At 63.8% G+C, this 57,671-nt stretch carries 38 protein-coding genes and 1 pseudogene (2 of these 39 cut by a window edge); 11 read left to right on the forward strand and 28 right to left on the reverse strand.

The genetic code is table 11. From position 1 onward, the window contains the following. A protein-coding gene (locus ACCQ12_RS11705; protein ID WP_372381775.1) for a carbohydrate porin crosses the window boundary here: on the forward strand, positions 1-1,220 show its 3' portion. 58 nt of this gene lie to the left of the window's left edge; the window shows 1,220 of its 1,278 coding nt (coding positions 59-1,278); the start codon falls outside the window, past its left edge; it ends in the stop codon at positions 1,218-1,220. A gap of 186 nt (positions 1,221-1,406) precedes the next feature. Here the strand turns inward: ACCQ12_RS11705 and ACCQ12_RS11710 are convergent, their stop codons facing one another. The 8 genes from ACCQ12_RS11710 to ACCQ12_RS11745 form a co-directional block, all read right to left on the reverse strand. Next, positions 1,407-1,784, reverse strand: a complete 378-nt coding sequence (locus tag ACCQ12_RS11710) for a hypothetical protein (protein WP_372381776.1) — start codon at positions 1,782-1,784, stop codon at positions 1,407-1,409. Positions 1,785-2,288: 504 nt separating this feature from the next. Then, positions 2,289-2,573: a hypothetical protein gene (locus tag ACCQ12_RS11715; RefSeq protein WP_184375069.1), complete on the reverse strand. Its 285-nt coding sequence runs from the start codon at positions 2,571-2,573 to the stop codon at positions 2,289-2,291. A gap of 848 nt (positions 2,574-3,421) precedes the next feature. Beyond that, positions 3,422-4,390, reverse strand: coding sequence for a protein translocase subunit SecF (secF, locus tag ACCQ12_RS11720; protein WP_355581503.1), 969 nt, complete (start codon positions 4,388-4,390; stop codon positions 3,422-3,424). 113 nt (positions 4,391-4,503) lie between these two features. Next, a complete protein-coding gene (secD, locus tag ACCQ12_RS11725) occupies positions 4,504-6,348 on the reverse strand; it encodes a protein translocase subunit SecD (protein WP_179453949.1) in 1,845 nt (614 codons plus the stop codon). A 333-nt stretch (positions 6,349-6,681) separates the two neighbouring features. Beyond that, complete coding sequence (gene yajC / locus ACCQ12_RS11730; RefSeq protein WP_047695024.1) at positions 6,682-7,035, reverse strand: preprotein translocase subunit YajC; 354 nt, start codon at positions 7,033-7,035, stop codon at positions 6,682-6,684. A 131-nt stretch (positions 7,036-7,166) separates the two neighbouring features. After that, a complete protein-coding gene (gene tgt / locus ACCQ12_RS11735; RefSeq protein ID WP_372381777.1) occupies positions 7,167-8,312 on the reverse strand; it encodes a tRNA guanosine(34) transglycosylase Tgt in 1,146 nt (381 codons plus the stop codon). Positions 8,313-8,393: 81 nt separating this feature from the next. Next, the gene (gene queA / locus ACCQ12_RS11740) at positions 8,394-9,464 is read right to left on the reverse strand and encodes a tRNA preQ1(34) S-adenosylmethionine ribosyltransferase-isomerase QueA (RefSeq protein WP_372381778.1); all 1,071 of its coding nucleotides are present in this window, start codon (positions 9,462-9,464) and stop codon (positions 8,394-8,396) included. Between the two features lie 275 nt (positions 9,465-9,739). After that, complete coding sequence (locus ACCQ12_RS11745) at positions 9,740-10,171, reverse strand: Lrp/AsnC family transcriptional regulator (protein ID WP_011259127.1); 432 nt, start codon at positions 10,169-10,171, stop codon at positions 9,740-9,742. A gap of 120 nt (positions 10,172-10,291) precedes the next feature. On the opposite strand from ACCQ12_RS11745, the gene ACCQ12_RS11750 reads away from it, so the two are divergent. Further along, entirely contained in the window at positions 10,292-11,788 is a 1,497-nt protein-coding gene (locus ACCQ12_RS11750) for an aminotransferase class III-fold pyridoxal phosphate-dependent enzyme (protein WP_372381779.1), read from the forward strand. 278 nt (positions 11,789-12,066) lie between these two features. Here the strand turns inward: ACCQ12_RS11750 and ACCQ12_RS11755 are convergent, their stop codons facing one another. From ACCQ12_RS11755 to ACCQ12_RS11770, 4 genes are all read right to left on the reverse strand, one after another. Beyond that, positions 12,067-12,774, reverse strand: coding sequence for a glycosyltransferase family 32 protein (locus tag ACCQ12_RS11755; protein ID WP_166745340.1), 708 nt, complete (start codon positions 12,772-12,774; stop codon positions 12,067-12,069). A gap of 242 nt (positions 12,775-13,016) precedes the next feature. Then, positions 13,017-14,396, reverse strand: coding sequence for a purple acid phosphatase family protein (locus ACCQ12_RS11760; RefSeq protein WP_372381780.1), 1,380 nt, complete (start codon positions 14,394-14,396; stop codon positions 13,017-13,019). After that, positions 14,393-15,511, reverse strand: a complete 1,119-nt coding sequence (locus ACCQ12_RS11765) for a phytase (protein WP_372381781.1) — start codon at positions 15,509-15,511, stop codon at positions 14,393-14,395. Before ACCQ12_RS11765 ends, ACCQ12_RS11760 begins: the two co-directional genes overlap by 4 nt. After that, the gene (locus tag ACCQ12_RS11770) at positions 15,511-18,072 is read right to left on the reverse strand and encodes a TonB-dependent receptor (RefSeq protein WP_372381782.1); all 2,562 of its coding nucleotides are present in this window, start codon (positions 18,070-18,072) and stop codon (positions 15,511-15,513) included. The genes ACCQ12_RS11765 and ACCQ12_RS11770 overlap by 1 nt, the downstream gene beginning before the upstream one ends. A 151-nt stretch (positions 18,073-18,223) precedes the next feature. Between ACCQ12_RS11770 and upp the strand changes: the two genes are divergently transcribed. Further along, positions 18,224-18,856 carry a uracil phosphoribosyltransferase gene (upp, locus tag ACCQ12_RS11775; RefSeq protein WP_047695014.1) on the forward strand — a complete coding sequence of 211 codons (633 nt, stop codon included), beginning with the start codon at positions 18,224-18,226 and terminating at the stop codon, positions 18,854-18,856. A 475-nt stretch (positions 18,857-19,331) separates the two neighbouring features. Here the strand turns inward: upp and ACCQ12_RS11780 are convergent, their stop codons facing one another. Beyond that, positions 19,332-21,077: a glycoside hydrolase family 9 protein gene (locus tag ACCQ12_RS11780; protein WP_372381783.1), complete on the reverse strand. Its 1,746-nt coding sequence runs from the start codon at positions 21,075-21,077 to the stop codon at positions 19,332-19,334. Positions 21,078-21,414: 337 nt separating this feature from the next. Between ACCQ12_RS11780 and ACCQ12_RS11785 the strand changes: the two genes are divergently transcribed. Next, complete coding sequence (locus ACCQ12_RS11785) at positions 21,415-21,672, forward strand: hypothetical protein (protein ID WP_166745319.1); 258 nt, start codon at positions 21,415-21,417, stop codon at positions 21,670-21,672. Positions 21,673-21,755: 83 nt separating this feature from the next. Here the strand turns inward: ACCQ12_RS11785 and ggt are convergent, their stop codons facing one another. The 6 genes from ggt to rsmD form a co-directional block, all read right to left on the reverse strand. Next, entirely contained in the window at positions 21,756-23,549 is a 1,794-nt protein-coding gene (gene ggt / locus ACCQ12_RS11790; protein WP_372381784.1) for a gamma-glutamyltransferase, read from the reverse strand. Next, positions 23,546-23,830, reverse strand: a complete 285-nt coding sequence (locus ACCQ12_RS11795; protein ID WP_029220241.1) for a YfhL family 4Fe-4S dicluster ferredoxin — start codon at positions 23,828-23,830, stop codon at positions 23,546-23,548. The genes ggt and ACCQ12_RS11795 overlap by 4 nt, the downstream gene beginning before the upstream one ends. Then, positions 23,821-24,003, reverse strand: a complete 183-nt coding sequence (locus ACCQ12_RS11800) for a hypothetical protein (protein ID WP_372381785.1) — start codon at positions 24,001-24,003, stop codon at positions 23,821-23,823. Before ACCQ12_RS11800 ends, ACCQ12_RS11795 begins: the two co-directional genes overlap by 10 nt. A 61-nt stretch (positions 24,004-24,064) precedes the next feature. Further along, positions 24,065-24,562 carry a hypothetical protein gene (locus tag ACCQ12_RS11805; protein WP_047697971.1) on the reverse strand — a complete coding sequence of 166 codons (498 nt, stop codon included), beginning with the start codon at positions 24,560-24,562 and terminating at the stop codon, positions 24,065-24,067. Between the two features lie 46 nt (positions 24,563-24,608). After that, complete coding sequence (gene coaD, locus ACCQ12_RS11810; RefSeq protein WP_039410764.1) at positions 24,609-25,115, reverse strand: pantetheine-phosphate adenylyltransferase; 507 nt, start codon at positions 25,113-25,115, stop codon at positions 24,609-24,611. Further along, positions 25,112-25,735, reverse strand: a complete 624-nt coding sequence (gene rsmD, locus ACCQ12_RS11815) for a 16S rRNA (guanine(966)-N(2))-methyltransferase RsmD (protein WP_372381786.1) — start codon at positions 25,733-25,735, stop codon at positions 25,112-25,114. Before rsmD ends, coaD begins: the two co-directional genes overlap by 4 nt. Positions 25,736-25,972: 237 nt before the next feature. Between rsmD and htpG the strand changes: the two genes are divergently transcribed. The 5 genes and pseudogenes from htpG (at position 25,973) to ACCQ12_RS11840 (ending at position 34,824) form a co-directional block, all read left to right on the forward strand. Next, on the forward strand, positions 25,973-27,877 hold the full coding sequence (gene htpG / locus ACCQ12_RS11820) for a molecular chaperone HtpG (RefSeq protein WP_372381787.1): 1,905 nt from the start codon (positions 25,973-25,975) through the stop codon (positions 27,875-27,877). Between the two features lie 303 nt (positions 27,878-28,180). Further along, complete coding sequence (locus ACCQ12_RS11825; protein WP_372381788.1) at positions 28,181-32,962, forward strand: RHS repeat-associated core domain-containing protein; 4,782 nt, start codon at positions 28,181-28,183, stop codon at positions 32,960-32,962. Position 32,963: 1 nt separating this feature from the next. Further along, positions 32,964-33,410 (forward strand): YbbD-related protein, encoded by a 447-nt coding sequence (locus ACCQ12_RS11830; RefSeq protein ID WP_372381789.1) that lies wholly within the window; start codon positions 32,964-32,966, stop codon positions 33,408-33,410. Between the two features lie 174 nt (positions 33,411-33,584). After that, positions 33,585-34,504: pseudogene (locus ACCQ12_RS11835) on the forward strand (DUF4329 domain-containing protein); the annotation flags it as partial. Then, positions 34,501-34,824: a hypothetical protein gene (locus tag ACCQ12_RS11840; protein WP_372381790.1), complete on the forward strand. Its 324-nt coding sequence runs from the start codon at positions 34,501-34,503 to the stop codon at positions 34,822-34,824. The pseudogene ACCQ12_RS11835 and the gene ACCQ12_RS11840, both read left to right, overlap by 4 nt. 74 nt (positions 34,825-34,898) lie before the next feature. On the opposite strand, the gene ACCQ12_RS11845 is transcribed toward ACCQ12_RS11840, so the two are convergent. The 5 genes from ACCQ12_RS11845 to ACCQ12_RS11865 form a co-directional block, all read right to left on the reverse strand. Continuing rightward, positions 34,899-37,274, reverse strand: a complete 2,376-nt coding sequence (locus ACCQ12_RS11845; protein ID WP_372381791.1) for a beta-L-arabinofuranosidase domain-containing protein — start codon at positions 37,272-37,274, stop codon at positions 34,899-34,901. A 151-nt stretch (positions 37,275-37,425) separates the two neighbouring features. Then, entirely contained in the window at positions 37,426-40,320 is a 2,895-nt protein-coding gene (locus ACCQ12_RS11850) for a TonB-dependent receptor (protein ID WP_372381792.1), read from the reverse strand. A 415-nt stretch (positions 40,321-40,735) separates the two neighbouring features. Next, entirely contained in the window at positions 40,736-42,502 is a 1,767-nt protein-coding gene (locus ACCQ12_RS11855) for a DUF6055 domain-containing protein (RefSeq protein ID WP_372381793.1), read from the reverse strand. 187 nt (positions 42,503-42,689) lie between these two features. Next, positions 42,690-44,951: a S9 family peptidase gene (locus ACCQ12_RS11860; protein WP_372381794.1), complete on the reverse strand. Its 2,262-nt coding sequence runs from the start codon at positions 44,949-44,951 to the stop codon at positions 42,690-42,692. Positions 44,952-45,273: 322 nt separating this feature from the next. Next, on the reverse strand, positions 45,274-47,631 hold the full coding sequence (locus ACCQ12_RS11865; protein ID WP_372381795.1) for a Tat pathway signal protein: 2,358 nt from the start codon (positions 47,629-47,631) through the stop codon (positions 45,274-45,276). A 441-nt stretch (positions 47,632-48,072) separates the two neighbouring features. Between ACCQ12_RS11865 and ACCQ12_RS11870 the strand changes: the two genes are divergently transcribed. Beyond that, positions 48,073-49,665: a S53 family peptidase gene (locus tag ACCQ12_RS11870; protein WP_372381796.1), complete on the forward strand. Its 1,593-nt coding sequence runs from the start codon at positions 48,073-48,075 to the stop codon at positions 49,663-49,665. Between the two features lie 442 nt (positions 49,666-50,107). Next, positions 50,108-51,157, forward strand: a complete 1,050-nt coding sequence (locus tag ACCQ12_RS11875) for a DUF5694 domain-containing protein (RefSeq protein WP_372381797.1) — start codon at positions 50,108-50,110, stop codon at positions 51,155-51,157. Positions 51,158-52,444: 1,287 nt separating this feature from the next. On the opposite strand, the gene ACCQ12_RS11880 is transcribed toward ACCQ12_RS11875, so the two are convergent. From ACCQ12_RS11880 to ACCQ12_RS11895, 4 genes are all read right to left on the reverse strand, one after another. After that, positions 52,445-52,741, reverse strand: a complete 297-nt coding sequence (locus ACCQ12_RS11880) for a flagellar basal body rod protein FlgC (protein WP_047697964.1) — start codon at positions 52,739-52,741, stop codon at positions 52,445-52,447. Positions 52,742-52,988: 247 nt separating this feature from the next. Next, positions 52,989-54,629, reverse strand: a complete 1,641-nt coding sequence (locus ACCQ12_RS11885) for a DUF5597 domain-containing protein (protein ID WP_372381798.1) — start codon at positions 54,627-54,629, stop codon at positions 52,989-52,991. Continuing rightward, complete coding sequence (locus ACCQ12_RS11890) at positions 54,626-56,974, reverse strand: S9 family peptidase (RefSeq protein ID WP_372381799.1); 2,349 nt, start codon at positions 56,972-56,974, stop codon at positions 54,626-54,628. Before ACCQ12_RS11890 ends, ACCQ12_RS11885 begins: the two co-directional genes overlap by 4 nt. After that, positions 56,964-57,671: the 3' end of an APC family permease gene (locus ACCQ12_RS11895; RefSeq protein ID WP_372381800.1), read on the reverse strand. Its footprint extends 864 nt past the window's final position; the window shows 708 of its 1,572 coding nt (coding positions 865-1,572); its start codon lies beyond the right edge, outside the window — the gene reads right to left on this strand; its stop codon occupies positions 56,964-56,966. Before ACCQ12_RS11895 ends, ACCQ12_RS11890 begins: the two co-directional genes overlap by 11 nt.

Raw genomic sequence — 57,671 nt, forward strand, 5'->3', positions numbered from 1 at the left:
TGACGCTGGCCCCCTTGGCCCACTCACAGGAGGCCGCCGATGCCTTCAAGCTCAAGCTGGGCTACACCGGCGAAGCCGCCTCGATGATCGACGGCGGCCGCAAGAACGGCGACGCCTACGCCGGCCAGCTGATGGTCGGCACCGATGTCGACATGGGCCGCCTGTTCGGCTGGAATGGCGCCACGGTCAAGCTGTACGTGACCAACCGCCACGGCACCAACCTGTCCAACAGCAGCATCGGCAACAGCACCTCGGTGCAGGAAATCTACGGCGGCCAGGGCACGCGCCTGGCCAACTTCACCCTGCTGCAAAAACTCTTCAACGACCGCCTGGAACTGGAAGCCGGCCGCAGCGTCGCCAACATCCACTTCCTCGGCTCGGACCTGTGCCAGTACTTCCAGGGCAACTCGGCCTGCGGCAACCCCACCTTCGTGTTCCGCACCAGCAACTTCACCTACTGGCCGGTCTCCAGCTGGGCCGCGCACGCCACCGCCTGGGTCACGCCCAAGGTCTATGTGCATGTGGGCGCCTACGAGGTGAACCCGGTGCAGGCGCAGGACGGCCAGCACGGCCTGAAGTGGAGCACTGACGACACCACCGGCGTGGTGGTGCCCTACGCCATCGGCTACAAGAACAAGGGCGGCGACGGCACGCTGGCGGCGATGTACGAACTGGGCGGCTGGCAGGACAACTCCGACTACACCGACCCGCTGCGCGACCGCAACGGCAACCCCGCCGTGCTCAGCGGCCTGGACTATGAAAACAAGCAAGGCCGCTCGGGCCTGTTCGGCCGTTTCGAACAACAGGTCACCAACCCGGACCCGTCCGGCACCCAGGGCCTGACCGTCTTTGCCGCCGTCCTCAAGAGCACCGGCGGCCAGGCCATCGAAGACCACTTCGTGCAACTGGGCCTGGTGCAGAAAGGCACATTCGCCAGCCGCCCGCAGGACAACATCGCGTTCGTGATCACCCAGCAGAAGTACAGCGATGAGGCCCTGGAAAACCTGCGCCTGGCGCGCGCCTCCGCCGGCGGCACCGGCACACCGGCCGACAACCAGATCATGATGGAGCTCAGCTACGGCATCCAGGTCACCAAGCGCCTGCGCATCGCCCCCAACCTGCACTACGTGATCAACCCCGACCAGTTCAACGAACCCACCCGCACCAACGATCTGGAGAACGCGCTGATTGCGGGCATGCGGATCGATTGGAATTTGTGAGCTGTAGACCCGTAGAGAAGCCGCGCACATTGCTCGCATGCTTGGCGGGCACCACTGCCTGAAGTGGGTGGTGGGTGGGTTGCATTTGTGTAATGACCCGCCACTGTCTAACGCTTGAATTGAGCGGACCAGCCAGCGAAGGTGGCGCAGGTCCGTTGCAATGAAGGGTTGAGCAGCACTGCTTGCCTACCAAGCCTTTGACAGACTGCCATTCCAAGGGACAAAAAGGTAACCGCCAGAGCAGTCTTGTAAGGCCCCTTGAACTTCTATCAGGGTGTTGATCTCATCCAGTGCCTCCGCCAGATCTTCGATCTCGATTTCGAAGCGCTCGCCGCAGACAGCCATTTCAGCCTCGTGCTCAGTTCCTGCGCCGATCTCTGCTGCCTTTTGTATGACATGGGGCTCGTTCACGAGACGAATGACGTATGAAGGACTGCCGGGACGAGAAACGACGAGGCGCTCCTTCACCCTCTCTATGGTCAGCCCATAGCCTTCCAACGACTTTGCTGCGACTTCCAGCGTCGCCCTGCCCGTCTGAATAAACACTGCACAAGATTCGGTCATTTGTGCTGCTCAACACCTGAATTAAGCCAAGCCGCGGAGCGACTTCGGCTTGAATGAACTGCTAGACACTCTGGATGAGTAGATCACCGTAACCCCAGACGAGGGCGCCCCAAATTGCCATGATGGCAACTGCCCACGACAGAACATGATGGTGAGTCTTGAACATATAGAAGAGCGACAACGACTCCGCAAAAGTACCTCCGCGAATTGACTCCAAAAATCCAGTGATGCGAAATTGTGCAAGTGCAGAGAAGATAGAAGTAATTGCACCGCTACGCTGGAACCACGACGCAAGTGACTCGGAGTCTGGGCGTAACACTGTCCAGAAAGACATGGGACCGACAACGAATGCTAAGACAAGTAGGAAAATTATCAGGCAGAGCTCGGCTTCTAGTTTTCTGATGGTAATCTTCATGGCCGGCAAGGTCTAACGCCTGAATCAAGCAGGCACACGAAGCGTGTTCGGCTTGAATGAATTGTTAGACCGCACGCAATGATTCATAGCTACTGACTCACTGCGATCGTGTGACGGGTGTTGGCCTCGCTATAGCAGACGACGCAAACGACGGCCATGCCATTGAACTCCAGGAACGCATCTGTCATGTCTCCCTCCCGCTGAAACGTCTCCTCGCAGAGATAGCACCAAGCTTGTAGATCATTCGGATCATCACTGTTCTCGATGAAGCCAGCTGGAGCGGGCGTAGCTTGCAACAAGTGCTGACAGACGACGGCGGAAATGCGCTCGCCGTGCGGCCCGCAATTGACCAACATTGGCTCAGTCTCAGTCATGTGTTGTGCGGTCTAACACCTGAGTTAAGCCGCACCGCAAAGCGGTGTCGGATTGGACGAATAGTTAGCGCTCATCTCAACTTTACGAATGTGCCGCCAACGTTGACATGCACCGCTCTGACGCTTGGACTTTCAACAGAAAAATGATTAGCGCTTCTGCTGCGAGCTCCATTGCCTTTGGAGCGAAAGCGAGACGCCTTGCCCTCATTGAGGACCCCCTGAATCATTTCGAGTTCTGAAACGTCCAACTCCCCAGCTCCACGAACATTGTGTTCGCTGCCGCCGGAACTTAGTCGAAACGTTCCGTCGACTGTGCACGGCCAGACCTCGTCGCCGTCTGCCAAGGTGAAGTAGAACGCTTTGGACAATAGAACCGTGACCATGAGTGCTAACAACTATTGGACCGCCGAAATGCGGTGTTGCACGGAGTATCTTCGATCGCTGGCGCTTTGTGAACGGGGGAAATCCTAGCCGGGGTCGCGGGATAGTACGATAGCAAGCGGTCGCGACCATGCGGATGCTTTCAGTGTTATCCAGCAAGGACGCAGGCGTATGAGATACACCCCAAAAACAGTGGCGGAACAGAACATCTACCGCTCCGGCTACTCGATCAGGCGCGCGACCGCCTGCGGATACGGCGCTACAGCCTGCGTACCGAGCAGGCATCTCTGAGTTGGATACGGCGCTCCATCCTGGCCGGCGGCAAGTGCCATCCGGCGCAGATGGGCCAGGTTCAAAATCCCGAGTAGTGGCGTCACAGTGCACAACCGTGCATGCAAGACGTCCAACACCAGAAACGAAAAAACCGCGCAATGCGCGGTTTTTTCGTCAGACTTTTTGCCAACCGATCAAGGACGACGCGCCAGCGCCTCCACGTCCTTGGCCTTGGGCAGCAGGTCCTGCTTGGTCACCGCGAACGGGCCAATGCTCAGCATCGGTACGGCCACGATCACCGAGGAGATCACCACGATCACTGCGCCGATCATGTGCGTCTCGGCCAGGCCTTCCATCGACTCGCCGCCGTAAATGTACAACGCCATCGCCGACAGGAAGAACATCACCGCGGTGATCACCGTGCGCGACAGCGTCTGGTTGATCGAGCGATTGAGCACTTCCAGCGGCTCCACGCGCAGGGCGCGGAAGTTCTCGCGCACGCGGTCGAACACCACGATGATGTCGTTGATGGCAAAGCCCATCACCGACAGCAGGCCGGCCAGCACGGTCAGGTCGAACTCGCGGCCGGTCAGCGACACGTAGGCCACCGTCAGCAGCAGGTCGAACAATGCGGTCAGGCTGGCCACCACGGCAAACTTCCACTCGAAGCGGAACGCGATGTAGATTAAGAAGCCCACCAGCATGAACACCGTGGCGTACACGCCGTTCAAGGCCAGGTCCTTGCCGACCTGCGGGCCGACGAACTCGCCCGGCTGCACGGTGGCCGGGTTCTGCTCGGTGCTCACTGCCTTGCGCACTTCTTCGGCGACCGTGCGGGCCGCATCGTCGCGGTTATTGTGCTGCTCGCGGGCCTGCAGGCGGATCATCACCTCGTTGCCGCCGCGCGCGTTCTGTACCTGCGCATTCTCGAAGCCGGCACTGGACAGCTGCTCGCGCACCTGGTCCACGTCCACCGTCTTCTGGAAGCTGGTCTGCACGAGCGTACCGCCGGTAAATTCCAGGGCGTAGTTGAAACCCTTGCCGATGACGATGCCGACCGAGGCGATCGCCAGCACCAGCATCAGGATCAGCACCGGCTTGCGCAGGCGCATGAAGTCGATCTTGGTGTCGTTGGGAATGAGATGGAGCGGGAACAATTTCATGGAAAAGAGCTTCCGTTTAAGACGTCTGCATCGTCAGGACGCAGACGCTTGCGAAGGGATTCATCCCCCGACTATGCGCAGCGGACTGCACGGGCCGGGGCCAGGCTCGCATCTCAGATGGCGACGGATTTCAGCTTCTTGCGGCTGCCGTAGATCAGCACCGCCAGCGCACGCGACACGGTGATCGCGGTGAACATCGAAGCGAAGATACCGATCATCATGGTCAGCGCAAAACCCTTCAACGGGCCGGTGCCGAATGCGTACAGGGCCACCGCCACGATCAACCCGGTGAGGTTGGCGTCGAGGATGGTGCCGCCGGCCTTTTCGTAACCTGCCGCAATCGCCGACTTGGGCGGCACGCCCAGGCGCAATTCCTCGCGGATACGCTCGTTGATCAGCACGTTGGCGTCCACCGACAGGCCGACCGACAAGGCCAGACCGGCAAAGCCCGGCAGCGTCATGGTGGCGCCGAACAGCGACATCACCGCCACCACGATCAGCAGGTTGAACAGCAGCGCCACCGATGTGATCGCGCCAAACACGCGGTAGTAGACAGTGAAGAACACCAGCGTGAACAGGAACGAGTAGATCACCGCGGTGACGCCGCGTTCCACGTTCTCCGCACCCAGGCTGGGGCCGATCACGTATTCCTCGACGAAGTCCATCGGCGCGGCCAGCGAGCCGGATTTCAGCAGCTTGGCCAGGTTTTCCGCTTCGGTCTTTTCCAGCCCGGTGGTCTGGAAGTTCTTGCCGAACACACCCGCAATGCGGGTTGGCGACAGGGCTTCTTCCTTGACCCGCACGCTGCGCACTTCCTTGCCGTCGACCATGGTCACGGTGGGAATGCGCTCGATGTAGACCACCGACATCAGCTTGCCGACGTTGGCGCTGGTGTAGTCGAACATGCGCTGGCCGGCCACGTTGTTGAGCGTCACCGCCACTGCGGGCATGCCGTTCTGGTCGGTGCTGACCGACGCGCTGACCATCTGGTCGCCGGTCACCAGCGCGCGCTTGTTCAACAACACCGGCGCACCGGTATCGCGTACGCGGTACACCTTGGCTTCGGGCGGAATGGTGCCGCTGCGCACGGCGTCTTCGGCATTGCCTTCGACCACCGCGCGGAATTCCAGCGATGCGGTGGCACCGATCAGGCGCTTGGCCTCGGCGGTGTCCTGCAGGCCGGGCAGTTCGACCACGATGCGGTCATCGCCCTGGCGCTGGATGGTGGGCTCGGACACGCCCAGCGCATTGACGCGATTGCGCAAGGTGGTGAGGTTCTGCTCGATCGCGCCACTGGCGATCTGCTTGAGCTCGGCTTCCGGCACCTTCACCGAAATGGTCTGCCCGCTGATGTCGTAGGTCAGCAGCGGCTGCGCCTTGGCCAATGCGACGCGTGCGGCATCGGCACTGGCGCCCTCGCCCAGGCTGACCTGGATGCTGTTGTCGCCGCGGCGCTCGACCGAGCGATAGGCGATGCGGCCGTCGCGCAAGGTGGTGCGGATGTCTTCGGCAAAGCCGTCGATGCGCTTTTCCACCGCCGCCTTCTGGTCCACCTGCATGGCGAAGTGCACGCCGCCAACCAGGTCCAGGCCCAGCACCATCGGGCGGCCGCCCAGCTTGGCCAGCCACTCCGGCACGGTGGACGCCAGGTTCAGCGCCACCGTGTAGTTCTCGCCCAGTTGCTGGCGCAGCACGTCGTTGGCACGGGTCTGCGCCTGCAGGTTGGGCAGGCGCACCATCAGGCTCTCGCCTTCCTTGGTCACCGCCTTGGGGGTGATGCCGGCGGTCTTGAGTTCGGCATCGATGCGGCTGCGCAACGCGTCGTCGAGCTGCGCGCCACGACTGGCGGTGATCTGCACCGACGGGTCTTTCTGGTAGATGTTGGGCAGCGCATACAGCGCGCTGACCGCCAGCACCAGCAGGATCAGGAAATACTTCCAGCGAGGAAATTCGAGCATTGCGACAGTCCCGCGCTGCACCATCCCGGCGCCGCGCCTAGCAGTGAGAACGACTTCAAGCGGCCAATACAGCGTCGCGAGCGGTCATCCGGTGGATGCGAGCAGTGCGCGAAGCCGGCATGCCCGTGGGGCGCAGAACAGCTTTGTGCACCGACTGCGCCCGCCTGACGGTGCGCGCAGCTGTGGTGTTGCAGGTAGTGCGGTGCAGCGAGGTGGTGCGCGGCGGTTGCAGGCATCGGCAGCGCGGCGAGCCGCAAGTGTACGAGCGGTCCCTGCCGTTTTCGAGCAGCGGCCAGCAGCGCCGGCCGGTGCCCGTAGTGCCGACGGCGCGACTCAGCTGGCCGACTTCAACGTGCCCTTGGGCAGCACGTGGCCCACGGCGCTCTTCTGCACGCGGATGCGCACGTTGTCGGCCACCTCGATGCTGATGAAGTTGTCGCCGATGTCGGTGATCACGCCGGCAACGCCGCCGGAGGTGATGACTTCGTCGCCACGTGCCAGCTTCTCCAGCAGCGACTTGTGCTCCTTCTGACGCTTCATCTGCGGGCGGATCATCAGGAAGTACATGACCGCGATCAGGATGATCGGCAGCGCGAAGGTGGACAGGCCACCCATCGGGCCGGCTGCCGGCGCGCCACCGGTGGCTTGCGCCTGGGCGACGGGGATCAGGAAATCGAGCAAATTCATTCAGTGCATCCTAGTTTGGTGCCAGCGCGCCCACGGGCCCACTCGCTATTCAGGTACCGCCAGGGCGGAACAGCCGGGAATTATGCCATGCAGGTTCCAACGCGTCCGCGCCAGGGCGCGGGCGGCAGGGTTCAGCTGGTTTCCCCCGGCAACGGCGGCGTGGTGGCGCCGCGTGCCGCATAGAAGGACCGCCGGAACTGCACAAAGGTTCCCGAGGCGATCGCCGCGCGCATGTCGGCCATCAGCTTTTCGTAGTACCAGAGGTTGTGCAGGGTGCCCAGCATCGGCGCCAGCATCTCGTTGCAGCGGTCCAGATGGCGCAGGTAGGAACGCGTATAGCCGCTGCTGCAGGCGTGGCAGCCGCAGCCCGGCTCGATGGTGTCCAGGTCGCGCTCATACTTGGCGTTACGGATGCGCACGGTACCGAACGAGGTGAAATAGTGGCCGTTGCGCGCATTGCGGGTGGGCATGACGCAGTCGAACATGTCCACGCCGCGGGCCACGCCCTCGACCAGATCCTCGGGCCGGCCCACGCCCATCAGGTAGCGCGGGCGGTCGGCCGGCAGCTGCGGGTGCAGGTGTTCGAGCATGGCATTGCGCTCGTGCTCGGGCTCGCCCACCGCCAGCCCGCCGATTGCGTAGCCATCGAAGCCGATGGCGTGCAGGCCGTCCAGCGAGCGGCTGCGCAGCTCAGGGTGCACCCCGCCCTGCACAATGCCGAACAGCGCCGCATCGTTGCCCAGCCCGTCGTGCGCCTCGCGCGAGCGCTGCGCCCAGCGCAGACTCAGCTCCATCGAGCGCCGCGCCACCTCCTCGGTGGCCGGGTACGGCGTGCACTCGTCGAAGATCATCACGATGTCCGAATCGAGCACCTTCTGAATCTTCATGCTCTCCTCGGGGCCCAGGAACACCCGCGCACCGTCGGTGGGCGAGGAAAACGTCACGCCCTGCTCGGTGATCTTGCGACGATGCGCCAGCGAGAACACCTGGAAACCGCCGGAATCGGTGAGGATCGGCCCGTCCCAGCGCGCAAACCCGTGCAGCCCGCCGTGGTCGCCGATCACATCCAGGCCCGGGCGCAGATACAGGTGGAAGGTATTGCCCAGGATGATCTCCGCCCCCAGCGCGCGGATCTGCTCGGGCAGGATGCCCTTGACCGAGCCGTAGGTGCCCACCGGCATGAATGCCGGCGTTTCCACCGTGCCGCGCGGAAAGGTCAGGCGCCCACGCCGGGCATGGCCGTCGGTGGTCTGGAGCTGGAACTGGAGTCGGGACATTGAGGGGCCGGGAATGGGGAGTCGAGAATCGGGAATGGGAAGAGCGGTTGGCAGGTGGCTGATCGTTTGGCGGGTAGCGCCTTACGATTCCCCATTCCCGACTCCCGATTCCTGACCCCACAGCAACATCGCATCGCCGTACGAAAAGAAGCGATAGCGCTGGGCGATGGCGTGCTGGTAGGCGGCGAAGATGCGCTCGCGGCCGGCGAAGGCGGAGACCATCATCAGCAAGGTGCTTTCGGGCAGGTGGAAATTGGTGACCATCGCATCGACGCTGCGGATGCGGTAGCCGGGCAGGATGAAGATCTGGGTTTCGCCGGCAAATGGCAGCAGTTCGCCATCCGGGGCCGCCTCTGTCTTGCGCCAGGCGCTTTCCAGCGAACGCACGACCGTGGTGCCCACCGCGATGATGCGGCCGCCGCGCTCACGCGTGCGGCGCACCTGCTCCACCAGCGCGGCACCGACGTTGAGCCACTCTTTATGCATCACGTGCTGGTCGAGCGCATCCACGCGCACCGGCTGGAAGGTGCCGGCGCCCACGTGCAAGGTGACGTGGCCGAACTCCACCCCGCGCGCGCGCAGGCGTTCCAGCAGCGCCTCGTCGAAATGCAGGCCGGCGGTGGGTGCGGCGACCGCACCGACTTCGCGCGCGAACACGGTCTGGTAGCGCTCGCGGTCTTCGATGCCCGGCTCGCGGCGGATGTAGGGCGGCAGCGGCAGGCGCCCGGCCTCCAGCAGCCAGTGTTCCAGCGGGGTCGGGATCTCGAAGCGCAGCAGATAGAACTCGCCGTCGCGCCCGAGCACCTCGGCCTGCCCGCCGGCATCCAGCGCGATCAGGCTGCCGGCCTTGGGCGACTTGCTGGCGCCGATCTGCACCCGCGCCTCGCGCTCGCCCAGCAGGCGCTCGATCAGGATCTCCACCCGCCCGCCGCTGGCCTTCTGCCCGAACAACCGCGCCGGGATCACCCGGGTGTCGTTGAAGATCAGCAGGTCGCCGGGCTGCAGCAGCTCGGGCAGATCGCGCACCTGGCGGTCGCTGAAGGCCGTCGGCTCCGGCGGCACTACCAGCAGGCGGCTGGCCGCACGCTCGGCCAGCGGCGCCTGGGCAATCAGCTCGTCGGGCAGGTCGTAATGGAAATCGGACTTCTTCAAGGCGAGGCGGTACAGCGGTTTGGGGGCGCTAGTTTAGCGGGACATGTTGAGGACATCCTTCTCCCATCGGGAGAAGGTGGCGCGCAGCGCCGGATGAGGGTACGGGCGAAGCACTATTGGCGTTCGAGCACACGGGGCTTCGCCCCGTACCCTCACCCCAACCCCCGCTCCGCGCCCCCGCCCGCGCTTGCGGCGCGGGCGCTCCAAGGCACGCGCGCCAGCCGTGCCTTCTCGCCCCGCAGGGAGAGGGGCTTTGCTAGCTCCCGATTCCCCATTCACCGCTCGAACTTCGTCGACAAAATGATCGACGTCGTCGTGCGCTCCACACCATCGATGGCGCCGATGGCGTCGGTGAGCACGTCCATTTCGTTGACGCCGCCCACCACCCCCAGGGCGATCAGGTCGTAGGCGCCGCTGACCGAATGCAGCAGGCGCACCTCAGGGATGTCGCGCAGCGCCTTGACCACGGCCGGCATCTTCTTGGGCAGCACGGTGATCAGGATGTGCGCGCGGATGCGGCCCTGCTCGTAGTCGTCATGGGTGCGCACGGTGTAGCCGCTGATCACGCCGTCGCGTTCGAGCTTTTCGATGCGGCTCTGCACCGTGGTGCGCGAGAGCCCGAGCCGGCGCGCGATCTGCGCGGTGGAGGCACGCGCGTCTTCGCGCAGCAGCGATAACAGGCGTTCGTCGGATGGGGTGATCTTCACAATGCGCATTCGTTTCGTCGAATCGCCGAAAATACCGTACTTCCTGCCCAGATTCACGCTGCCAAACGCCGATCTTCTGCCGATAATAGAAGAACAACGCCACCTTGCAGGAGATGCGCCATGTCCGTCCTCGCCCCGCTCGCCCCGCTGCGTGCCCATGCCGGCCGCCGCCTGACCGATGGCCTGGACGATGCTGCCATCGTGCGCCTGGCCGCCAACCACCCCGACCTGCAACACGCCATCACTGCGGCAGCCGCCGAATACGCGCTGGTGCGCGATGAGGCCGCCGACCTGCTGGACCTGGACGAAGACGCCCAGATCGCCGCGGTGCAGGACGGCTTCATCAACTTCTACGCCGACGATGCGGTGACGCCATACGTGGCGCTGGCCGCACGCGGGCCGTGGGTGGTCACGCTCAAGGGCGCGGTGCTGTACGACGCTGGCGGCTACGGCATGCTCGGCTTCGGCCATACGCCGGCCGCGGTGCTCGAGGCCATGGCGCGCCCGCAGGTGATGGCAAACGTGATGACGCCCAGCCTGGCGCAGCGCCGGCTCGACCGCGCCCTGCGCGCCGAGATCGGCCATACCCGTGGCGGCTGTCCGTTCGCGCGCTTCATGTGTCTCAACTCCGGCTCCGAAGCGGTCGGTCTGGCCGCGCGCATCGTCGATACCAACGCCAAGCTGCACACCGACCCGGGCGCGCGTCACGCTGGTGCCAGCATCAAGCGCGTGGTGGTCAAGGGCAGCTTCCATGGCCGTACCGACCGCCCCGGCCTGTACTCCGATTCCAGCCGCAAGACCTACACCAAGTACCTGGCCAGCTACCGCGACGAAGACTCGGTGATTGCGATTGCGCCCTACGATGTGGCCGCGTTGCAACGCGCCTTCGACGAGGCGGCGCGCAATCACTGGTTCATCGAAGCGGTGTTCCTGGAACCGGTGATGGGCGAAGGCGACCCGGGGCGTGCGCTGCCGGCCGAGTTCTACGCCGCCGCGCGTGCGCTCACCCGCGCGCACGGCAGCCTGCTGCTGGTGGATTCCATCCAGGCCGGCCTACGCGCGCATGGCGTGCTGTCGGTGGTGGACTACCCGGGCTTCGAGCAGCTGGACCCGCCGGATCTGGAAACCTATTCCAAGGCGCTCAACGCCGCGCAATACCCGCTGTCGGTGCTGGCAGTGACCGAGCACGCCGCGCAGGTGTACCGCAAGGGCACATACGGCAACACCATGACCACCAACCCGCGTGCGCTGGACGTGGCCTGCGCCACGCTGGCCTTGTTCACCCCGCAGGTGCGCGACAACATCCGCACCCGCGGCGCGCAGGCGATTGCCAAGCTGCAGGCCCTGCAATCGGAACTGGGCGGCCTGATCACCAAGGTCCAGGGCACCGGCTTGCTGTTCTCGTGTGAGCTGGCGCCGCAGTTCAAGTGTTACGGCGCAGGCTCCACCGAAGAGTGGTTGCGCCACCGCGGCGTCAACGTGATCCACGGCGGCGAGAATTCGCTGCGCTTCACCCCGCATTTTGCCATGGACGAAGAAGAACTGGACCTGCTGGTCGGCCTGATCGCGCGGGCATTGAAGGAAGGCCCGCGCCAGACCCAGGCCGAGGCCGCCTGATCCGGGCGGGTGCGCATCGGCTGCAGCGCAGTCGATGCGTGCGTGGTGGTAACGCGCCTGCCCCGCCCGGTGGGTGTGACGCGGGGTGAAGCGCTTGCTTTGGGTGACCAGCTGATTGCGATCATGCTGGCCGCGGCAGTCGGGGCAGTGCAGCCCGATCGGCCGTCACGCATCGCAGCGTGATGGCAAGCTGCGCTGCGAAGTACATGACGTCCGCATCCTTTCGCGTGACTGAATGCCACAGCGCCAGACCCAAGGCGTCACCTGTCGGCTGCTGCTCAGATCGGCACGGCACTCAACTTGCGCCGCAGATAATTGGTCACCGCGCGCCGTGGCGATTTTCCCCGCCACGATGCCCAGCACAGGTGCGAGCCCACCGCGGCCTTGCCACCACGATGACCCAAACCGAACCAGGTGCGGTCCGGGTGGAACGCATCGCGCGGCGGAAACACGATGCCCGCAAACTGTGCAGCGTGCGCGTTGTAGAAACGCGTCAACCCGCGCGGCCCGGAAATCATCGGAATCTGACGGTGGTCCTCCAGCGTTTCCGGCGCATGCACGTTGAAGATGTGCTCGATGAACGCGCGCCAGAACGGATGACCCATTTCGGAGCCGAACACGGCATTGCCGATCTTGAAGTCGTCGTGGCCCGGAGCGCCTTCTTCGATCGGCAACACGCACTGCTGCGACAGCACGTCCTCACCCAGCGGACGCAACAGTTTGTAATCGGTATCGAAGTAAAACCCGCCATGCGCATGCATATAGGCACAGCGCGCAATATCCGCCTTCATCACGCCGAAGCGGATGCGCTCGTAACGCTCGGCAAACTCCGGGAATGCACGCCGCATCAGCTCCGAATTATCGGCATCGTCCCAGAGGTGACACGTCCATCCAGGCAGCAGGCGCTGCAAACGGTCGCAAATCCTGCGCTCCTCCCACAGCAGCTGCTTGGTCGGTGCGGTCAGGTGAAAGAGCTGGGGAATCATGGGCACGGCTCGGTGGGGCTGGGGGGAACCGGACCCTGCGCCGTGGCACCGCATTGCAGGGCGTCACGGACACGAGTCCGGCACACCCAACGTAGCCGCATTATCAATGTGACGTAATTCGCATTTTTTGATAGGACGCCCGCGGGTTATTCGAAGAATCTATACGCGCGCGAAGTTTCCTCACACCGCCCTCATTTACCACGACGATTCGCCTGAATAATCGTCGCGTTGTCATATTTACTTCACTCCCAACACCGATCCGCCCGCCCTTTCAACGTCGCCTCGCGCGGACACGTGCGTGGGGCGATACGTCCCTGCGCATGCTCGATCAACCGCTTTGCACCCTGTGCATCGCGTTGCAATTCGAATGCGTCGTACAAGCGGCCCGTGGCGGTGCGCGATTCATACACCAGGTGCTGCCTGTCCAGTCGAAGCACCTGATACAACTGGGTGTCTTCACCCACCGGCCGCATGGACTTGCGCGCCATGTCCGAGAGGCGGTACTGCTTGGGCCCGGCCACCGACACCACGAATACCGGCGTTGCCTGCCCCGGCTGGTCGCCGCGCCGGCCATAGGTGTGGTCATGGCCTTGCAGTACCAGATCCACCTTGTGCCGGCGAATCACCGGCAAGACCTGCTCCACCAGTTTTTCGTTCTCGCGATCGGCACGTGGCGAGAAGAACGGCTGATGGATGAGCACGATCGACCATGGATGCGGGTTGTCGGCCAATACCTTGTCCAGCCACTGCGCCTGCGCCGGGCCGGTGCCCAGATCCAGCACCGAGGTGCCATCGAGCACGGCAATGCGCACGCCCTGATAATCGAACCAGTAGCTGGTGCGCGCGGTGGCCGAGGGCCCGTTGCGCGGCAATGCGAAGGTCACCGGCCAATGGTTGCCCAGGGTGCGAGTCGCCTGCGGAGACTCGTCGCCTTCCTCGTGATACTCGTGGTTGCCCGGCGCCGGCGCCACCGCCGTGCCTTCGAGCAGCCAGCGCCCGGCTTCGAACCATTCCGCCCACTCGTTGTCGTCCTGGCCGTCCTTGCCGCTGACCAGATCGCCGGCGAACAACGCAAGCCGCGCCTCCGGCGCCGAGCGCCATGCCTGGCGGATCACCCGCGAGACCAGGCTGAGGTTCTTGTTCTGAGTATCACCGAAATACAGCAGCGTCAGCGGGGCGTCCGGCGTGGCAGCGGTACGGAACTGATTCCAGGCACCCCAGGTGTCGTGGCCCTGCACACGGTAGGCATACAGCGTGTCCGGCGTGAGCCCGGCGATCTCGGCCCGGTGATGGTGCGAGCTGCCATTTTCGCTGGCCAGCGTCGCCGTGGTGGCACGGATGCGCCGCGGCGTGCCCAGGTCGGGCGAATCGCCGGCAACCACCAGTTCCAGCCAGGGCTGGCTGACGCTGGCATCGGTGCGCCAGGCCACCGCAAACCCGGTGGCCGCATCCTGCGCCGGCGTGGCGACGATGCGGTCGGGAAAGCCGTCGGCCACATAGTGGGTGGAGCCGGCCGGCACCTGCGTGTTTGGCTCGGCAGCGCGCTCGGCCGCACATACCTGGCCAGCGGCCAGCGCAAGCACCGACACCACCACGGACAGCACCCTGCGTGGAGCGTTCATGGCGCGCAGTCCTTCAGCCGCAAGGTGCGCGCGATGTCGCGCCAATCGAAGGCCGCCACCGCCTGGTCGTCGTGCAGCGCGTAGAACACGCCACCGGGAAAGCGCGCGTCGCCACGTTGGTCCAGCCACACACCGTCGGTGTTGGCAGTCACCCGGCCGGCGAAGGCGCCCACGTGCGCCAGCGTCTTGCGGTCGAACACCTGGAATACGCTGCGGTCCTTGAACTGATCGGTGGCGATCCAGTAACCGCTGCCGTCGGCGCATTGCAGCAAGGTCAGGCCTTCGGCCTGCGCCTTGAACAGCCCGGTGCCGACATTGCGCCCGCGGTAGCGCCCGTCCATGCCGTATTCGCGCAATTGGGTGCCGACGGCCACGTCCTCTTCGGCAATCATCAGCCGCGCATTGGCCTCGTCGCCGAAGACCGACTCGGCAATACGGATGGCACCGGCCTCGGTGGTATCGCCAAAGCTCTGCGTCAGCCGCGCCTGCCAGCCCTGCCCTGCTGCGTTCAGCTGATAGCGCCGGAAACGCTGGCCCAGCTCGGCCAGCGGCGGCGGCTGGTCCTTGTTGGCCGGCGACATGTAGTTGTCGCTGACCACCACCTCGTAGCCGCCGTCGTGCTTGCGCACCCACAGCCCATAGGGCTCGCGCAGCGCATCCTGGCCGAACGCGGTCAGCGGCCTGAAATCCGGCAGCGAAAACACCTGCACGCGGCGGTTGTCGCGCTCCACCACGAACACCAGGTCATCCACCACCGAAATACCGTTGGGGCGATCCAGCTTGCCCAGCGCCTTGCCCTTGCCGCCCACCACCCGTAGCCGCTTGCCGCTGTCGCCGTCGAACACCACCAAGGCATGCGTGGCCTTGGCCGTGGCGATCACCCAGCGGCTGCCATCGGGGGCGCGCCAGCTGGCCGGCGAATCCAGGTTATCGGTGGGCGTGAGCGCGGTGATGAAGGCTTCGGGTACCACGTCGTGCGCCACCTTCGCTTCGCTGAGCGTGGGATCCTGCAGCAATGCTTCGTCGGCTTCGCGGTCGACGGCGTGGGTTGCACAGCCGACCAGCGCCATCGCGCCTGCCAGCACGGTGCCCTGCAACAACACGGCGGCCCGCATCACAGTGCCACCTTCAGGCCGAGCGCATAGGTCCGGCCATATTCTTCGTTTTGCAGGGTGCGCGAGCGCACGCCCTGGTACAGCTCCAGCGGTTCGTCCAGCAGGTTCTGCGCTTCCAGGTACAGGCTGACGTGGCTGTTGAACTGATAACTCATGCTGACATCCAGCTGGGTATGCGGGGCGACGTAGATATCGTACGCACGACGCTGTCCGATGGTGTCCAGGTACTCGCTGCGGTACACCGCTGCCACGCGTGCACTGAAGCCGTACTTTTCGTAACCCAGATGGCCGCTGTAGATGCGCTTGGACGAGCGCGGCAACATGAAGTCCTCGCCGGCGCGATCGCTCAGGCCCGGGTCGAAATCGCTGTCCAGCGCGGTGGCGCTGGCGCCGAGCAGCAGGCCGTTCCAGCCTTCGGGCAGGAAGTCCAGGCTCTGCTGCCAATTGAATTCGGCACCGCGCACCTTGGCGGTGTCGCCATTGATCGCGCGCGTCACCTGCAGGCCGGGGAATTGCGCATCGGTGGTGCTGATGGTCTGCACGATGTAGTCGTCGATCGACTTGTCGAACACGCCCAGCGACACCAGGCCGGTGCTGCCGATGTACTTCTCGAACGACAGGTCCAGGTTGGTGGAGCGGTACGGGTTGAGATCGGGGTTGCCGATGTTCACCTCGTTGTCGCCGCGATTGATGCTCACCCGTGGCGACACATCGCCGAACGAAGGCCGCGACAGGGTCTTGTTGGCCGCAAAGCGCAGCACCCAGTCGTTGCCGCTGTCGTAGCGCAGGTGCAGGCCCGGCAGCACGTTGGTGTAGCTGCTGGACGCTTCGCGCGGGGTCACTGTGGCGGTGCGGCCGTCTTCGGCCACGTCCACCTGGTTGCCGGTGGCGTTGAACTGGGTGTTTTCCACGCGCACGCCGGCAATCATGCGCAACGCGCCGATGTCCCAGGTTCCCATCGCGTAGGTGGCGAACACGTCTTCGGTGGCGGTGTAGTCGTCCTGCAACGATAGCTGCTGGTTGGCGCCGACATCCTGCGGGCGGGCGCTGTAGAGATTGCCCGACGCGCGCCAGTAGCGGCGCATGCCGTCCGACCCGATGCTCTGGCCCAGGGTGCCGCCGCGATGCTCCGGCGGCGCCGTGGTCCAGCTGCTCGGATCGATGGCCGGGCCGCGACGCAGCTCGCGTTCGTCCACGTTGACATCGCGCTCGCGCCAGCGGCCAAGCACGCCCATCTTCAGGCTGGAATGTTCACCGTCGAAGCGCACATTGAGTTGCGCGCTGTGCTCGCTATCGTCCACCGTCTTGGGTGCGAGCACGAAACGATCGAACACGAACTCCTGGTTGCTCTGCCAGCCGTTATCCGAAAACCCCAGGCGCGGGATGCCGCTGCGCTGGTCCACCGTGGCCGAGAGGTCGTCGCCGTCGTAATCGAAGTAGGCCTCCATCTCGTCGTTCACCCGCTCGGTGGTCTTGGTGTAGCCGGCCTTGTAATCGATGGTGGCGCTGCTCAGGCGGTTCTCGCCACCGACGCTGATGGCGGTGTTGTCTTCCTTCTTGGTGCGGTAGCGCACGCGCTTGGAGATGCTGTCGGCCGGCAGATCGGCCACGTTGTAGGTGCCATCGCCATTGGCGCTCACCTGGCCGTCGGCAAGGCCGAAGATGGTGCGCTGGCGCGTTTCGGCATCGTCGAAACGGCTGTACAGCGAGCGCAGGTAGTAGCGGTTGTCCGCATCCGGGCGCCAGTCCAGATTGAGGTTGGCGCCCATGCGGGTCCGCTCGATGAAGTATTTGCGGCGCTGCACCTGGCCAGCGAACAGATCGTCGGCGGCGCCACCTTCGAAGCTGTCGTAGGCCACTTCGGTATTGTCCGATTCGAACTCGCGGTCCTGGTAGTTCACCCCCACCGCCACGCCGAAGGTGCCGCCGACAATATCGCTGTAGTTGAACGCGCCCTTGGGGCTGGTCTTGCCGGACAGCGACTGATGGCTGCCCTCGATCGAGCCGCGCAGCGTGCGCCCATCGCGGTCGAAGGCGGAGGTGGATTCGACCTGGATGGCGCCACCGATCGAATCGCCCGGCATGTCCGGGGTCGGCGACTTCACCACCTTCAGGCGCTCGGTGGAATCGGAGGGGATCACGTCCAGCGGCGTGGAACGCGTGCCGTCTTCGGGCGTGCCCATGTTCATGCCGTCGATGGTCACGCTGTTGAGCGCCGAATCCAGGCCGCGGATGACCACAAAACGCCCTTCGCCCTGGTCGCGGGTGACGCTGACACCGGGCAGGCGCTGCAAGGATTCTGCAACATTCTTGTCGGGGTAACGCCCCAGCGCATCGGAGGCGACGGCGTCCTGGATGGCATCGGAGGCGCGCTTGAGGTCGACCGCGCGCTCCTGCGCTTCCTGTTGCGGGCGCACTTCCAGGCGTTCCAGATCGATGGCGGCTGCACCGCTGGCGGCGCCGCCGGCGGCAACAGGCTCTGCCGCATGTGCCTGCGGGCCCCAGCCGGCGCTCGCCAGCGTCAGCGTGATCGCCAGACAGAGCGGAGTCTTGTTCGACACGAGTGCTTCCCCAATCGGTTAAGAATGGGTGTGCACACTATGTCCGCGACGTTTCACCGACATGACATGTGCAAGCGCGATCACATGCGCACTGTGGCGACGCCCCGGCTGGCTGCGGCACACTGTGCCTCTTTCCTGCCTGTCGCCGCCCATGAAAATCGTCGAAGTCCGCCATCCCCTCGTCCAGCACAAAATCGGCCTGTTGCGCGATGCCGCCCTGAGCACCAAGGGCTTTCGCGAACTGGTCACCGAGCTGGGCACCCTGCTCGCCTACGAGGCCACGGCGAACCTGGACACCGAATCGCATGTGCAACAGGGCTGGGCCGGCCCGGTGAGCGTGCAGCGCATCGCCGGGGCCAAGATCACCCTGGTGCCGATCCTGCGTGCGGGCCTGGGCATGCTGCCCGGTGTGCTGGCCCTGATCCCGGCCGCACGCGTCAGCGTGGTCGGCCTGCAGCGCGACGAAGAAACCCTGCAGCCGGTGCCCTACTTCGAACGCCTCACCGGCCGCCTGGAAGAACGCGAGGCGCTGATCCTGGACCCGATGCTGGCCACCGGCGGCACTCTGATCGCCACCATCGACATGCTCAAGCGCGCCGGCGCCCGCCGCATCAAGGGCATCTTCCTGGTCGCTGCACCGGAAGGCCTGAAGGCCCTGGAAGCAGCGCATCCGGACGTGGAGGTCTACACCGCCGCCATCGACGACCACCTCAACGAAAAGGGTTACATCCTGCCCGGCCTGGGCGATGCGGGCGACCGGATCTTTGGCACGCGGGTGGAATAAACGGCGCTGGCTTGAAGCCCCTCTCCCCGGGAGAGCCCCTCTCCCCTCGGGACGGGAAGGCAGCGCTTGCGCGCGATGGCGCGCGTGCCTTGGAGTGCCCGCGCCGCAAGCGGGGGTTGGGGGGCGCAGCGGGGGCTGGGGTGAGGGTACCGGGCGAAGCAGGCGGCGCGTCACCGGTGAAGGCGCGTGGCGACGCGTTTGTCATTGCAGGCACTGGCAACTCATTGAGGCGCACCCTCATCCGGCGCTACGCGCCACCTTCGCCTGACGCGAGAAGGGAAGCCTCCCTGAATTACAGCGGCTTAGCCCCTCTCCCCTCGGGAGAGAGGTTGGGGTGAGGGTACGGTGCGTCAGTGTTCCTGCCGACGCCGTACCCTCATCCGGCGCTATGCGCCAGCTTCTCCCGAGGGGAGAAGGAATAGCTCAGCGTGCGATCGCTACGATGGTGCCGGCACCGCGTTGAACAACGCACGCCCTAACGCGTCGATGCCTCAATCGCCGCGCTCACATACACCAGCGGCGCGTTCCAGTTGATGGCCACCTCGTTGGTCGCGTAACTGCAGGTGTCATCCAGATACGACAGCGCCGGCAACGTGGACGGATAGGCCACCTTGCAGTCCTTGGCGTCCTGATGGCCCGGCTGCGGGCCCCCGGCCAGCCAGCCCGGTACCGGCGCGGCGATGCCGTCCGCTTCGGAGGGGCGATGGTGGATATGCATCGGCGTGCGCTGCCCGACCCCGGTAACGAACGATAGGCCCAGCGGATTGCGGCCCAGGATGTAATCCAGGTGCGACTGCGCGGCATCCAGATACGTGCGCTGCCGGGTCAGGCGATAGCCTTGCAACAACATCATCGCGCGGTTGAGCACCGCGGCATTGCTGCCCCAGACGAAATCCTTGTCGTTCATCGCCAGCCGCCATGGCGATGCCTGCCACGCATCGGCCAGCTGCTGCGCCAGGCCGGTGATTTCGCGCGTGATGCGGGCACGGTCGGCATGCGGGGTCAGCGTGTCGCGGTGCGCGGCCAGCGACATCCAGGCCAGTCCGCCGACGCTGCCCCAATTCGGCACGCTGGCCGGCACGTTGCGCGCCAGCATCGCATCGTAGAACTTGTCCTCGCCGGTGGTCACGTACAGCTCCGCTGCTGCCCAGGCAAATTCGTCGTCCACCTGCGCGTCGTCGTAGCCGCCGGTGCGCACATCGTCGGGCTGGCGATAGATCACATCCGGATGCTGTTGCGCCCACGTCCACGCGGCCCGCGCGGCCTTCAACATGCGTGCCGACATGCCCGGATACTGTTTGTCGAAGGGTGCATACACCCGGCTGGCCGCGGCCATCACCGCGGCAAAGTCCAGCGTGGCGGCAGTGGCCTTCATCACCACATAGCGTTGCTGTTTGGCTTGGTCCGGCATCACCAACCCGTCGAACTGCTTGTCGGTGAGCTTGTGGTAGACGCCGCCATCGGCCGGGTCCTGCATGGCCAGCATCCATTCCAGGTTCCACCAGGTCTCCTGCAGGATGCCCGGCACGCCGTGCGCGTCGTCGGGAATGGTCAGGGGCTTGGCCTTGAACAGCGCCGGATAGTGTTCGTAGGCTGCCAGCAAGGTGTAGGTGCTGATGCCGGAATTGACGATGTACTTGTTGTAGTCGCCGGCGTCGTACCAGCCCTTGGGCGCACTGATCACGCTGTCGGCCGGGCGCGTGGCCGAGGCCGCCGTTGGATGGATACGCACCTGCGTATCCGGATGCCCGGCCGCACGCGCATAGCGCCCGGCAAACTGCGCCGGCAGCGCGGTACTGGCGCGGTTGAAATAGAACGCCTTCAGCGACGCGTCGACCACCGGCTGGTAGGCATGCGCGTCGATCGGGAACGGATCCGATGCCGGCAGCCCGTCGACCTTCAACCGGTAGGTGCCGGCCGCACGCAGGCCGGAAAAATCCGCCACCCGCGCCTGCTGCCCGGCTGGCGTCCATAGCGCTGGCGGTTGCAAGGTGCCTTGCAGCACCTTGCGGCCCTGCGCATCTTCCAGCGCGAAATGGTCCGCTTTCAGCACCTCGCCCTGCGCTAGCCCGACCACCGCCAGCTTGGTCGAGCCCGGCAAGTACCCAAGCTGATTGACGTGGATCGCGCCTGCCGAACGGGGCGCGCTGAGTTCGGCGGCGCAGGCACCCAGGGGAAGCAGCAGCGCGGTGACAGACAACAGGATGACAGGAGTTTTCATGCGCCCATGGTGGCCGCACCCTAGCGCCGCTACAAGCCCAGATCGCCGCAACGCGCCGAGTCGTGTACTGATGGCACCTCTGGAGTCGTTCGAAGATTGCACATTGCCGCCAACCGCGTCGCATTGTTCCGGCGATCAAACCTGGTCCAACGCTCCCGCTGCTCACATCCTGGCTTGCACGGGAAAACCAACCTGACTCCTAGTCGGAACGCCCGTGATTTACATGGTTTACGCCAATTCTCCTCATCACAGGCCGGCTAACGTGGCATGGCGCTCCACGCTGTGTCGTCCCTATCGCAGCGACAGGCGCATCCCCATCATCACCAGGAGACATCCGATGAACATCATCGATAGCGACAACAAACCCATCGCACCCGGCACCCTGAGCCCCGAACAGCACCAGGCCAAACAACGCGGAATGCCGCGCTGGAAACCCTTCCTGGGGGGCAATACAAATCCGGACATCTACGTGCTGGAAGGCAAGCTAGTCGTACGCCTGCTTGACGCCTCCGTGCAGAGCAAGAAGAGCAACCCCGATTACAGTGACTACACCGTCTATGAAGCCAAGGGCCACTATTACGGGCTGTTGGAATGACCCGCGATGGGCCACGATGGGCCACGATGCAAAACGATCGCAGCCAGGCAGCAGGCACCGGCCTGCCACCTGGCTGCGCATCATTACGGACTGGCTTGCGAGCCGACGTTCGCTTCCAGCTGCACCTGCGCCTTGCCCACCGGATTACGCGGGTCACTGCCGCCACTGAGCACGTTGCGGCGCTTGTCCCATTCCACGGTCTGCAGGTTGCCCCACACGTGGCTGGAGCCGCGGCCGCCCTCGGCGCTGTCGCCTGGCAGTTTGAGGGCGTGGCCCATCGCTTCCAGGCCCTTGGCGGTCTGCGGCGAGAAGGCATCGGTTTCGGCGTCGATGACGTCCGGCAGCCACTGGTGGTGATATCGCGGTAGCGCGCTCACTGCCTGTGCATCCAGGTCTGCGTCGTAACCGAGGATGCCGAGCAGCACCATGGTGATGATGCGGCTGCCGCCCGGCGTGCCCAGCACGATGGCCTTGTCGGCGGACTCCATGAACGTGGGCGTCATCGAGCTGAGCATGCGCTTGCCCGGCTTGGGCGCGTTGGCCGCATAGCCCATCACGCCGAAGGCATTCGGGGTGCCCGGCTTGAGCGCGAAGTCGTCCATTTCGTTGTTGAGCAGCACGCCGGTGCCCTTGGGGATCAGGCCCGAGCCGTACAGCAGGTTCACCGTCTGGGTGGCGCCCACGCGATTGCCTTCGCCATCGATGATCGAAAAGTGCGTGGTCTCGTCGTCTTCAAGCGGCGTGGGGTTGCCCGACAGCAGATCGCTGGGCGTGGCCTTGTCCGGATTGATCGTGGCGCGCAGGCCTTGCGCGTAGTCCTTGCTGGTCAGCACGCGCTGCGGCACATCCACAAAGTCCGGGTCGCCCAGGAAGAAGGTACGGTCGCGGTAGGCGCGACGCATCGACTCCACCACCAGATGGGTGCGGTGCACGTCATCGAGTTTATTCACGTCCCAGCCTTCCAGAATCTGCAGCATGGCCGCCAGCGCGATACCACCGGAGGACGGCGGCGGTGCGGTGGTGATCTTCCAGCCGCGGTAATCGAACTGGATCGGCGTGCGCTCCTTGACCCGATACCCGGCGAGCTCGGCGGCCTTCCACTGACCACCGGCCTGCTTCACGCCGGCCAGCAGCTTCTTGGCGGTCTCGCCCTTGTAGAAGCCGTCGAAGCCCTTGTCGCCGATCAGCTGCAGCGTATGCGCCAGCTCCGGCTGCTTGAAGATCTCGCCTTCGGCAATGGGTTTGCCGCCGCGCAGATACACCTGCCGCGTGCCGGGGTAGCGCTCCATCACTTCGCGCCGCGAGGCATAGCCTTTGGCCATGCGCGCGTACACCGGGAAACCGTCGGTCGCGATGCGGATCGATGGCGCCAGCGACTGCTTCAGCGGCAGCCGGCCGTGCTTGGCAGCCAGCTCCACCAGCGCCGCCGGCAGCCCAGGAATACCGGCCGACCACGCGCCGTTGACCGAGCGGTCACGGTCCAGCTCGCCTTTCTTGTCGAGGAACTGCGCTTCGGTGGCCGACTCGGGCGCGGTTTCGCGCGCGTCCAGCATCACGTCCTTGCCGGTCTTGGCGTCGTGCAGCAGGAAGAAACCACCGCCACCCAGCCCCGAGCTGATCGGCTCGACCACCGCCAGCGTGGACGACACCGCAACCGCGGCATCGAATGCATTGCCGCCCTCGCGCAGGATCTGCAGGCCGGCATCGGTGGCCAGCGCATGGCCGCTGGCGATCGCCGCGCCAGGCGGATGCGCGGCAACCGGTGCGGTGCTGGCCGCTGCCGGCTTGGCGCCGTCGGCAGACCACACAGGCGGTGCCAGCACCAAGGCCAGCAACAACAGGCCGCGCAGGGAGAAACGTGGGGAGAAAGTGCTCACGGGGCGGGAGGCTCCTGTTCGTACAGTTCGGGATGATCGCGCTGCAACTGCATCAGCTTGGCCAGCAATTGATCATGGGTTTCCGGAATGTCCGGATCCGGGTCGATGCATTCGACCGGGCACACCACCACGCATTGCGCTTCGTCGAAATGGCCCACGCACTCGGTGCAGCGTGCCGGGTCGATGACGTAGATGGTCTCGCCCATCGAGATGGCCTGATTCGGGCACGCCGGCTCGCAGACGTCGCAGTTGACGCAGAGCTCGTTGATTTTTAGCGACATATCGACACCACCATGCGATGCGGGGCAGCGCGATTCAACTGCAGGCGCTGGAACGCAACGTACTGCTGCAGGCGGGCGCAGATGGCGCGGATGATGACCACCTGGACAGCGCCTTGTGCGCTGTCGGACACCGGCCTGACACGGCCGGCTCCGGTGACGTGCGGAGTCAGCATGCTGCTGACTCCACACACGGCGGCCGGGTGCGCCCTCCCGCGCATCCGGCCTGGTACGGCATTACTTGGCTTCAACGAAGGTGTATTCCACGCCCTTGGGCTGGACGATGGTCTGCACACGGGCATTTTCGGCAGCGTCGCCGATGAACAGCACGCGCACGCCCTTCATCGAATCCGGCTGCACGTCCTTGAACGCGGCGTCGATCAGGTCGGCCATCTTGGTGGACGCGGACGAACCGAAGGCCAGCATGTTGCCTGGCTGCACGCCACGCGCCAGCGCGGTCTTGACGCTTTCCAGCTGACGCTCGTAGCTGCCGGCGAACTCGGCATCGGACTCCGGCGGCAAGTAGTACAGGAACGGGCTGTTGGTGGTGGCGCCCAGGTTCTGGCCAACCACTTCCTGCAGGTACTTCTTCCAGCCGGCGTTGTCGTCCTTGGCCGGTGCCTTCAGCGGCGCCGGAGCGGCAGCGGCGGTCGGCGCCGGCTCTTCCTTCTTGCAGGCGGTGACCGCCAGTGCGGCGATCGAAGCGAGCGCCAGAGCGCGCATGGTGTGTTTCATGAAACTCCTCCCTTTGAAATGCATGTGGTGATGTAACTGCAAAAGCTCAGGCCTGCGCGCGGGATTCGCGCACCTGCCGCAACGCCTCGACGACCGAGGCCGGAACGAAGCCGGACACATCCCCGCCCAGACGCGCAATCTCGCGCACCAGCGACGAGGAAATGAAGCTGTATTGCTCGGCCGGGGTCAGGAACAGGGTTTCCACCTCCGGGATCAGATGGCGGTTCATGCTGGCCATCTGGAATTCGTATTCGAAGTCGGACACCGCACGCAGGCCGCGCAGCAGCACGCCGGCGCCCATGTCGCGCACGAAATGGGCAAGCAGGGTGTCGAACCCGCGCACCTCCACGTTGGCATGCGCGGCCAGGGCTTCCTGCGCCAGCGCCACGCGTTTTTCCAGCGGCAGTGCCGGGCCCTTGGACGGGCTGTAGGCAACTCCCACCACCACGCGTTCGAACAGCGGCGCGGCGCGGTTCACCAGGTCGATGTGGCCATTGGTGATCGGGTCGAAGGTACCGGGATAGACGGCGGTGCGGCTGTTGGCCACGCTCATACGGAAACTACCGGGGTCGGATCGCTCTTCAGTGTAGCAGTGGCCCGGCGGTACAGCGCATAGCGCACCTCCCGGGTGCCGCCCTCGCGGTGCAGGTGCCAGCCGGCAGGCAGCGGGGGCACGCCGTCGGCGGGTGCTTCCAGGTACAGCCAGGCCTCGGCGGCCAGATGCCGGGGCAAGCGGTCCAGCACGCCGGGCCACAGCCCGGCGGCGAACGGTGGGTCGACGAACACGATGTCGGCCTGGGCCGGCGGGGCGTGCTCCAGCCAGCGCAGCGCGTCGTCCTGCAGCACCTGCACCTGGCCGGCGGCATCCAGCTTGCGCACATGCTCGCGTAGCCGCTGCGCCAGGCCGGGGTCGCGCTCGATCAGGGTGGCATGCGCGGCGCCGCGCGAGACCGACTCCAGCCCCAGCGCGCCGGAGCCGGCGAACAGGTCCAGCACGCGCGCACCAGGCAGGCGCGGCATCAGCCAGTTGAACACGGTCTCGCGGACGCGGTCGCTGCTCGGGCGCAGGCCCGGCAGGTCGGGCACCGCCAGTCGCGTGTTGCGCCAGCGCCCGCCCACGATGCGCACCTGGCCTTCCGCGCCGCGCGGCGCCGGGCGCGCCGGGCGGCTCATCGCCGCGTACCCGGCGTGGGCAGGCAATGGCGGCGCAGGGATGGCACGAGTGGCGGCATGGGTCGGGGCGCGGTCAATGGCCGTCCATGATACCGCTGTGGCTGCCGTCCCCGCCCCGCCCTGCCCGCCGATGCACCACACATTCGGGCACGCCCGCCTTGAAAAAATCCGCCGACGGCCTCATCCCCCAGGCCATCGGCCGCGGTGCGGCCTGGACCACCATGGAGCACGACCCCAATGACCGTTGATACCGACAAGCAGACGCTGGGCTTCCAGACCGAGGTCAAGCAGCTGCTGCAGCTGATGATCCATTCGTTGTACTCGAACAAGGAAATCTTCCTGCGCGAGCTGGTCTCCAATGCCGCCGACGCCGCCGACAAGCTTCGCTTCGAAGCCTTGGTCAAGCCCGAGCTGCTGGAAGGCGGTAGCGACCTGCGCATCCGCGTCGACTACGACAAGGACGCGCGCACCGTCAGCATCGACGACAACGGCATCGGCATGAGCCGCGAGGATGCGGTGTCGCACCTGGGCACGATTGCAAAGTCCGGCACCGCCGATTTCCTCAAGCACCTGAGCGGCGACCAGAAGAAGGACGCCAACCTGATCGGCCAGTTCGGCGTGGGTTTCTACAGCGCCTTCATCGTCGCCGACCAGGTGGACGTGTATTCGCGCCGCGCCGGCCTGCCTGCCAACGAAGGCGTGCATTGGTCCTCGCGGGGCGAAGGCGAATTCGAAATCGCCAGCATCGACAAGCCCGAGCGCGGCACCCGTATCGTGCTGCACCTGAAGGAAGGCGAAGAGTCGTTCGCCGACGGCTGGACCCTGCGCAACATCCTCAAGAAGTATTCCGACCACATCGGCCTGCCGATCGAGATGCGCAAGGAGCACTACGGCGAAGAGGCCGACAAGCCCGCCGAACCCGAGTGGGAATCGGTCAACCGCGCCAGCGCGTTGTGGACGCGCCCCAAGTCCGAGATCAAGGACGAGGAGTACCAGGAGTTCTACAAGCACGTGGCGCACGACGCGGGCAACCCGCTGGCGTGGAGCCACAACAAGGTCGAGGGCAAGCTGGAATACACCTCGCTGCTGTTCGTGCCCGGCCGCGCCCCGTTCGACCTGTACCACCGCGACTCGGCCAAGGGCCTGAAGCTGTACGTGCAGCGCGTTTTCATCATGGACCAGGCCGAGCAGTTCCTGCCGCTGTATCTGCGCTTCATCAAGGGCGTGGTCGATTCGTCGGACCTGTCGCTCAATGTCTCGCGCGAGATCCTGCAATCCGGCCCGGTCGTGGATTCGATGAAGTCCGCATTGACCAAACGCTCGCTGGATATGCTGGAGAAGCTGGCCAAGGACAAGCCGGACGACTACGCGACGTTCTGGCGCAACTTCGGCCAGGCATTGAAAGAAGGCCCGGCCGAAGATTATGCAAACCGCGAAAAGATCGCCGGCCTGCTGCGCTTCTCCTCAACGCATGACACCACCGGCGCGCAGAGCGTGGGCCTGGCCGATTACGTGAGCCGTCTGGCCGAGGGCCAGGACAAGCTGTACTACCTCACCGGCGAAAGCTACGCGCAGATCAAGGACAGCCCGCACCTGGAAGTGTTCCGCAAGAAGGGCATCGAAGTGCTGCTGCTCACCGACCGCATCGACGAATGGCTGATGAGCTATCTCACCGAGTTCGACGGCAAGTCGTTCGTGGATGTGGCACGCGGCGACCTGGACCTGGGCAAGCTGGATTCGGAAGAAGACAAGAAGGCGCAGGAAGAAGTCGCCAAATCCAAGGAAGGCCTGGCCTCGCGCATCAAGGCCGCCCTGGGCGACGACGTGGCCGAAGTGCGCGTCTCGCACCGCCTGACCGATTCCCCGGCAATCCTGGCCATCGGCCAGGGCGACCTGGGCCTGCAGATGCGTCAGCTGCTGGAAGCCAGCGGCCAGGCCGTGCCGGAGTCCAAGCCGGTGTTCGAATTCAACCCGGCCCACCCGCTGATCGAAAAGCTGGATGCGGAAGCCGACATGGACCGCTTCGGCGATCTGAGCCGGGTGTTGTTCGACCAGGCTGCGCTAGCGGCGGGCGACAGCCTCAAGGATCCAGCTGGGTATGTGCGGCGGTTGAATAAGTTGTTGTTGGAGTTGTCGGCCTAAATCCGTTGTGGCGGTGGGGTAAACACACAAAGACCGGCGTCATCGCCGGTCTTTGTATTTGAGTGTCTACAGCAATCTCCATAGCAGATGGCGTCCTCCCGCGCTAATCCTTATCAGGACTGAGCCTCGTCACTGAGCGAGGCAGTTTCGACAAGCCACTGCTACTCGCGCGCCAAGCGCTGGACGCCAGGGTGATCAAGGCGTAGGCTCGCACGCGACTGCATGGATATAGCGTCAAACAGGAAGTGCTCCCGTCGACCAAGCCGACAGGAGATCTAAAGGCTCATATCAAAGGAAGATTGCATGGACAGCGTTTCTCAGGAAACTGATTCTGCATTACGTTCGTCGCACACGCGCCCTTGCAAAGTGACGACTGCGCTGCTCAGAGTTTTACTTTGCACAGCCACCTATATTGCATCAGCTCCCAACGAGCCAGTCTTGGCACAGGCGTTGCCGCCTGCTGAATTTTGCGTATCGGGAGGATGCTATCCGACGCAAGTGGAGGCACTGGCGGCGTTGGCGGCCAGTACGCGATACGCCGGCGTCGGACAGTATCTCCAACACACATTCACCTCTGTGACCAATCCGCTTACGGGGCAGCTTTCGCTACGTTACGACGTTTTGGATCGTCCAGCGAAACAAATTGCCGATCCAATCTATACGGTTGACATGGGTGTCCACGGCCAGGGCAATCCAGGCTGTGCCGCGCCGCAGGATCCAAATTATTCGACATATTGCACGAACGAGGGCGAACTAATTAGCGCTGCGTTAGCACATCTTCGCACTCGCATCAAAAGTGGATGCAGTCTCGACCTCGGAAAAACAACCCGCGACTACAACACCACCAACCTCGGCTTGAGCGGGAATGCCATCCGCTACGGTCAAAAAGACTTTAGCAGCGAGACCACTTGCACCGCATCCAATGGCACGGTGACGAAGGGAAAGCTTAATTGGTCGATCTACAAGCGACGCCTGATTTCGTGTGAGTCCGGACTTTCCCCCAACTTCGGCGGCGGCTGGACCGATAGCGAGCTTCCGCAAGCACTGATGTGCGGGTCGAGCGCGGATTTCTCGTTCATGTCTGCCAGAGCGGGCCAGATATCGAGTTGCTCCACCGCAAACCCCTGTCACCCCACCACTGGTGACAAGACGCGGACCGAAACCGACTTCATGTTCGCGGGGAGACCCTTTTCCAGGTACTACCACTCACTCGCTCAATTCCGCGACCGCGACAACCCTTTTGCGGTTGGCTGGTCGCATAGCTACAGCGACTATCTGGTTTCAACAGACACGTACTCCCCCGTCTTGATCGATGCGGAGGGGAACTACGAAAATTTCGTCAAAGTATATGGAAACATCTATCGAGGAGCGAACTCGAATCGCATTATGATTTATCTGAATACGCCAGAGGCGCAGTATCGCCTCTTTGGGGCTTCTGGTGAGATTCGGGACTTCAACCGTGACGGTGCGCTGCTATCCGTACGAAATCCGGCAACCCCTTCTAACGACGTCACACTCTCTTACACCGAAGAACAATTGATATCGGCGACCGACGCGTCCGGCAGAAAAATCCAATTTAACTACGCACTTGATCGCCTACGATCCATCACACTTCCCGACGGAAGCCTGATCAATTATGACTATGATCGCGACTCAAACCTTACCGCAGCAGATTATGGCGATGGCAGCGTAAAGCGCTATCACTATCACGAGCAAGGTCTTGCCGACCCTAAATTGATACATCACCTCACAGGCATCACATCAGAAGATGGGCGTCGCTACGGCACGTTCAATTACGAGCCCCATGGCCGCGTCATTGGTAGTGCTTTGGAGTCCGGAAGTGAACAAGTGGACGCCGTCTCGCTCAGCTACGATAGCTCAACGACAACCAGCGTGACCTATGCGCTTGGCGAAAAGAAGATATTCAGTGCAGGATCCGGCCTGTATCGATCGCTGGAGAACCTCGCCAGTGAAGCTGGAAACGACAAGAATACTTACCTAGCCGACGGACGCTTGCAATCGAAAACCGATCGCGCGGGAACCGTCACGAAGTACGAGTACCAGCCGACATATCTATCCGCAATCGTCAAGGCGGCGGGTACCGCACAGCAACAACGCGAGGAGTTCGTTCGCGATGTCGCCAAAAACACACTGCTCGAACACAGGATTTACGACCCCAAAGGCAAGTTACGCCGGTCCAACGTTCTTACCTACAATGGACGTGGCCAGCAAATTGCCCGGACACAAACAGACGCTGTCACCGGCGTAGTGAGAACCTCACGCAATGAATACTGCGAACAAGCAGCTCTCGATGCGGGTAGCTGCCCCATCCTGGGACTGATCACACTGTCCGATGGTGCCCGCACGGATGTACCGGATACGACTGCCTACACCTACTACGGAAGCGACGATAGTTCGTGCGCTGGAGCGCCCACAACTTGCCCGCACCGCAGAGGCGATCTTTGGAAAGCCACCAATGCACTTGGACAGGTGACCGAGTATCTCGCCTACGATGGCGCAGGCCGTCCGCTTTCCATCAAAGATGCAAACGGCAACATCACCGACTACAGCTACCACCGTCGCGGCTGGCTGACCGCGGCCAAAGTGCGCGGAGCCGATCCAGCGAGCGACCTGGACGACCTTATCACACGCATCGATTACTGGCCCACCGGCCTGATCAAGCAAGTCACGCAACCTGACGGCGGATTCACTACCTTCACATATGACGGTGCGCATCGCCCGACCGATATTGCCGACAATGCCGGCAACACGCTGCACTACACCCTGGATAACGCCGGAAACCGGATCAAGGAAGACACTCGGGATGTCGCCGGAACGCTGAAACGTACGTTATCGCGCGTCTACAATCAGCTTGGGCAACTCAAGACCCAAGCGACGGCTGCAAGCGATCCAACCGACTTTGCTTATGATGCGAAAGGCAACACCGTCGCAGTGAACGACGCGTTGGGTACCGCCACGCTGAGCGAGTATGACCCGCTGAACAGGCTCGCACGCAGCTTGCAGGACGCCAGCGGCATCAAGGCCGAAACCAAATTTACTTACGACTACCAAGGCAACGTGGCCAAGGTCAGCGATCCAAAGGGATTGGGCACCACGTACGAGTACAACGGGTTTGGCGACCTGACAAAACTGGCCAGTCCAGATACCGGCGTCACCGCTTACACCTACGACAGCGCCGGCAACCGCGCCACTCAGACCGATGCGCGTGGGGTTATCACGACTTACGGCTATGACGCGCTCAATCGCCTCACCAAGCTGACATATCCAAAGCCAACCGACGGCCTGGATATCAGTTACGCCTACGACGTTGTGCCGACGGTCTGTGCGGCCGGCGAAGCGTTTGTTGTCGGCCGCCTGTCGCGCATGAGCGATGCCAGTGGCACCACCGAATATTGCTATAACGCGTTTGGCGATGTTACCCGCAAGGTGCAGACCAGCAATGGCAAAGTACTAGTGCTGCGTTACGACTACACGGTCGGAGGGCAGCTGCGGCGCATGACCTATCCGGATGGCGCGGTGGTCGATTACCTGCGCAACGCGCAAGGCCAGACCACCGAAGTTGGCGTTACCCCGGCCGGTGGCAGCCGTCAGGTACTGCTGAGCAACGCCAGCTACTATCCGTTCGGCCCGGCCGCCGGCTGGACCTACGGCAATGGCCGCACCCTCGCCCGCCGGTACGATCTGGACTATCGCCCGCAAGCGATCCAGGACACCCGCCCCGGCGGACTGGAAGTGGGCTTCGGCTTCGATCCTGTCGGCAATCTCACCGCGCTCACCCCAGCAGGCAATCCCACACCAGAGATCGGCCTGGGCTACGACACCCTTGGCCGCCTCACCGCCCTCACGGACGGTACCACTGGAACAGTCATCGACGGCTATAGCTATGACGCCACCGGCAATCGCCTCAGCGCCAAGGTCGGCGGCGTGACACAGGCTTACACCTATCCGGCGACCAATCATCGCCTGAGTGCGGTAGCAAGCGTGGCGCGCACTTACGACAAAACGGGAAAAACGCTGACGATCGGCGGCAAAGCGAGGGAGTTCTCCTACGATGCATCCGGCCGCATGAGCATGGCCAAGCGCGCAGGCGCGCTGGTGATGAACTACCGCTACAACGGCCGTGGCGAGCAGGTGCGCCGCTTCCTCGGCACCACCAATACCTACACGCTCTACGATGAAGCCGGCCACTGGCTAGGCGACTACGACAACAACGGCGCGCCCAAGCAACAGGCGCTCTGGCTGGACGATCTACCGGTCGGCCTGCTGGCTAACGCCAACACCCTGCACTACATCGAACCCGATCACCTGGGCAGCCCGCGCGTGGTGATCGACCCAACCCGCGATGTGGCCGTGTGGACATGGAGCTTGAAGGGCGAAGCCTTCGGCAACACCGCACCGAATCAGGATCCTGATGGAGATGGTGCAGCGCTGGTGTTGGATATGCGCTTCCCGGGGCAGCGGTTTGACGCGGCGAGCGGGTTGAATCAGAACTACTTCCGGGACTACGACGCTGCAACCGGGCGCTATGGACAGAGTGATCCAATTGGTTTAGCCGGTGGCAGCGCAACTTTTTCTTACGTCAGCTCCGATCCGTATAAATTCTCGGATTCGCTCGGACTAATAAATGACAACCAGCTACCAAGTCAATCTCAAATACAAAAAGATTATCAAGACCAACGGCGGAAACAACTTTCAATGTCTCAGCTGACGCAAACGTATCAGGAAATGCTTAAGAAGAATGTAAGAGGGACAGATCAATTCTTCCATTGCTTAGCCGCATGCAAAGCCACCAAAGCTTCGGGCGATTCGCAAATGGTTCTGGATCAAATGCAAAATAAGGAAATTCGTGATTTCGCACTCAATCTTGTCGGAAAGTACGGAGACCGCGAACTCTCGATCGATGAAATGCTTAGTGACAACGCGGCAGACATGGCTGTAAACAAAATTGGGGCCACCTGCCCAGCAGGCGCCGACTGCAGCTCCAGATGTTCCCCATTGCTGGATAATCTGCCATTAGCACGCAGAAAATTTATGCTCGAATACCGCCCTGATTGGGGAAAATAAGTTGAAACTCATTTATCTAGCCATCGCCATTTTAATCACTTTAAGCGCTTGTGAGAAAGGGGTTAATTTCAAGAATTATCCTACATATAAAGATGCCTTAGAGGATGGAGCTATCGAAAAGGGCTGGATACCAGAATTTCTACCAAAGAGCTCTACAAATATTTATGAGAACCATGATGTAGACGTAAATCAGATTGCCGTAAAGTTTTCATCAAAAGACACTACATTCCTCTCAAAGCTAAAAATAATAGAGAAAGGAATGTATGAGGACGCCTTGCTGCTTATTCGCTCAACAGAACTTCCAGAAGCAAAGAAAACAAAACTATATTTTTATTATCTTAGGTGTACTCAAGAAGGGCCAGGAATATTAGCAACGGATGGCGATGGATTATTTTATTATATTGAACCAGCCGGAATGCCGTTTACTTCAAAATGCACGTCCAGTTAAATCTATCGACGTTAGTTTCTGAGGAAAGCAAAAACCATATATTAATATTATGGCATACCGACCAGCCACCTACAAAAACCATAAGACCAAGCCGCAAATGTCGTCATGACCGAGGCCAGTAGCGCCCCCTTGCGTCTTGCTGAGCAACGCACGTTACTGCCCGCCGTTGGATCTACCACCAACACCTACACGCTCTACGATGAAGCCGGCCACTGGCTGGGCGACTACGACAACAACGGCGCGCCCAAGCAGCAGGCTATCTGGCAGGACGATCTACCGGTCGTCCTGCTCGCCAACGCCAACAAACTGCACTACATCGAACCGGACCACTTGGGCAGCCCGCGCGTGGTGATCGACCCCACCCCCGATGTAGCGGTGTGGACATGGAGCTTGAAGGGCGAAGCCTTCGGCACACCGCGCCGAATCAGGATCCGGATGGCGATGGGGCTGCGCTGTTGTTGGATATGCGGTTTCCGGGGCAGCGCTTCGATGCGGCGAGTGGGTTGAATCAGAACTACTTCCGGGACTATGAGGCGGCTACCGGACGGTATGGACAGAGTGATCCGAGTGGATTTAACGGAGGGATGGGCACTTACGTTTATAGCCTCTCAAGTCCATTCCGTTGGTCGGACAAATTTGGCCTGCTTCCAGGTGATTGTTACAGGACAGAAAATTTGGCAGCAGCTCAGGCGCTTAAGGACATCCTACCGGCATCGATAAAAGAAGATATGGAATACCGTGGCTGGGTGTATCAAAAACCGAACGGGTACTATAATTACACGGCGCCACGACGCGGTCTGACATCTTCAGTGAACCCTGGCCCGCGGCCAGATGGAGCAACTGGCGCGTACCACACGCACGGAGATGTAACTCCCGGCTATGTGGGGGAAGCGTTCTCAAAGGCTGACACAAGAATACCCTATGGGGATGCCGCCTACTTAGGAACACCCTCGGGCAAGTTATTGAGATTTTCCACTTCAGGTTCGCCTTACAGTGATCTCCCTGACGCGATTCCGAGCTCCGGCTGTGGATGTGACGGCAACAACAATAAGCTCCTGGAATTCCTCAGCAATGCGCTCGGATGGCAATTATGAAATTCAAATTCTTCATGCTATTTTTATCTTTATTCTTCGCCGGAATTTCTAACACCGAAGCCAATGATGCAGAGACCATTAAATCGATTGAAGTGGCGAGCAAAGATTTTCAACGTCGGATAATAGCCATGTATCCGCACAGTGGCGAATATTCATCACTAAGAGACCTCGAATCTTACTCCATGGGAATTGCTGAAACACCTTCAACAGTAGTAGTCGTCTTTCTAGTGGATAGGCGCTTAGGAATCATAGGCGGCGGCGGAGAATACACGCTCAGCAAAAAGGACGCGAAAATTATAAAATTTAAGGGGTACGAATAAATTTATACCGCACTGCTGCTTTCTGAGGTTTCGTAGATGATCGTCGTACGATTAAAATTCATTCACTGCGACACTTACGCCGACTCAAGCACCCAACACCCAAACGCCGGCCCTGCCGAATAACCGGTTTCCGGTTCGATGCGGATCTGCAGGGTGGTGCGGCCTGCTACCGCTGCGGGTAGGGCGTAGTCCACGTCGACGAAATCCAGGCCGCGGTTGCCGTCGAGGCGTTCGTTGGCGATGAGTTCGCTGTCGGCGAGGATGCGGAAGCGGCGGCGGGTTTCGTCACCCCAGTAGCGCAGGCGCAGAATGCGCGCCTGTGCGGTGTTGCGCACGGTGAAGGCGATGAAGCCGCCGGTGCGGGCGTCGCGGCCGGCGCGGCGGCGGTAGCTCAGTGCGTAGGAGCTTTCGCTGGTGAGTGCGTGGGCTTTTTCGGAAGTGTCTTCGCCAAGCGCAACGTGGTCGAGCGCGCGGGTATCCAGGGCTTTTTGCTGTTGCGCGTTGGCGGCCTGTTCGGCCTGGCGTTGCTGCCAGGCGGCGGCGTCGCGATGCTCCAGGTACACCGCGCTGCGGCGGTCGAACTGGGCGTAGAACGGCGAGAAATGCCATTGCTGGGCGCCGTCGGCATATGCGTAATGGCCGTGTGCCGGCAGTGGTTGCAGGCGTTGCAGTACCTCATCACCGCCGACCAGTGCGGGGGTCTTGGTGCTCCAGGGCTTTGCGGCGTCGCCAAGATCGGCGGCGAGCACCAGCGGGCCGCGCATGAGCGCCACCCAAGCCGGGTCGTCCGCCGTGGGTTCCAGGCGCAACGGCATGTCCAGCTGCAGGGACACGTTGTCGCCAGCCTTCCACGCCCGCGTGATGCGCAGGTAGCCGTCCACCGGCTGCAGGGTTTGCAGCTCACCGTTGATCTGCAGCGTGGGCGCGCTGGCCCAGCCGGGCATGCGCAAGGCCAGCGTGCGTGCCTCCGCTGGCGCGGCGTCGATGCGCAGTGCCACCTGGCCTTGCTCGGGCAGCGTGCTGTGCAAGGTCAATGCGAAGCCAGCGGCATCGCGCACCGTGGAGGGCACATATAGATTGACGTAGACGCCCTGCCCGTCTTCCCAGTAGATCGAGTCGCCGAACTGCGCGTGCGCTTCCATGCCGCTGCCGACGCAACACCAGAAATCGTCGAACGGCGACGACCAGCCGCGCGCCTCGCCGGCCAGCAGCGGTGTCATGTAGGTGAACATGCCGGTGCGCGGGTGCTGCTGCGCCATCACGTGGTTGAGCAGGGTGCGCTCGTAGTAGTCGAAGAACGCCGCCTGCAGCCCCCATTGATACAGATGCCGGGTGAGCTTGAGCATGTTGTAGCTGGCGCAATGCTCGCAGGTCTGCTCGGTGACGAATTTCGAGATGCTGTCCGGCTGCTGGAAGTATTCTCGGTCGCCATTACCGCCGATCACATAGGTGTGGTGGTCGGTGACGGTGTGCCAGAAGAAGCGCACTGCGGCGCCAGATGCGGCATCGCCGGTGACTTCGTACTCGCGTGCCAAGCCGATCAGTTTGGGGATGTTGGTGTTGGAATGCTGGTGGACCAGCTCGTCGCGTTGGGCGATGAGTGGGTCGAGAACGGCGTGATGATGCAGGCGTTGCGCCAGCGCCAACCATTGCGCGTCGCCGGTTTGCACATGCAGTTCGACGAACGATTCGTTGAGGCCGCCGAATTCGCACGACAACACCTTCTGCAATTGCGGGTCGTCGAGCGCGGAGAAGATGCCCTGCAGATACCCGGCCAGACCGACTGCCACCTGCAGCGCTTGCGCGTTGTCGCAATGCGCATGCACGTCCAGCAAACCCGCGAATAATTTGTGCCAGGTGTACAGCGGCGCCCAGCTACCGTTGAGATAGAACGGCGCCGGGTCGATCTTGCCGCGCTTGAGTTCGTCGAAGACCGCACGCCCGCTTTCGATCTGCCCTGCCGGGTTCTTGCGGGTGAAGCCGGCCACGTAGCCATCGCCGGCATGCGCCTGGCAGCGGGCCAGTTCGCTGACGATATAGGCAGCGCGCGTGCGGCATTGCGCATCGCCGGTCTGCGCATGCATCAGCGCCAGTGCGCTGAGGTAGTGGCCGAGCGTGTGCCCGGCGATGGTGTCCGCTTCCCAGCCGCCATAGGCCGGCGCCTTGGGATCGAGGCCGGCGTACAGCACGAAGTTGTGCAGCAGGCGGTCCGGCTGCAGGCGCATCAGATAACGGCGGTTGGTATTGAGCGCATCCAGGAACAACGACGGCGTGAGCCTGACCTGGGCCAGCGGCACCGCGCGCACGCTGCCCGGCTGCGCAGCGCTGGCCTGGGCCGGAAACCGCAGGAAGCCTGCGGCAACCGCCAGGCTGCTCCAGGCCAGAAAACGCCGCCGCGACATATTCAGTGCGTGGGCGTCAATTGATTCGCTCGCAGGCATCTCCGTCATGGGCTCAGCTTAGCTCCTGTCGGCACGCACGGACTGCGCGCACCATTGCAACAAAGGGCTGTGCAGCCGCGCAACTACTCGCGCCTGCACAGGTGTGACTCACGCGACCGACTAGCCCCGGACACACTGCATGGCGACGACACCGCCGCACTCAAAACTTCACCGTCGCGCGCGCCCAGTAGAACCGACCCAGCAGATCGTAGGTCGCCACGTCGGTGTTCGCATTACCCACGTTGTTGGAGTAATACAGCGGCGGCTGCTTGTTGGCGATGTTGTCCACGCCCACTTCAAGGCGCGTGTGCCACGGCTCCACGTTGTAGCCAAGCTGCAGGTTGTTGTAGACGTAGGCGCCGATGTTGCGCACCACCATCGGCTCGCTGGAGTCGGCCGACAGGCTCTGGTCCGGATCCGAATTGCCGATGGCGGTGTGCCCCACATAGCGGATGCGCCAGGTGGCGCTCCAGTCGTCCAGTGACCAGCTCAGCGTACCCAATGCACGCCAGCGCGGGAAGTTGCCGTAGGCCTGGGTGTAGCGGCCCACGTTGTGGATGGTGACCGAGCTGGGGTCGGTGGTGTCGGGCAGCACGTCGTAACGGGTGAGATAGGTGCCGTTGAGGCCGGCGGTGACATTGCCCCAGGCAGTTGCCGGCAAGCGATAGGTCAGGTTGAAATCCATGCCCTTGGCCCAGAGCTTGCCCAGGTTGACGGTTGGTTCGGCGATGTAATTGATGGTGCCGTTGCCGTTGCGATGGATCAGCGGGCAGAACGTGCTGGCCGGGTTGGCGAAGCATTGATTGAGCACGGTCTGCGCGGACACCGTGGTGATGGTGTCTTCCAGGTCGATGCGCCACCAGTCCGCGCTCAGCGACAGGCCGTCGATCCATTGCGGGTCATACACGAACCCCACATCGTACGACTTGCCGGTTTCCGGCTTGAGCTGGTAACCCGCCACCGCCGCACCGGACACCTTGCCAGACACCTGCCCGTCCGATTGCTGGTAGCTGCCATCGGTGGGCACGTTGGCGCAGGCCACGGTGTTGCCGCCGGTGTAGCCATTGCAGGGGTCGTTGACGGTCGCCGCATCGCCGGCCACGCCGGCATACAGTTCGTTGATGTTGGGCGCGCGGAACACCTGCGACACGGTGCCGCGCAGCAGCAGGTTTTCGATCGGGCGATACTCTAGCGATACCTTGCTATTGGTCTTGCTGCCCACCGAGCTGTAGTCGGAAAAACGCGTACCCACGGTGACGTTCAACGCGTTGATGCCGGGCAGATCCTTGAGCAGCGGGAACAGCGCTTCGGCATAGGCTTCCTTGACATCGAAACTGCCGCTCAGGGTGGACGAGCAGAACTCGATCACCCCGCACAGGCCGTTTTCATCGCCGGTCCATAGCGGGTCCGAGGCTGTGGTGGAGCGCTCCTTACGGTAGGAAATGCCGGCCGCCAGGCTGGCCGCCCCGGCAGGCAAGTCGAACAGGGTGCCGTTGGCATTGGCCTCGAACTGCTTGACCGTGTACACGCTGGTGACGATGGGATTGACCACCATGCCTTGCAACGTGGCCAGGTTGGCGCTGTCGTTGAGGTTGAAGAAATTCAGCGGCGTGCAGCCGGCAATCGCTGCGCCGGCGCTGCCGCACCTGACCGCACCATCGCTGTCCAGGAACGACGGGCCGATGGCCTGATTGAACGCGGCATAGTCGAGAAAGCCGTTGTTGATCGACTTCTGCTTGACCTTGCCGTAGTTGAAGGTGGCATCCCATTGCCAGGAGCTGTCGCCGAAGCGGCCGCGCAGGCCGGGGCTGATCTGGAAGTTGTAGGTGTCGTATTGGTAGCTGCGATTGCCCAGCACGGTGGCGCGCGTGTTGAGGTCGTTGTAGGAGGTGCCGGTGCTGCGGTCGGTGCCGAAGTTCACGCCGAACGGGTTGTAGTAACTCTGCGCCGACACCAGGATGTTGTCGCCGTTGGAGAAGATCGGAATCGGCGCAATGATCGAGGCCGATTCGGTTTTACTGAACCAGGTATTGACGTAGCCCTCGATGCTGTCGCTGAAGCGATAAGTGCCCAGCAGGAAGGCATTGGTGCGCTTTTGCGGCGTTTGCAGCAGGTTGAACGGCTGGTAGTTGTAGGAGTCTGCGCTGGCGCTGTAGCAATGGAAATCGCCCGGGCCGGCGCGCCCGCTGACGCCGCTGTTGAGGGTGACGCGCCCGCAGCCATTGGACTGGGCGAGCAGCAGCGATTGCTCCGAGCCATCGTTGAAGTTGACCGTGCCGGTGGGCGTGGCGGACGAGCCCTGCTTCACCGGTTGGCCATTGGTCAAGGCGAGCGCGTCCCTGGAGTAATCGCGCGCCGCTGCCGACACCGGGTCGATGTTGTGATATGACAAGCCGCCGATCAGGCTGCCGCGCTCCCAGGTCTTGCCGGTGGTCAGGGTGAAGTTGCGGCGGTTGCCATCACCTTCGCTGCTGGTGCCGAAGTCGCTGCTGAACTGCACGCCGTCGAAGCGCGTGCGCAGGATGAAATTGACCACGCCACCGATCGCATCGGAACCGTACACCGCAGACGCACCGTCGCTGAGCACTTCGATCCGCTCGATCATGCTGGACGGAATGGCGTTGACGTCGTTGTAGGCCAGCCGGATGCCGTTGACCAGCACCAGCGTGCGTTTGTCGCCCAGGCCGCGCAGCGAAATGGCGGATGCACCGGTGCCGCCGCCGTTGTTGGTATACGGATTGGTGGCGTTGCCGGCGATGGAGGGCAGCTCCTGCAACAGATCGCCAACGGTCGCCTTGCCGGTGGCGGCGATCTGTTCCTGGCTGACGGTGACGACCGGGTTGGCGGTTTCGGTATCCACGCGGCGCAGGCGCGAGCCGGTGACCACCACGCTGTCCAGGGTCTGCGTCGCATCGCCCGCGGTCGCCTGCTGTGCAGACACCGGCGCGACCGCACCTGCCGACAGCGCGAGAAACAGCGCGGTGGTGAGCATGCTCGGCAATGGCCGCACGGTGGCGCCGCAGGTGCGGGAGGGAGGCAACGGCAACATCGGCATGCAAGGCTCCTGAGTCGTACAGCAGGCGAACGATGGGCAACACACGCCCGTGCCGGCGTACAGCGGCGCAGGTCGAGGTGATTGGCAGACGCATGACGCAACGAAACCGCTGCTCACGCCCGTATTGCAGACACGCGGACAACCTGCGGCACAGGCGATCGAAAGACCGCGCTGCAACGCGTGTTGTCAGGAAGAATTTGATTCCGCACTGAAGGCGCCCATGCGCTCCAGTTTCATCAGCTGGTCACAATGTGCCTGTGCGCACGCGCCACGTCTTGTCGCATTTGGCGACAGCGCATGCGGAAAACAGCATGGTTTCTGCAAGGTGCCAGCACACCCAGCGTGCTCTACTGCTTGCGCGCGATTGCCGGCACAAGCGCGGCCGCACAGTCAGCAGCGAACACGCGCGGTCACCTCATCGACAGGGTTGCGGTTCGAAGTTGTGGCCGTTGGTGTTCCAGTTTCGATCCAGACCACCGCTGCCCTTGTAGGCGTAACAGGTCGCAGCGGGGCCTACCAACGGCGTTGCGCCCTGGATGGCGACCTCGTAGGGAAACGTGGTTGCCCTCTTGCCGGCCAGTTGTTCTTCCCCGGTGGGCACCACCGAGTAGCGATACGGCGTTGCGGTCACGACCAGGAAGTAGCTGGTGCCGCTTGCGGCCTGCAGCGGAAACGTGACGGTGGCAGAAGCAGTGCCTTCTACTGCGGCCAGCGGCGCATAGTGCGGATGCGACTGGGCATCCAGTGCCAGCACGGTAAACCGCCACGATGCCTGATCGGCAGTGGTCCTGCCCTTCAAGCTGACCGCAATCGACGTTGCAGCGGCGTCCGGCGTGAGCGGAATCACATGCGTGCCGTAGATATTCAGCGGGCGCTCCGGCAACGACGCGTAACTGCCGCGCATGGCCAACGGCTTGAGCGGGACATACCGCTTGCCGGCGGCATTACCGTTGCCGATATCGAGCATTGCCTTCTGGCTTGCGAAGTCGAACGCTGCCAGACGTGCGCCATAACGCCCCACCATCTCCGCGAACGAGCGGTATCCGTTCGGAAACTGCCCGCCTTGCTGCCCCAGACGCACCAGCGTCTGTACCGGCGTTTCGAGCGTGTCGCCTGCGGCGTTGCGCTGATTCTTCAACCACATGTTCCAGACCAACGGCCGGGTGGCATCGTTCTCGTCCAGATACATCAGAAACGGGTGCGCGCCGTAACGGCTTTGCGGAAAGAACGGGCCGTTTTCCAGATTCGAGTAGTAGTACGACAGCCACTGATCGTCCATGCGCGTGGTCTGGTAGGCGCTCCAGTTGGCGTTGGTTTCCCAGAACCACCCCGCCGCCTGCAGGTTGCGATAGCCGCCGCTGTAATACTGGATCACATGGATGAATTCATGCGCCATCGAAAATGACCCATAGCCCAGCGCCCAGGCCGTGACACCCATGGATTGACCACCGGCTGCGCCACAGTCGGTGAGATCGCCGCCTTGCACATAGGGCAACCCGGTGGCGCACAGGTACACATTGATGCGCTTTGGCTGGGCGGCGTCGGCATACGGCATCGGCGCGTTGAGCACCTGTGCATTCATCTCCCAGACCCGCTCCAGCCACGCCGCACTTTGCGTCACGAAATCGTCCCAGGCGATCCCCCGGCTGGCCACATCGCGGTAGCTCTCACCTTTGCGATCGACGCCGTACCAGAATACAAAATGCTGTGTCTCGTATTTCTTCGCCGAGCCATTTACCAGCATTGCCGGCGTGATGGTGTCGGGTGCGGGCGCGGTGGCATAGCTGCGCGTGTCCTTGCGCACCGGGTGTGCCTTGGCCAGGTTGGCGACATAGCGCAGGTCGGCATCGCCAAACGAGTTGAGTTGGTATCGCCGGCGACAGCCATCGGATGACTCCAGCAGGACCGTACGCCGCGACTGTGCAGAAGCCTCGCCGACGGCGATGACCAACCTGGCATCGAAGGGCTGGCCCTGGGCGACACCGGCATTGTTCGGCTTTCCGGCGTCGGGCTGGATGTTGTTGGGTGTCCAGGTGCGCAGTGGCTCTGCACTGCCCCAGGGATAGCGCTGTGAAAGGCTTTGGCAACCCACTGTCTCTGCGGCCAACGCCAGGCCAGGCAGGGATGCAGCCAGGACAGCGCCAAGCATCCATCGGGGCACACGGGTGTGCGATGTTTTCATCGGCTCGCTCTCCAAAACGAAGCGCGCCGTCATGGGCGCTTACCTGATCGAAATAAGTCGTCGGCCATGAGACCGACCTTGGGGCCGGCGTGCGTTGCCAACCAGCCGGCAGAATGTTGACCTTGCATGCCCGACGCATGGACGCATCGCTTCGACGCGGTGTCGGCGTCTGCGTGCAGGGGCTGCGTCATTGCGCTGGCACCGCAGACACGCGATTCCACTCCGGCGTTGGCGATTGCTGCATCCAGCGCAGGAAGAAATCCAGCAGACGGCGCTTGCCGTAGGTGCCGCCGGCACCATGATCGCCGCCCGGCACGACCAGCAGATCGAAGTCCTTGCCGGCCTTGATCAGGCGGTCGGCCACCTGGAAGGTGCTTGCCGGGTCGACATTCATGTCCATGTCGCCGGTGACCAGCAGCAGATGCCCTTGCAGGCGCGCGGCATTGTCCACGTTCGACGATTCGCTGTACCACGGTCCCACCGGCCAGCCCATCCACTGCTCGTTCCACCAGATCTTGTCCATGCGGTTGTCGTGGCAGCCGGAATTGGCCACGCCTGCCATGTAGAACTCCGGATGGAACAGCAGCGCCGCCAATGCGTTCTGCCCGCCGGCGGAGGTGCCATACACACCGACACCGCCGCCGATGTCGTACCACGGGTACTGCGCCGCGGCGGCTTGATGCCAGGCGATGCGGTCCGGCAAGCCGGCGTCCTTGAGATTGCGCCAGGCCACATCGTGAAAGGCGCGCGAGCGGTTGTTGGTGCCCATGCCATCGATGGACGCCACCGCAAACCCCAGCCCGGTGAGTGCCGGCGTGGCGGTGGTGAAACTCTTCGGCACGAACGAGCCCTGCGGGCCTGCGTAGATGTCTTCGATAACGCGGTAGCGCTGCTGCGGATCGAACTGCTGCGGGCGCTGGATCACGCCCCAGATCTCGGTCTTGCCATCGCGCCCGGTGCTATGGAACGGCAGCGGCGCTTGCCAGCCGGCCGCCAGCAGGCGACTCAGATCGGTGCGCTCCACGGTGCGTGCCAGGCTGCCATCTGCGCTGCGCCGCAGCTCCAGTACCGGGCCCAGGTCCACGCGCGAGTAAAGATCAAGTAGCCACATTCCATCCGGTGAATAGTGCACTTCATGATCGGCAGCCAACGGCGTCAATGCGGTGAGCCCGCTGCCATCCAGGCCAATGCGATACGCGTGGCGGTAGTACGGGTCTTCGCCGGGCTGCATACCGGAGGCGGTGAAGTACACCTGCCCCGTGGCCTCGTCGACGCGATCGAGCTTGCGCACCACCCAGTCGCCGCGGGTGATCTGGCGGATCACCTCGCCGCGGCGGCCGTCGTACAGGTACAGATGCTCCCAGCCGTCGCGCTCGGAGGCCCACACCACCTGCGCACCGTCGGCCAGATCGCGGCGCGCATGCTTGCCGCCGTCTTCATGCTCGCCGCTGAGCTCGGAGTATTCGATGAAGGTGGGCGATGTTTCTTCGATGAGCGTACGCGCGGCGGCCGTGCGGGCGTCCACTTCGATCACCCGATACAGTTGGTGCCCGCGTGCGTTGTATTCGAAGGTGAAGCCGCGGCTGTCCTTCCACCAGACCATCTCGCTCAAGGTGAAGGCATTGGGCAGCAAGGTCATCGCCACCGGATGCGCCGCGTGCGTGGCGATGTCGAACAGCACCGGCTGCATCACCGGCAGTTCGTCACCGGGCTTGGGGTAGACCTGTTGGTGCAACTTGGGCTGCAGCTGATCGGGCGGTGCGGATTCGATGTAATACACCATCCGCGGCGGTGGCGCCTTGACCCGATACGCCGCCAGATGCTGCGAATCCGGTGACCACACCACACTGTCGAGTGCGTAGTAGTCCTGCGCATTGCCGTCGCGGGTGAGCACGCTGCGCTCACTACTGCCGACCGGTGCGATCACCAGATTGGCCTGCTCCACCCAGGCGCGCCAACGGCCATCCGGCGACACCTTGGCCTGCTGCTCGCCCTGTATGAGCGGCAGGCGCATGTCCATCGATTCGGCCGGCAGGTCGCGTTCGGGTACATGCGCGCAGCGATAGCGCTGCAGATCGCAGTGCCAGCCCAGACCGGTCAGTTGGAAGCGCAAGCGCTGCTGCTCTAGTGTTGGCTTTGAGAGCATCAACGAGGAGGCATCGACATTTTGTGCGCCGGCCCGTGTCAGCGCAGACGCCAGGCGCGCATGATCGAATGCCAGCGTGTTGCGGCCGTTGGTGGCATCCACCAATCGGTACTCGATCGCCGGTGCCCGATCGGCGCGTGCCACGCCACGCCTATACAAAAAATGTGAATCATCGATCCATACCGGCTCGCTGGGTTGGTGATCGACCAACGACGCATAGTGCCCGGCCAATCCCAAGGCCTGTGTGTACTGCGCGGTCGTGGGCGGTGGCGGCGCGGCGCTGATGACGCCCGGCCAACACACGATGCTGATGCACCACGCGACGATTGAGGTACGAAGATGTGACGAAAGGTGCACGCGTATTCTCTTGAAGGACGGGCCAGAAGCCACTTGTATTCAGGTTGCAGCATCGGCAGCGCCGACACCGGGACATGCTTCGCTTTGACGGCCACAACCTTCCATTCCTGCAAGGCGTGCGCGCATCGTGGGTGCTGCGCATCGGCGAGGCGCACCGATTGCAGCGCCTGTGGTCGGGCATATCGGGAAGGTCAGCAGTTGTGCCAATCGTGCAATGCTGCACCACACGGCGGCGCAGCACTGCCGGGCTGGCGCGCGGTGCCCTGCCTCAGCCGTACCACGCCTTCACCCTGACCGTTGCCGCGCGTGCGGGCAGCGCCACGCGGTCGGCATGCGGACCTTGCAGGCGCGCCGGTGTGTCGTCGAGGAGCACGCGCTGCAGGCGCGTGCCCGCCGGTGCACGTAGGGTCAGCCAGGTGCGTTTGGGTGCGCGCACGGGTAACTGCACCTCTGCATCGATACGCCGCGCGGCCACATCGGTCCGCAGGCTCAGCGTGACCATGCCCCAGCGCGTGGGCGCCGCGGTGATGCCGACGTGTGCACCACTGCCCAGCCACGCACGTGGCAGCGCGCGGGCAAGGAACAGCTGCTCGCCCGCGCTGTCGTCGCTGACCAGCATCCAGCGCAGCAGCAGCGGAATGGTCATTTGCGCCGGCATGCAGAACAACGGCATGCCACCGGTGATGCCACTGACCTCGCCTGCCGTCCAGCTGCCGCGCGTGTGCACCTGGTAGCGGTGGGCATAGACGAACAGCAGGTACTCCTCGATGCGATCCAGCCGCAGCAGCTGCTGCGCATAGCCGTAGGAAATGAAACCGAGCAGATCGCGGCTGCCCGGTTCCGGCGGCGCGATATTGGCCACCACGCCGATGCTGGTACCGCCATGGCCGCGCAGGCAATCGACCACCAGGTTGGCCAGATCGTCCGGCAGTACGTCGGCCTGCAGCAGCTCCGCATAGGCACGATGCGGCCATTGCTGTTCGCTGGGTTTTTCCTGCAGCAGCGATTGGCGGAAGGTCAGTGTGGTGCCGGGCAACGGGCCCACGTACGGTGGCGAGAGGTCGCGGCGCACGTTGGCACGCAGGCTGGCTTCCAGGCGCGCGCGCAGTTGCCTGGCGCGGCGCTGCCACTGTGTTGCCTGGCCAACATCGCCGCCGAGTGTGCTCCACACCTGCGCGATGTCTTCCCAACCGCGGATCGTCAGCGCGCTGTTGGCGTAATACGGCTTCCACCACACTGATGGATCGGGAAACAGGCAGGCATCGGATTCGTTCCAGCCATGTAGCAGGCCATGCCCGTGCGCGATGCGCGGCAATGCCAGCGCCTGGTCGTGGAGATCGCACAGCACCTGCGCGGTGGCGGCAATCTTGGGCAACAAGCGCCGCAGCCGTGGCGCATCGCCGGTGTAGCGCAGGTAGCGCGCCAGCAGCGACAAGGTCAGCCCGAATTGGCCGACCTCGGGCCCACGCATGTTCGGCAAGCCATTGTCCTGCACGAAATCGTCGAAGTAGTTGTCGAGCACCGCCGCCGCCTGCGCAAAGCGGCCCCACTCCAGGTTGGCGTAGAACGAACTGGTAAATGTGTCCTGGAAACCATCGTATTCGTTGCCGTAGTAGTCGCGCTCCACGGCGCCGTACTTGGGGTAATCGCCGCCAGGGCGCACCACAAGCTCGCGCGCGAACGCAAACTGCGCCATGTCGTTCCAGCTGTTATCGGGCAGTTGCGCCTGTACCGTGCCATCCAATGCCTGTTGCCAGTACGCCGCAAAATCGATCAGCGCCGCGTAGAACTGTTCGGCAGTGGCGGCGCTGCGCGATGGCGCAAATTCGGGATAGCTGTGGGTGTAGTGCACCGCGACGATGGTGCCGGCCTGCACCTTCATCGTGCGGTGCCAGGTCTGCACCACGAAGCGATCAGTGGCGCGCACATCGGCAAACACCAGCACGTCGTACCAGGCATCGGGCTCGCCTTCGCGGCGCATCACCTTGCGCACCGCCGGCATCCAGCCACCTAGCATGCCTTCTTCGCGGCGCTTGATCAGCGCTTCCTCGCCCAGCTCGGTGAAGGCATGTTCCGGACGCGAGGTGCGGCTGCGGCCGTTGGGCAGGATGGGCATGGTGTCCAGGCTTTCGCGCGTGCCGACAAAGGTGGTCCACGGCCAGCGGCCGCCGTTGTCTTTGGGGTCGAGCAGGGACGCGGGCGGCGGCGCCACATCGCGCACCTGTGCCTCGTCCGGGTCGCCATCGCGCAACAGGCGGTCGGCGAGCAGATCGGCCTCGGCCATCGCCACCTCGGCCAGCGGTATGCCGAAGTAGGGCTTGCCCTCGGCCGGATAGGCCGGCTCGGTGCGTTTGTCCAGGCGCAGCATGCCGCTGTCGGTCCACAACGTCAGCGCACCCTGTGGGTCGTCGAGATGCTCGTAGACGGTCCAGTCCTGCTGCAGGTGCCGAACACTGCAGAGCTTGCTGCCCACGTGCGCTGCGGAGGGCAGCGGCTCCAGCCGCGGCGGTGCAGGCGGAGGAGGCAACGGTGCAGCCGAGGGGACGGCCTGCGCCGCCAGCGCTGCGCCGGTGCCGAGTGCCGCGGTTGCGGACACGCCCTGCCGCAGAAAGCTTCTCCGATCCATCGTCGCGCCCTTGAGTGATCAACCCGCATCGTGCGCGCGCCGCCCCTCGGCGTCTTGTGGCACAGGTCGGATGCGCGTGCGGAACTCTGCACACCGCCCGATGCACGGCAGGGCCGCGCAGGCGCTTGCCGATGCAGGGCGTTGCAGTGCGCACAGGACGATGGCGCTGTCGCAGGATCTGAGGCGCTGCTGCAGCACGCTGGCCTGGCTGCGACGCTGCACGCCCTGTTTGCCAGTGGTGCCACCGAAGGGCGTCTCGCTTCGCCTGGCGATCGAGCACGTGCGCCGGCAAGGCGCTACGCAGACGGTGCATGCGCTTTACTGTCACGCGGATCGCGGTGCAGGCAGGCTGGGGCGTGGTTGCGCCTGGCGGCAGCCGACCTCCACCACCGGCCTGCCGCGCGCGGTGCAACGCCCCCTCCCGATCGAGAGCCATCCTGCATGCATACCATCCTCCCCGGCAGTGAACGCCAACCCGTGCCCGCCACGCTCCAGGCAGGGCCACCGCGAGGGGATGAGCGCCTGCGCGTGCTGCTGGTGCTGCGCATGCCGGCGCTCAACGCCGCCGCCGAGGTCTTGCTGCAGCTGCAGGCAGGCACCTTGCCGGTGGCATTCTCGCGTGAGGAATTCAGTGCACGCTTTGCGGCCAGCCAGGCCGATCTGCAGGCGGTCGCGCAGTTCGCGGCCAGCTACGGGCTCAGGGTGGAGCGCGCGCATGCCGACAGCGGCAACGTCATCCTGGAAGGCAGCGTGCAGCAGTGCGAAGCCGCTTTCCAGGTGAGCCTGCGCGAGTACGTGGACGGTGCAATGCGTTATCGCGGCCGCACCGGCCCGGTATCGATCCCGCAGACGCTCGACGGCATCGTCACCGGCGTGCTGGGGCTGGATGCGCGCCCGCAGGCGCAGACCCTGCCCGCCGCACCCACGCCCGTGCCCACACGAGCGGCGCCCCAGGCACCCACGCCACCGGTGGCACCGGCAGAAGGCCACGCGCCGATCATGCAGTACACGCCGCCGCAACTGGCCCAGCTCTACGGCTTTCCCGAGCACGACGGGCACGGGCAGTGCATCGGCATCATCGTGCTGGGCGGCGGTTACACGCGCGCACAGATGCAGACCTACTTCGCGCAGCTGCGCCTGCCCATGCCCACCCTGGTGGATGTGGTGCTGCCGGGCGCCGACAATGTCGCCGGGACCGGCACCGACGATGCCGATGTCGAAGCGCAGATGGATATCCAGATCGCCGGTGCCATCGCACCGGGCGCCAAACTGGTGATCTATTTCGCCCCCAATACCGACAACGGGTTTCTCGAAGCGATCAATGCCGCCATCCACGATGCCGAGCACGCGCCCGGCGTGATCGGCATCAGCTGGGGCTTCACCGAAGCGCAGTGGACGCCGCAATCGCGCCAGGCCTACGACTGCGCGTTTCAGGCAGCGGCGTTGCTGGGCATTACGGTGTGCATCGCCGCCGGCGACGACGGGGCCAGCGATGGGCAGCCCGGCTTGAACGTGTGCTTTCCGGCATCCAGCCCGTTCGTGCTGGCCTGTGGCGGCACCCGACTGCAGGTCACGGCGGACAGCGCCGACGAGCAGGCGTGGGCCAACGGCGGCGGCGGACAAAGCAGGTTTTTCGCGCGCCCGGCCTGGCAGAAGGATCTGCGCCTGACCGATGCGCAGCACCAATCTCGACAACTGCGCATGCGCGGCGTTCCCGATGTGGCCGCCAACGCCGATGCGCAGACCGGCTACTACCTGTCGATCAACGGGCAGCCGGCGGTGATGGGCGGGACCAGTGCCGCCGCACCGTTATGGGCCGCCTTGCTGGCACGCATCTACGGTGCAAACGGTATGCAACCCCACTTCGTGCTGCCACGCCTGTACGGACGACCGGATGCGTTCCGCGACATCGTTGCCGGCGACAACGCCGGCTTCCGCGCATCCGCCGGCTGGGATGCCAACACGGGATTGGGCGTGCCCGACGGCGCACGCCTGACCGACGCGCTGCGACCGGACCGAGAGCGCCGCGAGTGATACCGCGGGCGGCCATTACAGCGCACGGGGCCAGCACCAACGCCCGCGTCTAAGCGTGGTGACTGCCGCCACATTCGCCGCTCCCCTCTCGGCTCTCTGCAGGTTTGCCTGACGCAGGCGACTTGCGCGCGGCGCCTACGACGCGGCCGATGTTTCAGCATCAGGCAGGCGCCTCGTGGTCTGCGCACGCTATCGCCCCTGCCATTTGACCGCATGACTTTCCGGCCGGGCCCGACGCCTGCTGCCTCGGCCACACTTGCCGCACGTCCACTGCCGTGGCGTGCGCTTGCGGCAACGCGGACGCGCGCATTCCACAAGGAACGTTATGCAGATTCCCTTCTATCGCAAAGCGAGCAGCAGCGACACAGCCAGAGCCCGTTCCGCTACATCACCGGTCGTGCCCACTCGCCTGCGACGTCGCAAGCTGTGGTCGGCGGTGCTCATGCTCATCACGCCCTGCATCGCGCAGGCACAGGTGGACCTGTCGCAGCTGGATGCAGAGATGGCTGCGCCACGCACGCAGGTGCTGGTTCTTGGCAGCGTGCACCTGTCACAGCTGCCCAAGGGCAGCGATGTCTCTGCCGCGCGACTGCAACCGTTGCTGGACCGGCTGGCGGCCTACAAGCCCACCATCATCACGACGGAGGATCTTTCGGGCGAAACCTGCGATTTGATGCGCCGGCACCCTTCGGTCTATCTGCCGGAAGACACCGCCACCTATTGTCCGGACACCACCGACGCCGCGCGGGCCACTGGTCTGGATGTGCCAACCGCCGTTGGCCAGACGCGTACCACACTGAAGTCCTGGCCGGACGCACCGACCCCGGCACAACGTCGCCAGCTGGCAGGGTTGTTTCTGGCCGCGGGCGATCCCTCCTCTGCGCTCGTGCAATGGCTGCAGCTGGCGCATGCAGAGCAGTACGCCGGCGACGGGTTGGATGCCGCGCTGGTCGCACACTTGCGCAAGGCAGAGGACCACCCCAACGAGAGCAACCAGATCGCCGCGCGGCTGGCAGCACGGCTTGGTTTACAGCGTGTGTACCCTGCCGACGATCACACCGGCGACAACGTCGATCTGGGCGATCCGGCGGCCTACGGCAAGGCGATTCAAGCAGCCTGGGACAAGGCCGCGCCACGTGCACGCGGCATGCGTGCGCATGAAGACACCCTGGCTGGCGAAGGCAGACTGCTGGAGCTCTACCGCGCGATCAATCTACCAGCCAGCCAGCAGTTGGCCATCGCGGTGGACTTTCGCGCCGCATTGAGCGAAAGCTCGACGCAGCACTATGGGTATCGCTACGTCTCCGGTTGGGAAATCCGCAACCTGCGCATGGTGTCCAATGTCCGCGCCAGCTTTGCCGACCAACCCGGTGCACGCGTGCTTGCAGTGGTCGGTGCCATGCACAAGCCCTGGTTCGATCAGTGGCTAGGCCAACTACAGGGCGTGGATATCGTGGACGCGGCGCAGGTGTTGGGCCGTGACGAGCAATGACGGCAATGAGTACCACGATTGCAGCATGACGCTTTCGGTCAAGTGCACAGTGACCTCATCGCGTCTGACTTGCAGCAAATACCGCAGCGTCGAGGGTGGCGTCCTCACCGCTCGTGGGGCCGTGGGCGGCATGGATGCCGCGCCAGAGCTTATAGGGACGTACTTACAGCGTGTCCTGCGATGGTGGGTGGGCAAGGGCTCTGCAGCACACGCAAGACGTCGAGGGCGCGGTGCCCTCACCGCTCGCGGGACACGCCGTAAACCCATCCATGGGGGCTCCGTGGCGGGATCCATGCCGCCAACAGTCCCGCAATCGGTGAGGACACCGCACCAGACAGTTGGCTGTTGGTTTTGTCGAAGAGCAAAGAACCGCGTCGCCAGCTCGCTAGTCGCTGTTGAGATCCATGCAAACCGACCATCTCGACTGGTCCTTGCCCGCTCACCGTCGCGGGACCTTGAGCGGCATGGATACCGCGCCAGAGCCTCCAGGGACGGATTCACGGCGTGTCCCGCGATGGTGGGCGGGCAAGGGCCCTGCAACAAACGCAAAGATGTCGAGTGCGCGGTACCCTCACCGCACCAGATAGTTGGCTGCCGCCTTTACTGAAGAGCGGAATCAGCGCACCGGACAGTTTGCAGGCTGTTTTATTGAAAACTCTACGCACCGACCAACTTGACTGGTCCTTGCCCGCTCACCGTCGCGGGACCTTGAGCGGCATGGATGCCGCGCCAGAGCCTCCAGGGACGGATTCACGGCGTGTCCCGCGATGGTGGGCGGGCAAGGGCCCTGCAGCAAACGCAAAGATGTCGAGTGCGCGGTACCCTCACCGCACCAGATAGTTGGCTGCCGCCTTTACTGAAGAGCGGAATCAGCGCACCGGACAGTTCGCAGGTTATGTTTTTTGAAACGGTACGCACCGACCAACTTGACTGGTCCTTGCCCGCCCACCGTCGCGGGACCTTGAGCGGCATGGATGCCGCGCCAGAGCCTCCAGGGACGGATTCACGGCGTGTCCCGCGATGGTGGGCGGGCAAGGGCCCTGCAGCAAACGCAAAGAACTCAAGGGCGCGTTGCCCCACCAGATAGTTAGCTGGTGGCTTTATTGAAGAACAAAATCACCGCACCAGAAATTCTGCCGGATGTTTGATCGAAAGCTATGCGCACCGACCACATCCACTAGTCCTTGCAGCCAAGCAGCAGACGGATGTCGCCGGGTACGCGACCACACCGACAGCCGTGTACCCGGTGTATCGGGACGACAAGGGCAGTCATCCACTCCGCACGGCTTAGGTCAACACGTCCAGCAAGCTACCCAACATCTCGTCGGAACGCCGCAGCGCGGTGGCATTTGCCTGGAAATCGTTGCGTGCCGACAGCCCTTCCACCAGATCGGTGGCCGGCGCCGATGGATCCGCACTGGCATCGACGACGCTGGCGGCCACGCCGCCATTGGCCTGCGTGCTGGCGGCAACGGACTGCCGTGGGCTGCCGTCCACCGGCTGGCGCGCCACATTGCTGGCGGCTACCTGCTGGCGCAGTGCGGCCACCTGCATTCCGGAACTGGCGATGCTGTTGATGCTCATGATGGCTCCAGTGCAAAAACTACAAAAAAAAGCGAGGGCGCGCGTTTACTCACCAACCGGCGCAGCGCCGATCACAACCGCGCCGCGCTGCTGTCGCGTTTACCGCAAGCTAACCGCTGGGCGAGCCTTTTTTACGCGGATGGACCCAGCGAACAGCAACTGCGACCCACCTGCTCCACATCCACATGTCCTACCTAGCAACTGCGACAACGCCGGCCTCACGGCCGCATGGTCGCCTCGCCCACGCTCAATACGTGCCCACCCGCACGCGCAACACCACAGGTACATTGCCGGCCGCATCCACACGCCAGAAGTTGAGCCCGTAGTCGGTCTGGTCGCCGTTGAGCTGCCTTTCTACCTGCCAGCGCCCATCGACATACCGCCCCTGCTCCACCCGCAACAGTTGTCCATGACGGGTATCGGCTGCGTCGCGGAAAAATTCAATGCGCGCAGCCATGCCGGTCACCAGAAAGTCTTCCGGCCCCAGCTGGGCTACCAGCAACCGGCCTGCATGGTCGTCGTTGCCGGGTAGAATGGGCGGCGCATCGCCCCACATGGGCGCACCGAACGACACCTTGGCCTCCCACTCGCCGAAGCGCAGCATGCGCTGCGGCGCGCCGGGTTGTTCGGCCACTGCCTGCAGCCGGCCGTCGTAGGCGGCCTGCGCCAGAAGTCGCTGCATCGGCGCAAGCAGCTTGAAGTTGGCCGCGTGCGCAGCGATTGCGGCGCGGTTGGCCTCGCTGTCGGGGTTGCCATCCATGCCGAACACCGAAAATCCCACCCCGCCCTGCCCCAGTACATGGAACAGATAGGGCGCGGTGGCAGCTTCGAAGCCGGTTTCCGACACCCAGGCCGGGTTGTCGGGCCGCGCGTACTGGCCGATGACCTTGATGTATTCGTTGTAATCGTTGGTGTAGATGTCGGTGCCGATGAAGTCGATCGACGGCGTGGCCGCGCGCCATAGCGCGAACATGTTCACCGTGGCACCGCCGGAGGGATAGTCCATGCCCGGATAACGCTTGCCCTTGTAGCGCAGCCAGGTGTTCACGTAGAGCGGCAGCGGATACGCACGCTTGCCGGCGGCAGCCACCTGCTCGATGTAGGCGGCGGTGGCATGCGCGTTGAACGCTTCGGCCGCTTCGGCGCCGAACAGGTGCTGCCAGCTGCCCTGCGGCTTGCCCAGTGCACGCGCGATCTCGGCCGGCACCGATTGTGCGAACGCGGCCTCGCCGGCGGGGCCATGGTCGCGCACGGTGCCGATCGCACCGGGTTCGTTTTCCACCTGCACCAGGATCACCGTGTGGCGGTCGCCATCCACCTTGCGCAGGTGCTGCATCAACGCGGTGAACGCGCGCGCATCGGCCTGCATGTTGGCCGCCGCGTGTGGCGACAGCACATCCACCGGTTCGCCATTGGCATCGCGCATGCGCGGGTACGTGGTCTCGTCGCGCTTGATCCACTCCGGCACGTAATGCATCTGGCCGTTCTTCCAGCTGCCGAACCACAGCAAGGCCACGCGCAGGCCGCGCTTGCGTGCGCCGGCGATCAGTGCATCCACATTGGTGGTATCGAAGCGGCCCTGCGTCGGCTCGAACTGCTCCCAGTACACCGGCGCTTCCACGGTGTTGGCGTGCAGCGCGACCACCTCGTCCAGCGCCTTGGGCAGCACGGCTGGCCAGGCACTGGAGTTGTGCAGCTGCGCGGCCAGCACGGTGTATGGCGTGCCATCGACAAACAGCGCATGACGGCCGTTCTGGGTGACGAAGCGCGGCAGTTCTGCTGCGCTGGCAAGCAGCGGCACACCGACTGCAAGTAACACCAGCGGCCACAGCAGCGCCGCGAGGCGGCCACGCGGCTGCGGTATTTTCAGGGCAAGCACATGCATCATCGCGCCTCCGACGGTAGTGAGTTCCAGTGCGGCGTGGGTTCGTTGCGCAGGTGGCGCACGAAGAAGTCGTATTGACGGCGTTGCACATAGTCGATCGGCCCGCTGGAGCGGCCCACCGAATGCTCGCCACCGGGCACGTTGAGCAGATCGAACTGCTTGCCGGCCTTGATCAAGGCATCGACCACCTGCGCAGTGGAGGCCGGGTCGACATTGCTGTCCTGCTCGCCGACGATCAGCAGCAGGTCGCCCTGCAGCTTGCTGGCGTTGACCACGCCGGATGCCTGCGCATAGCTCGCATCCACCGGCCAGCCCATCCACTGCTCGTTCCAGCTGATCTTGTCCATGCGGTTGTCGTAGCAACCTGCAAACGCCACGCCCACTTTGTAGAACTCCGGATGGCGTTCGAGTGCACCCAGCGTGCTCTGCCCGCCGGCCGATGCGCCATAGATGCCGACCCGGCTGATGTCGTACGAAGGATCCTTCGCGGCCAGCGCGCGATGCCAGGCGATACGGTCGGCAAAGCCGGAATCGCCCAGATTTTTCCACGCCACATCGTGAAACGCCTTGGACCGATTGGCGGTGCCCATGCCGTCGATCATCACCACGATGAAACCCAGATCGGCCTGCGCCTGCATGCCGATCTGCTTGTCGCCGCCGGAGTGGTAGCCGAACGGCCAGAACGTCTTGGGCACGAAAGCGTCGTGCGGCCCGGCGTAGATGTTTTCGATCACCGGGTATGTTTTGTGCGGGTCGTAATCGCGCGGGCGCACCACCATGCCCCAGATATCGGTGGTGCCATCGCGGCCCTTGGCCACGAAGGTCTCCGGCGCGCGCCACCCGGCGGCCTGCAGCCTGCCGATATCGCCGCGCTCAACGGTGTGCAGCAGTTGCCCATCGATGGCGTGCAGCTCCATCACCGGCGGCAGATCCGGGCGCGAATACACATCCACGTAATGCCGGCCGTCGTTGGCAATGGCCACGTCGTGATCCGCATTGGCGTGGGTGAGCCAGGTCAAGTGGCGACCATCGAAATCCACGCGGTAGAGCTGCCGGTAGTACGGGTCCTTGCCGGCGTCCATGCCGCTGGCAGTGAACCAGATGCGGCGCTGCGCATCGTCCACGCGCAGCACATCGCGCACCACCCACTGCCCGCGGGTGATCTGGCGTTTGACCTTGCCGCTGAGGCCATCGAACAGATACAGATGCCGCCAACCGTCACGTTCCGAAATCCACAACACCTCATCGCCGCGCCCATCCACGTCGTGGCGAAAGCTGCGGTCGGCATACACGAAGGTACGCGCATCTTCGCCAACGGCCACATGCGCGCGTGCAGTGCGCGCATCCACTTCAATCACGCGCATCTGCTGAAAGCCGCGCTGCACGTACTCGAACGCCACACTACGGCCATCGCTGCGCCATTGCAGCGGCGATAGCGAATATGGGGTGGCGAACAAGGCGTTATCCACCACGCGCCGGCTGCCATCCACGGCCAGCAGCACCGGCCGTTCCACATCCACCGCATCGCCCGGCTTGGGATACAGCTGGGTGTGCACCACCGGCTGAAGGCGACCAGCCGGTGCAGCCTCCACACGGGTGACCCGGCGCGCAGTGCCCGGACGTACCCGATACACCGCCAGCTGCTGCGAATCAGGCGACCAGGCAATGCTCTCCGGATCGAAATAGTCTTCCGCACGGCCATCGTCGGTGCGCTGGACCAGCTGGCCATCGGCCACCCGGCGCACGACCAGGTTCCAGCCATCGGCTAGCGCCTCCCACTGCCCGTCAGGCGAACGGCGTGGCGTGGTATCGGCCACCACGTCCGGGTCGCGCACCACGCCAAAGCCACGCGGCCGCTGTTGCCCCTGCGGCTGCCGGCCGGGATCGTCGGGCGCGCAGCGGTAGGTGGTCAAGGTACAGCGCCACGCAGCGTCCTCGATGGCGAACACGATCGCCCCGTCCTCACGCGCGCCTTCCTGCGCATACGCAAACCGCTCGAATGGCAACATCAACGCCGCATAGGCAGTGCCGGTGGCTGCCTGCAGCGCCTGGGCCACGCGCGCCTGATCGAAGGCGGGTTGCTTGTGCAACGTGGCGACGTCCACGCGCATGAAGGCGAAACCGCCAGGCACCGTCTTGCGGTAATGGAAGGTGCCGTTGTCCTGCCAGTGCGCCGGCCAGGCGACGTTCTCGGTCAGCGTGCTCCAGTGCGCGCGCAGACCCAGCGAACGTTGGTAATCGGCCACGCTAGGTGCCGCGTGCGCAGCGGTTGCAAGCAACAGCATGCAGGCGGCCATGGCGCGCGAGGCCTGCGCCAGCCATGCGCATCGCAAGGCATCACTCACCATCGTCCTCCTCCAATGCCAGTTCGTCGCTGCGCAAACCGCTGCGCGCGCCCCAGTGGTAAATGAAGAACGCGATCACCGCCACGCTCAACGTATCGAACGGATGGACGATCCAACCGTGTCCACCGAAGGTGCCGGCCCACGACACCAGCATCACCAGCACGAAGAACACGATCAGCCACAACGACGCGCGCACCTGCCGCAACAGGCACGTGCGGCCCTCGCGCGATGGCAGGCGATACAGCACGTACAGCGCAAACGCCAGCACCTGCAAGCCCAGCAACCACGACAACGTGGGCCAGGTGGACCAGTAAACGATCAACGCCGCCACCATGAACGACAGCGGCCCCAGCACCGCCAGGCCGCGCACGAAAAACGGGCGCGGCAACTCCGGCGCGCTGCGGCGTAGGGCTGCCACCGTCACCGGCGCCACCGCATAGCTCAGCACCAGCGCGGCCGACACCACGCCGATCAAGGTTTCCCATGAGGGGAACGGCAAGGTCCAGAAGATCGACAAGCCCAGGCTCAACCACAACGCCGGACGCGGGATGCCCGACGCCGGGTCCACCCGCGTCAGCACTGGCAGGAACCCGCCGCTACGTGCCCAGCCGTACACCACGCGCGGGGTGGCATTCATGTAGATATTGCCGGTACCGCTGGGCGACACCATGGCATCGCATATCACCAGTGCGGCCAGCCA

Source organism: Xanthomonas sp. NCPPB 1068 (genome assembly GCF_041479385.2).
Taxonomy (GTDB): Bacteria; Pseudomonadota; Gammaproteobacteria; order Xanthomonadales; family Xanthomonadaceae; genus Xanthomonas; species Xanthomonas cannabis.

Bases quoted from the DNA above. Each gene is read 5' to 3' on its own strand.
- ACCQ12_RS11710 (WP_372381776.1), bottom strand. From the start codon at position 1,784: ATGACCGAATCTTGTGCAGTGTTTATTCAGACGGGCAGGGCGACGCTG.
- ACCQ12_RS11715 (WP_184375069.1), bottom strand. From the start codon at position 2,573: ATGACTGAGACTGAGCCAATGTTGGTCAATTGCGGGCCGCACGGCGAG.
- secF (WP_355581503.1), bottom strand. From the start codon at position 4,390: ATGAAATTGTTCCCGCTCCATCTCATTCCCAACGACACCAAGATCGAC.
- secD (WP_179453949.1), bottom strand. From the start codon at position 6,348: ATGCTCGAATTTCCTCGCTGGAAGTATTTCCTGATCCTGCTGGTGCTG.
- yajC (WP_047695024.1), bottom strand. From the start codon at position 7,035: ATGAATTTGCTCGATTTCCTGATCCCCGTCGCCCAGGCGCAAGCCACC.
- tgt (WP_372381777.1), bottom strand. From the start codon at position 8,312: ATGTCCCGACTCCAGTTCCAGCTCCAGACCACCGACGGCCATGCCCGG.
- ACCQ12_RS11750 (WP_372381779.1), top strand. From the start codon at position 10,292: ATGTCCGTCCTCGCCCCGCTCGCCCCGCTGCGTGCCCATGCCGGCCGC.
- ACCQ12_RS11755 (WP_166745340.1), bottom strand. From the start codon at position 12,774: ATGATTCCCCAGCTCTTTCACCTGACCGCACCGACCAAGCAGCTGCTG.
- ACCQ12_RS11760 (WP_372381780.1), bottom strand. From the start codon at position 14,396: ATGAACGCTCCACGCAGGGTGCTGTCCGTGGTGGTGTCGGTGCTTGCG.
- ACCQ12_RS11765 (WP_372381781.1), bottom strand. From the start codon at position 15,511: ATGCGGGCCGCCGTGTTGTTGCAGGGCACCGTGCTGGCAGGCGCGATG.
- upp (WP_047695014.1), top strand. From the start codon at position 18,224: ATGAAAATCGTCGAAGTCCGCCATCCCCTCGTCCAGCACAAAATCGGC.
- ACCQ12_RS11780 (WP_372381783.1), bottom strand. From the start codon at position 21,077: ATGAAAACTCCTGTCATCCTGTTGTCTGTCACCGCGCTGCTGCTTCCC.
- ACCQ12_RS11785 (WP_166745319.1), top strand. From the start codon at position 21,415: ATGAACATCATCGATAGCGACAACAAACCCATCGCACCCGGCACCCTG.
- ACCQ12_RS11795 (WP_029220241.1), bottom strand. From the start codon at position 23,830: ATGTCGCTAAAAATCAACGAGCTCTGCGTCAACTGCGACGTCTGCGAG.
- ACCQ12_RS11800 (WP_372381785.1), bottom strand. From the start codon at position 24,003: ATGCTGACTCCGCACGTCACCGGAGCCGGCCGTGTCAGGCCGGTGTCC.
- ACCQ12_RS11805 (WP_047697971.1), bottom strand. From the start codon at position 24,562: ATGAAACACACCATGCGCGCTCTGGCGCTCGCTTCGATCGCCGCACTG.
- coaD (WP_039410764.1), bottom strand. From the start codon at position 25,115: ATGAGCGTGGCCAACAGCCGCACCGCCGTCTATCCCGGTACCTTCGAC.
- rsmD (WP_372381786.1), bottom strand. From the start codon at position 25,735: ATGAGCCGCCCGGCGCGCCCGGCGCCGCGCGGCGCGGAAGGCCAGGTG.
- htpG (WP_372381787.1), top strand. From the start codon at position 25,973: ATGACCGTTGATACCGACAAGCAGACGCTGGGCTTCCAGACCGAGGTC.
- ACCQ12_RS11825 (WP_372381788.1), top strand. From the start codon at position 28,181: ATGGACAGCGTTTCTCAGGAAACTGATTCTGCATTACGTTCGTCGCAC.
- ACCQ12_RS11840 (WP_372381790.1), top strand. From the start codon at position 34,501: ATGAAATTCAAATTCTTCATGCTATTTTTATCTTTATTCTTCGCCGGA.
- ACCQ12_RS11845 (WP_372381791.1), bottom strand. From the start codon at position 37,274: ATGACGGAGATGCCTGCGAGCGAATCAATTGACGCCCACGCACTGAAT.
- ACCQ12_RS11850 (WP_372381792.1), bottom strand. From the start codon at position 40,320: ATGCCGATGTTGCCGTTGCCTCCCTCCCGCACCTGCGGCGCCACCGTG.
- ACCQ12_RS11855 (WP_372381793.1), bottom strand. From the start codon at position 42,502: ATGAAAACATCGCACACCCGTGTGCCCCGATGGATGCTTGGCGCTGTC.
- ACCQ12_RS11865 (WP_372381795.1), bottom strand. From the start codon at position 47,631: ATGGATCGGAGAAGCTTTCTGCGGCAGGGCGTGTCCGCAACCGCGGCA.
- ACCQ12_RS11870 (WP_372381796.1), top strand. From the start codon at position 48,073: ATGCATACCATCCTCCCCGGCAGTGAACGCCAACCCGTGCCCGCCACG.
- ACCQ12_RS11875 (WP_372381797.1), top strand. From the start codon at position 50,108: ATGCTCATCACGCCCTGCATCGCGCAGGCACAGGTGGACCTGTCGCAG.
- ACCQ12_RS11880 (WP_047697964.1), bottom strand. From the start codon at position 52,741: ATGAGCATCAACAGCATCGCCAGTTCCGGAATGCAGGTGGCCGCACTG.
- ACCQ12_RS11885 (WP_372381798.1), bottom strand. From the start codon at position 54,629: ATGATGCATGTGCTTGCCCTGAAAATACCGCAGCCGCGTGGCCGCCTC.
- ACCQ12_RS11890 (WP_372381799.1), bottom strand. From the start codon at position 56,974: ATGGTGAGTGATGCCTTGCGATGCGCATGGCTGGCGCAGGCCTCGCGC.